Below are 57,671 nucleotides of genomic sequence, written 5' to 3' on the forward strand. Positions count from 1 at the left end.
TTCCATTTCCTTGAGACACATAGGGCAAATATTTGAATTGCTCTCTTCCAAATGCATCATATACAACAGGGGCCACGAGGTCGTTACCTCCGGGACTGGCCCCTTTTGTTACCGATTGAATCAGTCTTCCCAGCCCGTCAAAATATTGGGTCGCTTGCTTTACCTCAGCTACCTGGCGGCCAGGAGCAGTAACTACAGAGGCATCGCTGGTTTTCATCGATGGCGTCCAGGTACGTATATAATTAATATTTGTATAGGTATAAGGGCCAGGTACCGGCACCCCAACCGCTGGAACAGGCGAACTCCCTCCAGGAATATTCTGGCCATTTACCAGACCTGCTGCCAGGCTACAAATAAAAAAAAGGCATACGGATAAATAACGGCGGTATAACATGCTACTTACTTTTCTCTTCTGTTGATGATGAATCTCTGATATAGGTTGCTCTTTACTATTATTATAGTTGAAACTTATTGGGCGTATGCACAGGTTTAAAAATTATATCCCAACCTCACCTTGACCGGATCGGTTCTCGGTACATGCTGATTATATAAAAAGTCGAACAACACCATCATATTTCCCTTCATCTTACTGTTGATCTTATACTTCTTACTCAACCCTATCAATCCGCTCTGCGTCCACTGCTGGCCAAGGCCTGTTGCCACGCCGGCATACCCGGGCTGGTAGTTTTGTTCATAGCCACCATTGAGGAAGAAAGTGCCTTTCAACTTCCAGTCGATAAAGGAACGGATACCCATACCCTGACTGGTAAACCGAATATCATTAAAACCGGTGCCCATACCTAACTTATAGGCCAGTCCTACACCGGCGCTGCCACTCTTATGAAATTTATAGGCTACCTGTCCGGCGAAATCTCCAGTAGTCGGGAAGAATTTAGTACTGCGTTGAAATTGTAAATTACTGCCAAACTCCAACCGTTGCAGGAAACTTTTAGTTTTCATCTCCTTAGGTTTGAAATCCGGCATATCTGCCGCATTGTCGAGATCAGGGAATTTACTTTTCAGTTCATCAAATTTGCTGCGCGCTTCGGCCATCTGCTGACTTACCGCTGCACTGGCATTGGGACCGCTTCCGATACGCTGCTGTATCAATTGCTCCACCTGGCTGCGGGTTTGCAATCCTTCCAGGCTTTGGGCGGTAGCCGCCGATCCCTGTATATTAAAGAGGCTGGCCAGTTGGGAATGTTGCCGCATGAAATCATTGAAAGCCGGTATTTTCCTGATCACTTCCATTGCTTTCTGCTCCGCCTTCTTTTTATCTTTAAAGACTTCTTTGTATTCTTTAAGCTGTTGTGAATAATAATAAGCTTCCTTGTTCATTTTCTGCAGATCCTTAGTAAATCCGGTATACTGGGCCAACTGCTCTTTCAATTGCTGTTTACGTTCCCGGATATATGCTTTGATCTGTTCCGCTTGTTGTAATTTGTCTTTCAGGTTATCTACCGACTTCAAAGAGCCATTCAACTTATCAGTGATACCCTTTGATTGATCCAATAACCCTTTGGAATCTTTTAGAAAGGCCAGGGAATTGCTGAGGCTATCGAGGTATGCACCGCCTGACTGATTCAATACACCGGCGTATTTACCAGCCTTGCTGCTCAAGTGGGATTTTAAGCTTCCAAGAGAATCAATAGAATGGGAAAATAAATTTGCTGCTTTGAGGGAGTCAATCTTACCTAAACGTTTCTTCATTTTCTCCTCCTGCTTCATGAAACGGGTAAGCGCCTGCTCACTGCGGCGGGTTACTTCATGATCCAGCTTATTTGTCTTTTGTTTCACCTGGGAAAGATATTTTCCAGGTATCTGTGTTGCCTTTCGCTGCAGGCTATCTTTCAATGCCACAATAGTATCTGGCTTATGTTGATCCTGCCCCTTCATTTGCAGGCCCACAGATAATAAAAACAATACAAAAATATATTTCATCGATAAGGGGTATATAGTAATAATTTAACAAAATAGATCAATGCTTACAAAACAGCTTAACATCAGTGGGTTTATACTACAGCCAATGTCTCTAAAAATCCGGGTAACAATTATGCTAAATAAGTACTTTTTTACAATTATTCATTCCCGTTTTTGTACTTGGGTAAAATATTCCCTAGCAAGCTTCCGCAAGCAAAGATAAGAAACCTCTTCAAAAGTTTCCTTTCCATAATATACCAGTTCATTAATTTTCAGCTATTTTTAAACCCCCCTACAAACAATAACGTCCACCTACTTCGTAGCATCATGCCCGGTATACATCTTTTCTCACCCAGTTTAAAATACTACTTTGCCTGCTTCCGAAAAAGGCATAGTAAGTTTTACCAGCCAATTGCGATCAATAAACATCAATAGAAAAGCGTTTACCATAAATGCGTTGAGAAACATTTACGGTAAACGCCTAAAAAGTAATAACGTAATAATATTAAGCTTCCTCGAGTTCGTGCCACAAGCTGGCTGCGCCGATTAAGGCAGCTGCTTCGCCCAGGGAAGCAGTTATAATAGGAAGGTCTATATGTTGTTTTTTCAATTCTTCTTTTAACAGCGGGAAGAAGAGTGAAGATGCGTTAGCAATATTGCCGCCTATTACGATGGCTTCCGGTTGTTCTGCCTGTACAAAGCCTGTCAGGAAGCCGGCCAGGTTAATGGCAAATTCATCAAACAAATGCTGTACACTAGCATCAACGGATATACGTGTTACCAAGGCCTTCACGTCTGCCACAGTTTCGCCGGTGCTTTCCTGATAACGTTTTACAAACCAGCGGGTAGAAATATAGTCTTCTGCCATACCGTCTTTAAATGGCTCGCACCAACGGTTAGCGTCGTGGGCAATACCATCATAATAAGCAGCAGAACCCAAACCGGTGCCCAGGGTAACCCCGATTACACGCTGGTATCCTTTGCCGGCGCCACTGAACACTTCTCCCTGGAGAAAACAGCCGGCATCATTAATAAAACGGATCTGTTCTGGAGCAATGCCTAGTTTGGCAGCCAGCAGCGTTTTCACATTCAAGTTGTACAACGCGTCGTATTTATGTTGCCCTTTCATGAGGCTGATGCCCGCTTGATAATCGAATGGACCAGGCATACCAATACCAATATGTTGGATACCTGCCGGCGCTTTTGAAAACACTTCACTGATCACCGCCGCCCACGCGTCTATGATATCCGCTACTGTCCCCTGTGAATTAATACGGGTACGGTTCCAGGAACCTTCAATAATAGATCTGCTATTGAGATCCACCAATGCAGCGGTAATATGAGAACCGCCGATATCAATTCCTAACGCCGTGGAATTCTTCATAATATTATAAAATAGACTTTTTGCTAAATCGTTTAAGCAGACAAATATAAGAAAATATCCAGTTAGATTTGCTTTAGTAAATCGTTTTAGCAAGTAAAAAACTTGTTAAATGCCTACCAAGATAGGTTGTTTTTCCAGAAATCAAAAAAAATTAGATGTTTAACTATTCCCTTTCCCCTTTACTTATTTCTAAAAAAGTGGGAAAAGATTAAAGAAAACGATAGTGTTTAAGTTAAACCCTATAAAATGGTTAACCCGTAAAATTATCCTTCCATAAAATATTTTTGATAGTTGAGAAATATTTATCACTTTTATGCCGTAATTCATTCTTACGATGGAATCCGATAGTTGCTCCGGCAAAACCCAACTGACAGCTTTTATAGCCACTAACTTCAATACTTCACCCCCCACTTCCTAATACCAGAACGGCGTTTTACTCCCATGATCTGACCTATACGTCAGCAGCATTGTTGCGCCATACCAACACGTTTACCTAAACAACATATAAACACATCCTTCAATGGACAACTCACTTCTCAAATGGGCATTGCTCATTGGCATGCCCATTCTATGCCTCGCACTCTACAAAGCTATTCTTCGTATATGCTTTGGCGTAGTAATTGTACCGGAAGACCGCATTGGCCTGGTCACCAAAAAATTTGTACTCTTCGGCAAACAAGAACTCCCGAAGGCCGCATCCTGGCCACCAGCGGAGAAGCTGGTTTCCAAGCCCCAACACTGGCCCCAGGCATCTATTTCTGGAAATGGATCTGGCAGTACAGCATTACCTTTCAACCCTTTACGATCATTCCTACCGGAAAAATCGGACTGGTACTGGCTAAAGATGGCGGAGAGCTGGAAACCGGCGCCATACTGGCACGGAAAGTAACCTGCGATTCGTTCCAGGACGCCGTCGCATTCCTTCAAAACGGCGGCCGCAAAGGCCGGCAAACCGCCATCATCACTCCCGGATCTTACCGTATCAACACCTTCCTGTTTGAGGTAGAAGCCACTGGCGATGCGAACAGCGTATGCCTGCAAGCCAACGCGGAAAGTGACCGTATGAAGCTCATAGCAGCCGGTGAGGCGGAAAAAGTAAGACTGCTGGCGAAAGCGGAAGCAGAACGCACCGAATGGACCGCCAAAGCAGATGCAGAAAAAATTGCCCTTACCGGTAAAGCGGAAGCAGAAAAAATCCTCGCTATCGGCCAGTCCAGTGCAGCGTCTTACAAACTGGCGGTGGAAGCAATGGGCGGCGATAACTTCACCCAACTAAAAGTAATGGAGGCAATCGGCGCACAACAGATCCGCATAATGCCCGATGTACTTATCAACGGCGGCGAAGGCAGCAACGGACCTATCAGCGGATTGCTCGGCCTGAAACTGCTGGAAGAAATAGCCAGAAAGCTGCTAACGAACCCCAGGCATAAACGTGCACATGCCCGTTCATCAACGGATCGACATGCCCGCCGATCCCAAACCAGACGAAACAAACGGCCTAAGTATATCCCTTGTCCTTGTACCCACCGTTGCAAAAAAATTACGGATAGTCAGCGCCGGACTACAGCTACGTATAGCTGCTACCGGTAGCTGGCTCCCGTAATGGCTATTGCAAAAATGCAGGGAACCCCTGCCAGTATTATTTGGCCTTATTATTATCAATACTATAAGGTCCTCCACCAAAATAAGCCAGCAGCAAAGCACCACCCAGCATCGCCACATTTTTCATAAACATCGCCATTTGAAGTTGCGCCTGCATAGGATCAGCTACGCCCCAAAATTTGTGTAAAGCCAATGTAACAGGAATCAGAAAAATGACAATCAGCCAGGCGCCATACTTAGTTTTATAGCCCAGCAGGATGCTCACCCCACCCACTAAAGCCAGTAAACCAGCTATCGGTACCAGAACATGGGCAGCAGGCACCCCGGCAGCAGCCGTCATATCTGCGCCAGCGCCCGAGATATGGTTTAAACCAGACATAACAAAGATCAGGGCGAATAAAATTCTACCCAATAGCGGAACAATTTTCATAGTTAATAAATTTAAGCAATACAACAAACGTAATGCTATTTAGGTTGTATGCACATAGAGTTACCCAAAGGAAAGCGCTTTCCTTCACTATAGCAGGGCGATATATACCTTTATGCTGAAAAAAAAGAGAACTTTTCAAATAGTGCCAGTACCATACCTTGGTGAAGTATGGAATACACAGGGCAACAGATATCTGACCAGGGCAGGCAACACCGTATCAGATACCATACCCCAGTCAATGAAATAGATAAAGGTTAACGGCCGGCGTCTTCGAAGGCGCCACTGGCCAAAGCCAGCCAATCTGGATCTTTGCTTCCTTTAGCCATCACGGTTGTTAACCTGGCATGCACCAGGTTAGCCATCGGCATCGGCGTATACGATTTATTGGCGGTTTGCAATACAAGGTTCATATCTTTTAATCCCAACGCTGCCTTGAAATAAGGCTGGCCCGCAAATTCCCGGTCCAATATCATAGCGCCATAATTGCGGAAAATAGGACTGGCAAACAGCGTAGTGGTGAGCATTTCATAAGCCGCTCTTGGGTCCAGGTTATTCTTTTCCGCCAATACAAAGGCTTCCGCCATTAGCTCCATGGCAGCAGCAATCATAAAATTACCGATCAACTTCAATACATTGGCGCTTCCCACATCTTCTCCCATATCAAACACCTTCCTTGCAAAACCTGCCTCCATTAATGGCTTCACCCTTTCTTTAGCCGCTGCAGGACCGGAGATAACGCCATTGCCGGCTTTGGCGGCCGCTGCATCGGGGCGTGCAAATACCGGCGCAGTTACATAAGTTACTCCCAGCGCCGCATGTTGTGCCGCCAACGCTTTGGAGGTATCCGGCGAAATAGTACTCATAGAAGCGTGGATACCACCTTCTCCCAGGGCGTTCAACAAAGCATCGGTGGCAATCGCCTCCACCGCCTTATCATCAGCCACCAGGCTCATCACAATTCCGCCCTTCTCGGCCACTTCTTCCGGACTATTGACCACTATGGCCCCTAGTTGTTCCAAAGGCAATGCCTTTTCACGGGTCCGGTTATATACTTTTACTTTATAACCTGCTTTCAGCAGATTAACTGCAATGGGGTAGCCCAGATTGCCGGTGCCTATAAATCCAATGGTTTCCATAGCATTTAATATTTATCCAAAGCTATTATTTTAACTGCACTTTAAAAATACCGCTCTAAAATCCATTAGCACGGTGATTTCGTATATCCTTAAACGCTATTTCGAACCATTATCCGATGTTAAAACCTCAACCGGGTACATCCTTGCCCTGTCATAAAGCTGGCAGGGTTTTTTAATTCCCCGAAAGCCTGCCTGGCAAAGGCCAACTTTACCTACTGCTTACCTGAAAAATAAAATCGGTAAACCCCTGAAAATGATGTATATTAAAAGGAGTAGTTAAATCCGGAGAAGATGAAAAATATACATCAATGGCTGGATGACTATGGCAGCAGCCACCGTAATCCAACCAATAAGCTGATCCACTGGATATGTGTGCCTACTATATTTTTCAGCATAGTAGGTTTCCTTTATGCTATTCCTTTGCCCTTCCAACCTTCAGGGATGTATTTAACTGTGGCGCATGTAGCCTTGCTATTGCTGATCATTTACTATTTACGCCTCTCCCCTTCCCTGGCGGTAGGCATGCTGGTGATCGGCCTTATCTGCCTGTGGTTATGGCGGCTATTGGCAGATGCTGGATTGGTAATATGGCAGGTGGCATTGCTATTGTTCGTATTAGCCTGGATAGGGCAATTTATCGGGCATAAAATTGAAGGAGCCAAACCTTCTTTCTTCAAAGACCTTCAGTTCCTGCTGATAGGCCCCGCCTGGCTCCTGAGCTTCATTTACCGGAAAACCGGTATCCCTTTATAAATCATAAGCAGGAAAGAAAATTTCCAAAAAAGAAAGCCCCGATTAAAATCGGGGCTTATTTACCTAAACCTACAACTGTTACACTGTTATTGCAACAATAATTTTATACTGTAAACTGGTAACATCAATGCATCGCCGATGCGTCCAGTTTGCCTGATTTTTTTGCTTTTACCATGAGTACAAACGGTATACAAACCAGGAAGAGCAAACCGAGGTAGAGGAATACGTCCATATAAGACAATACCGCCGCCTGTTTGTTAATGCTCAGGTCTAATATCTTGTAACCGCTACCCAACGCCGTTTGAGGGTCCATTCCTTTTGCCACAAAATTACGCGCCAGGCCGTTGGCACGATTCATTACGTCCGGGTTATTGATATCCAGTTTAGCTACCAGATCGTTACGATGGCTCATGTTAGCACGGGCCATAAAAGTAGTGATCAGGGCCACACCGAAGGAACCGCCCAACTGACGCATCATACCGGTGAAAGCCGCTCCCTGGCCGATCTGTTGCCCTTTCAGGGACGACAGCGCCAAAGTGGTAATTGGAATAAAGAGCAGTCCCAAGCCTACCCCACGCACGATCAGCATCCAGAAGAAAGCATCCGCACCGGTATCAGCAGGAGTCAGGATCTTATACCCCCAGAAACTATATACAAAGAACAGGAACATACCGGCAGCTACCATGTATTGCTGTGGTATACCTTTCTCCAGCATCTTACCGATAATAGGCATCATGAAAGCCGTGGTAAGCGACGCCGGAATCATTAACAGCCCGGATTGTGTGGCTGTCCAGCCCAACAATCCCTGTGTATATTGCGGCACTACAAACGTAGACCCATATAACCCAAAACCCATAATAAACGAGAGGATGGTACCCATTCTCAGGTTACCATTTTTGAGCACCCTCAGTTCCACGATCGGGTTCTTATAGGTGAGCTCCCGCCAGATAAACAAGAACAGGCTCATCACACAGGTAATGGCCAATGTGGTGATGATCGGATCGGAGAACCAGTCATCTTCCTGCCCGCGTTCCAACACATATTGCAGGGAACCCACTGTTAAAGCCAATAATATGATACCGATAAAATCAATTTCGCTGGCGGATTTCTTTTCAGCATACTTAGGACTGCGTACAAACTGCAGTGTGAGCAGGGCAGCAATCACACCAATAGGTATGTTAATGTAAAAGATATATGGCCAGGAGAAATTATCGGTAATATAACCTCCCAACGGCGGACCTAAAGTAGGGCCTACGATCACCCCTAAACCATAAATGGCCTGGGCAATACCGCGTTTTTCGGGCGGATAACTTTCTGTGATAATTGTTTGTGAGGTTACCAGCAAAGCACCGCCACCTAAACCCTGAATAAAGCGGAATAAGATCAATTCCAACATCGTAGTGGCATTACCACAAAGAAAGGAGGAAACGGTGAAGATGATAATAGACGCTGCAAAGTAGTTACGCCGGCCAAACTGCTGGGATAACCAACTGGTCATGGGCACCACGATCACGTTACCGATCGCATAGGCTGTTACCACCCAGCCGATCTCACTCAAGGTAGCTCCCATATTACCACGCATGTCATTCAACGCCACATTCACGATAGTGGTATCCACTATCTCCAGCAAGGCGCAGAATATAGCAGTGATGGTGATAATCACCCTGCGCGAGCCGTATTCTATCAATGATTCTTGTTGCATGCAGCTTTTATTTTGAATGAGAACAACTGATCCTGAGTTAATAATTAATGACGAATATGACCTGTCTGATGATGATGATTACTAACTATTGATATATGCCTGTCGTATTTGTTAATGATTACCTGTATTCCATGGTTTTTCATTAATTATTAACTCCGGATCTGTTGTACTGTTCATTTATAAGATTAGTCAAGATGCACGTCTACCACTACGTTCATACCCGGGCGTAACTGTTTTACCAGTTCGTCGTTAGGATTGGTGAACTCGATTTTCACTGGTAAACGCTGTACCACTTTTACGAAGTTACCAGAAGCATTGTCTGGAGGCAGGAGCGCAAATTTAGCACCTGTAGCCGGAGCGAAGGAAGTTACTTTTGCTTCCAGTGATTTCTCAGGATAAGCATCTACATGCACAATCACTTTCTGGCCCAGTTTCATTTTATCCAGCTGTGTTTCTTTGAAATTGGCCACTACCCATGGTGTAGTGCTCAGCACTACACTGAATAAAGACTGACCGGCCGTAACATACTGTCCTGGCTGTACGTAGATCTTAGACAATACACCATCTTCCGGAGCGATGATCACTGCGTAAGACAGGTTCAGTTCAGCATTTGCCACCTCTGTTTCACGTTGTTTGATACCTGCATCGGCTACAGAGATCTGTTTGGAAGTAGCGCCGCTCTGGGTAGTTACCACGTGTGTTTGACGATTAGCAGCAGCTTTTTGTTGGGCGAGCACATCTAGTTGACGCTCAGCGCTTTGTTTGGCAGCCAGCGCTTGCTCATATTCTTGTTGGGTAATAGAATGATCTTTGATCAGGTTGCTATAGCGTTGGTAATCCTGGGTAGTCCTCCAGAGATTAACTTTTGCAGCTTCGATCTGTGCGTCGATAGTGCCCACCTGCGCCTGAGCGGTGCTGATACCTGCTTCTGCTGCTACTGTAGAAGCTTCTGCTGCGCCGCGGTTAGCCCGTGCAGCTAACAGCACATCCTGCGCCTGTTGTACTTTCAGTACCAGATCGCGGTCGTCGAGCACCACCAGGGTGTCTCCTTTTTTCACGAACTGGTTATCTTTTACTCTCACTTCTTTTACGTAACCAGACACGCGGGGAATTACCGGGCTTACATTTGCATCAATCTGCGCATTATCTGTTTCCTCATGATGCAGACTATGAAGATATTTAGTGAGACCAAATGCGCCGCCGCCAAGTACCAGTGCAGCCAGTACTATAACGAACCCTTTACTTTTCTTTTTAGGCGCGGATGTTTCCTGCATGTTTATATTGTTAGTAGGTTTTGTTTGAGTTTGCGTTTCCACAGCTTTGATATTTATTGGTTTGGTATTATTTGTTGTTGGAATCCAGTATACCTGCAGCCTGTAACAGTTTGTTATAAGCTACGAGGGCATCAGCTTTTGCATAAGCATAATTAAGGTGCGCCTGCAGATTAGCTACGTCGGCATCCAACAGATCTGTTGTAGTAGCCAGGTTGTTATCGTGCTTGTTCTTAGTAATCCGGTAGTTTTCTTCCGACTGTTCTATGGCCTTAATATATGTATCCATTTTTTTGTGGCTCAATACATAGTTTTCATATGATTGAAATACATCCAGGTGGATACCGTCTCTCAGCTTTGCTTCATTTGCCTGCACCTCTGCTAATTGGGCTTTAGCGCCGTTTATTTTAGAACCTGTTTTCCAGAGGGAAGACAAATTATATTTCAGTCCTACACCACCAGTGATAGCGTTGGTGATAGTAAGCAGATTGGGAATATAAGCTGCTATATAACCACCGGTAACAGCGATAGAAGGATAATATTCACCTTTAACGCTTTTTATACCTGCATTAGCTGCTTTTTCGCGGGCACCGAGTGCGGCGGCATCTTTACGGTTCTCGTAAGCGAGTTGTTCAAATTCGGTTACACCGCGGCTGTCTATGTTATTGTTTACCTTAAAGATGGCGCTGTCTATTTCGATAAGGGTATTATCCGGCAAGCCCAGCATAACATTCATATTCAGGTTAGCGATTTTCAGGCTATTCTGTGCATCCATCAGGGCGAGTTCGTAATTAGACTCCTGCAATTCCGCCTTTAAGAGATCGTTGCGGGCGAGCAGGCCATTTTGCTCCTTGTTGGTGAATTCCCTTACTCTTTCACTGGATTGTTTAATGTTTTCCTGTACCAGATATACCGCCTGTTTAGCCTTGTAAAGGTTACTGTAGGCCGCGATCGTGTTTTGGATCACTTCTTCTTTATCCTGGTCAACATCCAGTTTGGCGGCTGCTGCGAGATAACGGGCAGATTCCTTACCAGCCTGGATCATCATACCGGAAAAAACGGGGATGGATAGGTTGGCAATACCGTAAGCAGCCTGGTTTACCTTGGGGGTTTCATTTTTAGTGCCTCCGCCATTACCATTGCCATTGTTGTCATTTCCCAGTTGGAGCTTCAGGTCTATATTCGGCTGGGTAAGACGAAGATAGGAGCCTGTTATACTAAAGTCTGGTAACTGACGCTCGTTCGCCGTTTTCAGTGAGGCAACTGCTTCATCTACTTTAGCATTGCCTACTTTTAATTGTTTGCTGTTTTGTATACTCAGCGATATGGCTTCATTTAACGAAAGCGGTTTAACGCTTTGTTGTGCGGATGCTGTCTGAAAGAAAAAAGTCAGCAGGATTCCCGATGCAAGCGCATATAATCGTGTGTATATGCTTTTAGAACTCATGTGTTAGGATTGCTTTGAACAATTTTTTTAAATGTATACTTACCCTTTTTTTCAAATATTCGGTATATTCTTCTTCATTCATTTCCTTGAGCGAATCATTGCTACGGATAATACGCTGTGCAGGGATCACCTGGTGAATGGTGCCGAACAAGGTAATCATCAGCATTTCCACATCTATATCCTTAGGGAAGATGCCTGCCTCCTGTGCATGTGTAACGATGGGCTGCATCAACCCCAGCATTTCCCTTTTCAATTCCCAGATCAATTCCCTAACCGGAGTTTGTTGACGGTTGAGCTGCTCGCGGCTTATAATACATTGAAAGTATTGCTCTCCCAACATTTTATTCACAAACCGGTCGATCAGACTATTGATTTTTTCCAGGGGCTCCATAGTGTCATTTTCCACCAGCTCGTGGATAAATTTCTTGGAAGCCTCCATTCTATATCTGAAAATAGTCTCCAGTAATTTGTCTTTCGACCCGAAGTAATAGGAAATCATAGCAATATTCACATCCGCCACCTGTGCTATGTCTCTTACCGATGTGCCATGAAAGCCCTGATCGGCAAATAGCTGCTCCGCAACCTTTAAAATTGAGAGCTGTTTTTCACTATATTCTTCCATGTTCCCTTTTTTGAATTTGACGCAGCAAAGTTAAACAAACGTTTAATTTAAACAATCGTTTATTTAATCGTTTGTTTAAATTTATTTTCATCAAATACTTAAACTCATGTAAGTCAATTGATAGTGAAAAAAATTTAAGCTATTTTTAATATTTTTAAATAATAGTGCTACAAAACAGGGAAAAACAACCTTCATATAATTAAATTCTAACATTTAAAATAAATAGTCGATTTCCGGGAAATTGAACATATTATATATCAACGATTACAATGCCCCAATGGTTGTTTCCGTAGGTGAAAGACGATTGAGCAGGGCATATATTTTAAAGGAAAAGATTTTTTAGCCATTTTTTAGTGTGTACATAATACCCTATCTATTTATACGTATAAGCAATACAGTTAGATTGATAATACTGGCAATAAATTTATCCATTCAATGGATCTGATAAAAAATCTGCTCCTGGCTACTGCCAATCGCTTAAAAAAGACTGCTCATTTAATGATGAAACAGCCTGTAAATAATTAGGAGCAACAGCGCTGCAACGAAAATTATTGTGAGCACGCTATGTGGAAGAATGGAACAGCCTATATCTATTTGATTAGATAATAAGCAGTACAAAAACAGGGGCTAACCCAAAGGCTTTGCCAATCGCATAAACAATAATAAGTCGCTATCAGGTACCCGAATAAAAAGGGGCCGACCATTACTTTTGGTCAGCCCCCACAGGATAAATTTTGCCTTAACAACCCAATCTTCCCTGAAAAATAAAAGTGCTGTTTGGGATAAAACAGTAGTTCTTTTACAATCCCTATAATCAGGAAATGTTTAACGTCCTTTATACTTCACACCAGGAAAATCCTGTTGTGCCTTTTTGAACTGCGCTTCCCATTCATCCGGCCAGCCAAAGGCCAGGGTGGCTTGCTGCTTGAGATTTACCCCTGCTGCGCCGCTCCAGAAATGAATAAATTCGCCCCAGTTCATATCACGTGTATACGCATTGCCATTGCGAGGGAAATTAGCGGCCAGCACAGTGAAGAAGTTACCCAACACCTTAGCTTCCCCATACTTTGTATAGATAGGATAAAACCAGTTCTTAAACCATTGGGTACCGGCGCGGGGGAAATCGTCTGTTTGTTGCAATTGCATTTGCAGCCAACGGTTGGCTTCTGCTTCCCAACCCAGAGAATGGTAAACATCGTACTGGTAAATTTCCATCCACTTACTGTCGTGCCAAAGTGGAAAAGCCGGTGAACGATGCACGCCCCTGGCAGCTCCTTCTACAATGTGCCCGATCTCATGTACGCTGGCATCAAGATTCCAGCCGGTACTGCTTTCCCAATCGCCTATATGTCCTACGTCTATTACATTGCGATTGTCGTGGCTCTGATCGAAATATGTAGCCGGATGACCGCCGGCATACTTGTCGGTATGCAGCAATACATACAAACGGCCATCTCCAAATACGCCATAAATCTTTTGAGTATAATCCCATACCTGTGTAAGCATGCTATTGGGCCAGGTAATAGCATCGGCCGTTTCCGGATCATAATACACCGCTATTGACTGATTGTAAAAAGTGCGGTGCATTAGCTGTGCATGTTCAAACCAATGCTCTTTCCAGGTTAAAGGTGGTTCCGGTATGCCCAAACTGTCCTGCTGCAGAGAACTGCCTGCTGCCGATAAGGAAATAAGACAAGTGCCTGCCATAATGCCATCTCTCAAAAATCTATTCATATCCTACGCTGATTAAAAATGCTAAATCGATTTTCTATTTTAAAAAATATGCTATCTTACGGGTAAAAGTAGCCAACATACATTAATTTAATCTTAAACAATATTAAATAGATTGTTAACGGAGCATAAAAGCGTTAACAATAGGGGCAACTGTTACTAACTATTCGAAGAAAGGATCAACCAAATATCAATCAGCAGGACATGAGGCATTCTATTAAGCTGTATATATTAACAGCTGTGATCTGTATACTGGCGTTAGCAGTAGTGCAGTTCTTTCTGGTTTATAATACTTACCAACTGCTCGACAGCCGTTTCAATTATGTGGAAAGAGGCCGCATAGGAGAATCTTATAACCTGGCCGTTGCCAATGATAAGTTATTCCCTGGCGGACAACCCCTAATAGACAGCATCATTGTTCCACAGTATGCCTACCTGGAAAATCTCTATAAAACCAATCACCATCACTTTGATACAGCAGCACAACACCTGGTGAACCGCATCATTCTGGAATTGGTGCGCCATGAGAACACCGACAGTATGCTCAAAGCCATTAAAGCAAAAAATGGTATCAAAGACTCTCTCCTCTATGCCCTCTGTATCCATCGCCTCGATATAAAATTTGCAGACAACCAGTTCGTCAATGTATATAACCGGTTCAAGAAATACCCACTCATTCCCGGCAGCAGGCAGCAGGATATGGGATTATATATTTGTGGCAACCTGCATCAGCTGCGGGAAAACAATGCTGCGTCTTCCCTCGTAGCCAGCTCCCCTTTACCTTACTCCTATTCGCTTTCCTTCTCATTTTATGCTGATCCTTATAACCGCATCACCCAGGTACTGTATCAGATGAAATATACCATCCTCCAAGGTATCCTTACCCTGTTAGCCGTGATCATACTGATCAGCATCACCCTGTATAAATGGATCAGACAAAAACATCTGTCGGATATGAAATCCGATTTCATTAATAATATCACCCATGAGTTCAATACTCCGATCACCGCTATAATTATTGCTAATAAAAACCTGCGCAACGAAAAAACGTTAGACAACAAACAAAGCATCACCACGCTATCTGATATCATCTCCCGGCAGGCGGAACGCCTGAAACTATTAGTAGAAAGGGTGATCAATATTGCTGCCAGCGAAAAGCTGGAACTAAACACAGTGCCTGCAGACCTGAATGAGCTCATTGCAGAAATACTCAACGTATATAGTCTGAATAATGCAAACACCACTGTTAACTTCAGTTTCCATCCCAGCTCCACAGCGGCTCTTATTGATATGGACACTTTTCACTTTACCACCTTGCTGCAAAACCTGTTAGACAATGCAGTAAAGTATAATGACCAGGCGGCAAAAAAAATTTCCATTACCACACAACTACAGAAAGACCAACTGGAACTGATTGTACAAGACAATGGCATAGGCATGAGCCCTTATGCCCTACTCCATATCTTCGAAAAATTCTACCGGCATCAACCGCGGCTATCCAAGCCTACCAAAGGGCTGGGCCTGGGACTATATTATGTGAAGCAATGCGTAGATGCACATAGCTGGAAGATCCGTGTAAACAGTGAACCAGGCAATGGCAGTACTTTTATTATCACCATACCTTTCAAAATATAATACCATGAAACATCACATTCTACTGGTAGAAGACGAAACAGACCTAGGTAATGTTGTGAAGCAATACCTGGAACTGATGGACTTTGCTGTTGACTGGCAGCAAAGTGGGCAATCCGCTTTAGAAGCTTTTGCTGCTACCCCACAAGCCTGGAATATTGTGTTATTGGACATCAACCTGCCTGAAATGGATGGCTTTCAACTGGCTCAACAGCTAGTAAAAATCCAGCCAGGCCTCCCTTTCCTCTTCCTAACAGCAAGAGGTGAAAAAAAAGACAAACTATATGGCCTCAAAATAGGAGCAGACGACTATATCGTAAAACCTTTTGATGTAGACGAACTGGTATTGCGTATCCGGAATATCCTGAAAAGGAACCAGACCCGCCCTCACGCAATAGGTAACCAGGCTACCGGCAATGCAATAGAACTGGGGGATATGCGCTTCTTAAAAGATTCATTGAAACTAGTGTCCTCTAATGGCACGGAAACGATCCTTACCCCATTGGAAAGTGATCTGCTCCTGCATTTTTATCAGAATAGCAATAAAGTAATCCGCAGGGAGGATATACTCCATCAGGTATGGGGAGCTAATGATTATTTTGTGGGGAGAAGTCTGGATGTTTTCGTATCCCGCTTCCGCAAATACTTCCGGGGCAATGATCACATCAGTATACGGAATATTTACGGTATCGGGTTCATGTTCAGTCTTACCTGAAATAAATAAAAAGGGCGGGCGCTACATCGCTCAAGGGCCCGCCCTTGCACATCTCGAACCATTACAAGATGTTGTGCCTGTTTATCAACCGTATCTTAAGTAACCTTATTTTAGCAATAACTTCATGGGAAAAACAATAAAAACAGGGAAAGCACTGCTATAAGTGTTTTTCATAGTGATACATAAGTTAACAGGACCAACGCAAAAAAGTTCACCGCCTCTTCCGGAAAAATTTCTGCCATTTTAAGGCATCTTCATCACCTGCTAAAACAACTCCCACCTGTTGTTGATGTTAACCATGGCACTATCAGGTAAAGCAGGCTGGGTAGCACAAGGCTATTACGATTGCCATCAGGTACCTAAATAAAAATAGGGTGTATCATACTTTTGATACACCCTATTTTATTATTTACAAAACTATTTCAACGAGTTAATCCAGGTAGCAATCTTTACTGCATCTGCTTCCGGTACCTGAGATAATGGAGGCATAGGAGTAGCATAACCAGGCCAGTTTTCCGGCTGAGGATTTTTAATCAGCGACAATATTTTCGCTACTGAATAATTCCTTTTTGCCACCTCACGGAAGCCAGGACCTACTTGTTTCTTGTCGGGATTATGACAAGAAGAGCAAGTGTATTTATTTAATAATGGCTTTACTTCTTCGTAGGTGATTACTTTGGCAACGGGAGTTTTAGGCGTTGCAACAACAGGTTTCACCGGCGCTGTTTTCACAACGGTAGTGGGTTTTGCAGCAGAATTTTTAGTGCTCAGCTCTGCTACCGGCAGTTTGGCGCCATCCGGAATATTATTGAGGGTGTAATATACATCCGGGTGTACCAGAGAATAAGCATTTTCTTCAGTGCGTATGCCATTCAAAGTAAGTTGATGGATGTAATACTTACGCAAACCATCAATCACCAAACGTACTTTCATACCATCCGGAGAAACCTTTACACCTTTAATGGTGAGCTTTTCTGTGTTAACAGTAGGGCTGCCATATACTGGGTGATATTTGTAAGTAAAGCTTTCTACGCTATAGGAGGCAAGGTCTTCTGCAGATTTTTTATCTACCGGTAAAGTAAACGTAATTTCAAAACCATCTGGCATAGCATTCACCGTTCTCATTTCAAATGGAACACGGTTGTTCCAAACCAGTCTTTGCAGACCCTGGTTGGCATCGCCGGCAGAGCCCCATCCGCGGTTGGTTTCTCCAACAAAGAGAGAACCATCTTTAGCCCAGGCCAGGCGCAATACGCCAGACTGGAAACCGCTTCTGAAGTCCCAGGCAGCACCCTGGTATTCGCCGTTCACTTTTTCGAGATATACCCTCATGATCTTACTTTGGCCTTGATCGCCGATGAGCACCTGTTTTTCAAAAGGGCCGAAAGCCCCTTCCGGGATGGTGGTCAGCTGCGAATTGGATACTCCCAAAACACCATGTGGCAGCCATACTGCTGGCAACTGTACTTCCGGGAAGTATTTCTTCATGTCGAACAGGGTTACAAATTGCTCATTTTCCACATTTTCCGGCTTAATGGCACGGCCGTTGGCATCTCTGCGGAAACGGGGATCTACTTTACTATAGAGCGCTTCGGTAGTCAGCTTTACTGGTGAATTAGGCTCGCCGGTCCAGCGTAAACCTGCGGGATGTCCTACAAAGGCGCCTTTTGGCACGTGGGTTAAGCCACCGGAGCCCATCCAGTCGCCCTGGTTATCGGTATAGAACAGTTCCCCATCGATAGTACCGAGTCCGCATGGAGAGCGGAAGCCAGTAGCCCAGGGTTCCATTTTACCGTCTTCAGTGATGTGCATCATCCATCCTCTCCAGGGCACGCGGCTTTCGCCACGCCACCATTCTTCGTCGCCAAAAGCTACGTTGGCGGAAACAAAGAAGGAACCATCAGCGGCTAATACAGGACCAAAGCTATACTCATGATAATGACCGGATAATGGCCAGGAATATACCGTTTCGAACAGGTCCATTTTACCGTCCATATTGGTATCGGTCATTTTGGTCAGCTCCCCGCGCTGTGTGCAGTAAAGCGACCCATTCTTATAGGCCAGTCCGAGTACTTCATGCAGTCCGGAGGCCACTTTTCTGAAGTAAGGTTGTTTGCTGGTAGGATTTTCTACGATGAAGATATCTCCCCGGCGGGTAGCCACACCCAGGTCGCCGTTAGGGAGGGTGCATAGGCCACCTACTTCGAGCAGGGTTCCTTCTGGTGAGCTGATACGTGCAATGCGGAAAAAGTCTTCTTCCTTGGGAGATTCCTGTGCCTTTACCGGAGTGATGGCAAATGTCATCAGGAACATACCCGCGGCTATTCCTGCTGTTATTCTTTTATAGTTCAGTTTCATAATAGTCATTAGTATTGCTGCTTAGAAGATTACCGCATAACCTGTCTGCGCCTGTACGGGCACAATCAGTTCTGCACGGCCGTTCTGGTTGCGGATAATAGGACTGGTTTTCACATCGTCCATCTTCACATAATAAGATTTATCGCCGATCATATATAAACCGGGAGACACCTGTTCGATACTATCGCCTACGGCTATACGCAGATACAGATCGGCAGCAGGTTGTTCTACCTTAATAGTGCGGTGGATACCTTGATTTTCTGGCAGTACGCTGATATCATCTGTTACAGCTGTGCCATAAATATGAAAGCGGAAGCTGGGTTTTCCGTTTTCGTCCAGTGAATATCCATTAGGGCGGTAACCGGTGCCGGTGGTATCGTTAGTCCAGGTAGCTTCTTTGTTAGCTAGCTTTCCGATAGCCAGGGCAGGCTGATTGGTGAGCACCTGTACAGTACCCATAGGACGGGAAGAACCATCGCCACGGTCGTGCCACATAGGAGTGGTGTTCAGAAATTCGCCACGCCATACCTGGATGGGCAGAGCGTTATCCAGATCGTAGGTATAATGTACTTTAGCAGGACTGCCTACAGATACGGCATGCACTACCCTTTTACCGCCACGCACATCCATAAAGCTGCGCAGTACCGTGTTTTCATTAGCTGTCACCAGAATAGGATCAGTAGGATCATCTACTGGTACATTGGCATCGCTCAGTACAAATTCACGGATATTCGCTTCACTTACAGACAAAGCGATAGACGCCTTGGCCCAGTCGGTGTTTTTGCCATACAGCACCTCTACCGGATATTCGCCGGGTTGCAGGGCAATAGTGCCGCTACCATCCCATCCACGGGGAGTGGTCACGGTTTGTTGGTTGATTTTTAATATACCTGGGCCACCGGAAGTATGCAGGTTAAAGCGATAATTACCGGCTACCTTTACAGAGAGCACGGCATTATAACGTACCAGGAAATCATTGTCCGGCAAGCCGTTCAGATTAGAAGTAAGTTGAGCGGAGGTACCGGAAGCGATGGGCTTCAGGGTATTAAAGTCGGGTTCTTTGTTGAGGGCACCTTTATAGATGCTATACTTTACTGCTTGCAGGGCAGGCCTGGGTGCAGTATAGTTGTTGACAACGATGTTCCTGAAAGCAACGGCTCCATGATCGCCTTGTAAACGGAGCGGTCCGGAGGCCACTTCATTATTTTGAATAGCGCCGCGGGTAGGTCCGGAGAGCACTACATTTTCCTGGATCGCCACACCATTCAGTTCCAGTTTCAGTATAACGGCATCGGCTATTTTATGGCCAGCGGCGTCGAAACGGGGCGCCTGGAAAGCAATTTTCATATGTTGCCATAAACCGGGTGCGCGGCTTACATTCTGGCGGGGCGCATGACCATCGTATCCTTGCTGGCCTTCTGGCTTACTATCGTTCCAGCGTTCATAAATACCCCCATTATCTGAAGCGCGAGGGGCGGTAATACCCCAACTGTCGAGCAGCTGAACCTCATATCTTCCCTGTAAATAAATACCGGAATTAGCGCCTTTGGCCATCATATAATCCAGCTCCAGATCCAGGTCGCCGTGTTGCAAGGTGCTGATAAGATCCTGACTATGAATCTTCTTATCTACCACATTTACCAGGATACCACTGCCTACGCCGGTTTCCAACGCATTTACCTGTTGCAGGTCGGCTTTCACGTTACCGGCTATACGCCAGTTAGCAGATGGCTGCTGAAAGGCAGATAAATCTGTTAAAGGTAATTTACTCTGGGCCATCATCTGCTGACAACTGCCAATACTTAAAATCAATACCAAAGTTCTCCGGTCATACACAGGAAACTGTTTCAACTTTGGACGGAACTTGTTCCATCTAAGCATAAATCTGGATTTTTTAGAAAGTTTACATGGATTGCTAAAAGCATTTAGCAACACGTCTACTACATTAGTTTTTATATAGGCAACCTCAATTGTTAATGAAATTAAAAGTCTCAACTATCGCTAAACGTAGAACTGTGCTAAATTTGAATCAAGCGACAAAATAGAAATTAATTATAAATAAATGGAAGCAAAGATTAAAAAATTACACCAACGGTAAGACGGCCTTGGGGCATCATCCTTTCGCGCTCTTTGACTGCCTTGATTCTGGAGCGCGCGCATAGAACACAATTTCCTTAATTTCGGGTTGTGGGGGAAAAACAAAAAAATAAAATATACACCGGGTAACCATGTTAGCTAAACGAAGAAGGAATATGCCTCATAACAATATTACAGGGATACAAAACCGGCTAGCCCCAGCGAAACAGATGGATACTGATACCCATACTTCGCAGATGGATGTATATTACCATAATAAACTAACATGGATGTGATGAATGGTTAGCTGTTGATAACGTAAATGCCCCTATGCCCCTCTCCTGATCACCAAGGCAATAGCCTGCAATCGGTTGCTGGATTGGTATTTGGTGTGACCTTATAACTTTTCAATTGAGCTGTTAACTTAAATAATTTGATTGATGCTGAAAAAAGTGTAGTCATAGTCATCACCCTTTCAAATTAAACCGGGCCAGCTTTTCAACCGTATCCGCATAACTCGCATGGCAGATACCATTAATACCCAACCCATTGGCAATATCAACAAACATGGACCGGTCTTCCAGGTACACTACCTGGGAAGGCTTCACTTGGGCAATATCCAATGCGATCCGATAGATATCCGCGTCCGGCTTGCGGAAATGCACAAAGCAGGAAGAAATATAAAAATCGACGAAACTACTGAGGTTAAAGTGTTGAATACGGTATTCGTTCAATTCCCGGCCTTCATTATTTACAATAGCGATTTTTAGCTTGTACTTGGCTTTCAGTTGGGCAACCAACTCCAGCATTTCCGGATAGGGAGCTGACTGGGCATACATGAAATCACGGAACTGTGCCCTTGAGAATGTTCGCTTTTCATAAAATACTACGCGGTCGAGGTACTCATCAAGCGTGAGCTTCCCTTCTTCGTAAGTATCAAAAGTAAGATGATGGCGTTCTTCTGTTTCTAAAACATCCAGTCCAAACGTTGCTATCGCCAGTTTGCGGGCTGCCCTGTCCCATCCGTTTGTCAGCAATACACCGCCGATGTCCAGGAATAAGGCAGTGATTTGTGTATTCTTATCCATCATTACAAAAAATTTATGCTATACTAATTTAACACTATCCTTGCAGTATGCGAACTTCACTTTTAACGGCCATCAACTGCTGCTGATGGTCACCCAATTCTACCATTATACAAGTGGCCACCACAGCCGATATTTCACTTTGTCTTTAGTCAGCCCCGTAGATAAATTATTTACTGCTTCTTTTCTTTCACCTTTCTTTCAGTGATATAACCACTAAAACTAATCGGCGAACGGTCGTTGCTCGTTACCTGCACTGTTGTGTTCCCTTCACTGGAGATCAGAAGGGTCATACTTTGTACGGATTTAATGTCTTTAGGTTTAATGGTCACCGTCCAACCATCTTTTTTACCCGGACTAATATTATACGTGAAAGACTTGGTTTTATAATCCAGCGGCGATTTAGTGATGCCATAATCGGCGGTATAAGCGCGGCCAAAGAAAGGCAGATAGCTTACCACCGAATCTTTAGTAACGATTACATCATAATCGGGGGTGATACTGCGCATGCGCCCATTCATGGGAAATGCGTTCTGGGCGATGAATATGTAGTGCTGCGATTCTACCAAGGATTTGATCTGGGCGGTTCTTTCCGCTTTCTTCTGTGCTTTGGTGTCTTGTGCGAAAAGAGCAACAGAAATAGTAAGTCCCAACAACAGGAATGGAATGGATCTGAATACAAAAAACCTTTTCATATGGTAAGATTTTACGTATAAGAAAGAGCTAATATCGTACCATAATAGCAAGGGTAATTGTTGTTCAGCTGGGTATCCTGCAAAGGGGCCGCTTTACTCGGCCGGGGGCGCACAGCCCGTTGTTTCAAGTGTCAACATGCTTTGAGGGATTTTTAGCAGGTAAATCGATTAAAGTAACAGGAAAATTGTGACGAACATAAGCGCCTTTCTCAGCTGTATTATCAGAATAAGCCTGTAGTGTATTATTAATATTTATTATCTTTGAAAACTTTGCCACAGCAACCAGGTGGATGCTCATCCCTGCAACTGCGTTTTCATCCGATGGAATGGTTCTCTCCCAGCAGATATTATTATACCATGAAAGGCATATGCACAAAATTTCTCTGTACGACTTAAAGCGCAAACTGAGAACCAGCCAAGACCCGGATGAAATTATCACCTATCTTGGATATAATCTTGTATACTTTACCCGGGAAGAACGGTCTGAATTGCTTTGCGATTTACTCGAATACCAGGAAATATTTTTTGAAGCAGCAGAGTTGTTGATAGAAGAAGGCGGAGCAGACATACATTATAAAAAAGAAGGAATTATTCCCATCATTTTTTGTGCAGTAGGCGCTAACAAGCCCATGGCAGTGCAATATGCCTTGAAAAAAGGGGCTAGTTTGCAAATAGACAACCCAGATTACTTATTTGCTATTGCATACATCTTTAAGCATCACCGGCTCTCAGCGATTACGGATATACTGCTCATTCTGATTGAGCACAATATCGATTTCAACTTTGTGCTGGCCAGTCAGGATACCCCGTTGCTACTGGCTACCAGGCATAACAACAACCGAGAAGTAGTACAATTTTTACTGGGAGAAGAAGTGGATAAGTACGTATATGATGAAGACGGCTTTACCGCCATCCATTATGTACCTTTTGCCAAAGCGCCTAACCTTTATAAAGACATGATCACCTCTTTGGAAGACATACAGGTAAGGACCAAGTTTGCGACCAGTATGGAACCGGTGTTTGAATGCGTGATCAAGGTAAGTGAGCAGAGTACTTTTGAGGAGTTTATTTATGAAGCGCTGAATGCTTTTCTGGAAAACCGGCATCGCATGTATGATGATATTTTTGAAAAGTATTATTACCGGCTGCACCTCATTGCCGAGCACATTTCCCTTATCCGGGCCAACGCAGGGTATCCGGTATAGCGCCCAGCACGTAAAAGTATAAAAAACAGGCTGGTTATTGGCTTATTCCCAGTCATTAAATAAATATGCGTTACTATTATTGAAAAGAGCATCCTAATCCGCTGACTCACAGGGTTATAGCCAGCAGATAATTACCATATCGGACCGGGGCTATTGTATATATGAATTTTTTTTTATATTTAGGTACTATTTTACCGTCACCTAAATTAACCGCAATGCTCATTACCCTGACTGTTTTGGCCGCCCTGTTTTTTCTGGCACATGTTTTTTTATTGTTTACTTCCTTTGGTAAAAAAGGTTTTCAAAAACAAAAGTACCTGTGGTCGCATATTACCCTTTGGATTACAGGGGCATTGGCCTTTCTGATTGCCCTATTATTTGCTGGTAAAGAAGAAGCCGGTGTAATCAACGTATTTAACACCCCTGGCAAAGCTGCTTTGTTGATTGTAATTGCCCTTGTTCTCTCCGGCGCTGCCCACAGCGTGGTAAGCCTGTTGGTATTGCCTAAATATCAGGAAAAGGCGGCCTAACTAACCTGAAAGATTATACGAAAAGTCCTCTGGTTGTGGCCGGAGGACTTTTTAGTTGTATCTTGCAGGCGCATTTGTTTTAAAAAGAATTTGCACATGAAATGTTAAAGATGGAATTTTTTGTTTGTGCATCAACAATATTACCTATATTTATACTTGTTGATCCTGATTTCTTATCGCCGCCGGTCAAACCGGCTACTGCATCACCTGCAATACTCCGCAGGATCTGTTAGATGATCACCATCAAAAGAAGGATTGCGCGTTGAAATCATCTTCATAAGTCATTTAATTTATCAGCAAGAAATAGAGACACACTTTATGAATAAGAAAGATATCTGGAGATATAAATCTTTAGAGCAGTTGGAGAATAAGAGTTGGGGACCAGCCACAGCAGAGGATTCAGGAATTGTTCAAAAATGTCTTGCCTTAGTAAAAGTACCGGTAGTAAAATTATCCGCGAGTGAACTGCGGGTGTTAATAGGACAATCTTTTAATCCAACCTACCTGGTGCCATTGGCCTTAGAATTTTTACAACATGACGTATTGGTAACAGCCGGCATGTATCCTGGAGACCTGTTAAAAAATGTACTGGACGTACCCGTTCAATTTTGGGAAGAACATCCCGACCTTCACACAAACCTTTCTAATATTATGCGGGAAAGAAGTGAAGAAATTGAAGCAGAGTTGGACCTACCTGAATTCTGGCGCCGCAAAGCGGAAGCTTAACTGCCCTTTCATAAGCTCCTAAACCACCGGACCCGAAAAAATCTTCGGCCAACAAAATGCTTTACTGTAGTAGCAAACATTATAGTCGTACAACCTGACTATTTCTTCACAGTAAGAATTTTGTAACATATTTATATTGCTTGAACAATACTCCCTTGCAATGGGGATCGGCGGAGCTTTGCCCACATAGCAGGTTTTTATGCCCACAAATACCATTTCCAACAATGGACAGGTGGAGTAGTTACCCGTTTTTGCTCAAATATCCTCGTCAAACAACGATAATTGTCCGGGTATCAGGGGCCTTTCCTGCTGCCCGGGCGCCTCATTGAAATTAGACAGGGTAATGCCCAGTAAGCGTATACGCTTATCTTCCGGCCCGGTGGCAGCCAGTAATTTCTTGGCAGTATTTACAATCGTATCATAATCACCTACAGGAAATGGGAATGACTGATTCCGGGTAATCTGCCTGAAATCACTGTATTTTATCTTAAGCGTTATCGTACGGCCTTTGAGCTGATAACGCTGTAACCGGTTGTATACAGTTTGCCCGATCTTCATCAATTCGGCCTCCATTGCCGAAATATCAGTAAGGTCGTGCGGGAAAGTATCCTCTGCGCCTAAAGACTTGGTTTCCCGATGGGGCTGTACCTCGCGGTCGTCTATTCCACGCACAATCCGGTAATAAAAGCTACCTACTTTGCCAAAATGATTTTTCAGCTCTTGTTCAGATAGTTTTTTCAGATCGGCACCGGTAAAAAGCCCCATTCGCTTCATTTTATCGGCTGTTACTTTACCCACTCCATGAAATTTTTCTACTGGCAACTGCTCCATAAATGATGCTACCGAAGAAGGTCCGATAAAAGTAAGACCATCTGGTTTATTGAGGTCGGAAGCTATTTTAGCCACAAATTTATTAACAGAAACCCCGGCTGATGCCGTTAATCGCAGCTCATCACGGATAGCCTGTTTGATCAATCCGGCTATTTCAATGGCAGAACCAATGTTTTGTTTATCGTGGGTAACATCCAGGTAAGCTTCATCAAGCGATAATGGCTCAATAAGATCTGTATAGCGGGAAAATATCTCCCGGATATGCCGGGAAGCCTCTTTGTAGGCATCAAAACGGGGACGGATAAAAATCAGCTCCGGGCACAGCTGCTGCGCTCTTTTAGAAGACATTGCAGAACGTACCCCGAACTTACGCGCTTCGTAGCTAGCCGTGGCTACCACGCCACCACGGCCCTCCGGCGAACCACCCACCGCAATAGCTTTACCACGATAAACCGGATTATCGCGCTGCTCCACAGATGCATAAAACGCATCCATATCAATATGAATAATTTTTCTTTTTATACTGTTCTCCATTTCTCCTCCGGAAGCACTGTAAAGATATTCAGTAATCACGAGAATCCCTGCTTACCCTGATCCGTATCTCTTTCCAAGGCCTAACATATCTATTACCATCAGGCACCTTTATGGCCTTCCATCTGTTTAATGATGTTGTTAACCTCCGTTTCTGTAGCCCGCAATTTCTGCTGGCAAAATTCGATCAACACAGCTGCACGCTTTACTTTATCTGCCAATAGATCTACAGATACCGCTTCATTTTCTATTTCCGCTGCGATCAGTTGTAATTCGCTATAAGCAGCTTCATATGTCAGTTGCTCGCTCATATGTATTGTTTTTTTCTGTAATAATAGTTTCCAGGGATGCATCTTTCAACACCACCTGCACCTGATCACCGGGCTGCAGCGCAGCGGCGCTGCTAATGATCTTTCCTTCGTAGTATACCAGGGCAAAGCCACGTTTTAACATTACAGCCGGGTCCATCATCTTAAATAAGGCCTCATAATGCGCTACCTGCCCACGCTTGCTTTGTACGAACATCCGGCCGAAAGAGCGGAACCTCCCCACGAGGTTATGCATATCATTCAGGCGGTTGGCTACCACAATCCTGGGGCGGGCCAACACCGCATTGGATAATGACAATAATTCCCGGTGGCGGTGCAGCAGTACCGACCTCGAAGTATGTAATACTGTATTACGTTGAAGATGTAATGCTTCCTGATGCGCAGACAATAGTCCGCGGGTAGTATGGATAATAACGCGATGTAAATAAGACAGTGACTGGAAATGTGCTGAAAATATTTGCTGAGACCGGATCAAAATATACTGTTGCAGCCCCTGCACCTTTTCTTCAAAAGCCCGGTTGTGCGCAATAATCAACTCCGCTGCTTTGGTGGGCGTTTTGGTGGCGGTATGCGCCATCATATCAGCAATCGTTTCATTTTTCTGATGCCCGATACCTGTGATCACTGGAATAGGAAACCGGGCCACTGCCCTGCCCAATACAAAAGTATCGAAAATGAGGAAATCTGTTTGTGCACCACCACCGCGGATAATGACCACCGCATCGTAAGGCACGGCGCTATTATAAACATCCACCAGGCGCTGCACCAGCAGCTCTGCTTTTGCTTCGCCCTGCACTACCGTAAAATAATTATCTATCTTGAAGGTATAGCCAAAATGATTATGATCAAGCGTATGGCGGAAGTCCTGGTACCCTGCCGAATTACCCGAAGTGATCACTGCCAGCCTTTGTATCACTGCACGCAACGGTAACTGATTGTTACGGGTAATATACCGGTTACCCAACTTACGGATATAATCCGCACATTCAGTGGTAAGCCGCACCAACGTTTGCTGTTTTTGCTGCTCCAGCATGCCAATGGTAAAACTAGTATCTATGTCCAGCAACGTTATCTGCAATCCATGTATCTGGTGGTAGCCTACCGCTACTTTTACCAGTACATGAATATCATTTTTAAAAGGCTGCCCGGTTACGTATTCAAACTCCTTTATCCGGATGGCCCCATTTCCCCAGGCTACTGTCGCCACTTTGGCCACAATCCCCCCTGCATGTTCTTCTTTTTCCACCAGGTCGAAGTAGTGATACCCTTTTTGCTGATAAAAAGAATGGTTGGTAACATCTGCCACTACCCAATACGTTTGTTCAGCAAATACACTTTGGAGCGCCTGCTGTATCTTTCCGGTGAGTGTGGACAGTTTTATAAATGGAAATGCATTCATGCCGGGGTAAAGATAAGGAAAACTTACAGCGCCTGGCAATCACCCTATATGGTATAAACATAATCAAAAAAATTATTTGAACCCTGGTTGCACAACAAATCCCTCTTCAATTACCGCTAAACATGCGCCATTTCCGTGCTTCATTCCCTGATCAAAAAAATCAAAAGAAATCACATCTGAAAAAACCTGTTAACTTTGGCGGATGTCGCTATTTATTACATCATTGAATTCGGGGAGCAACGGTAATTGTTATTACATTGGTAACGACCGGGAAGCAGTGCTGATAGACGCGGGTATTTCCTGCCGGGAAACGGAAAAGCGGCTGTTGCAGTTAGGACTCAGCATGAGTAAAGTAAAAGCGATCTTCATCTCTCATGAGCATACCGATCATATACGGGGTATAACAGTACTGGCAAAAAAATACCAGTTACCGGTATACATCACCCAGCCTACGCTGGTTCATGGTGGGCTTACATTAGACGACCGGCAGGTAATGTCTTTTACTCCTTATGAACCCGTATCAGTAGGCACACTAACGATAACCGCCTTTCCTAAACACCACGATGCCGCCGAGCCGCATAGCTTTATTGTAACCGGCAATGCTGTTACCATTGGCATTTTCACTGATATTGGCGCGCCCTGCGAACATGTGATCCGCCATTTTCAACAATGCCATGCCGCTTTTCTGGAAGCCAACTATGATGATGACCTGCTGGAACAAGGTAGATACCCTTACTTTCTGAAAAAGCGTATCCGTGGCGGCAAAGGGCATTTATCTAATCAACAGGCACTGGAAATCTTCACGAACTACCGCCCCTCTTTCATGAGCCATCTATTACTGGCGCATCTTTCCAAAGATAATAACAACCCCTCGCTGGTACAAGCACTCTTTGATCAACATGCCAATGGCATACAAATCGTAGTAGCCTCCAGATATGAAGCAACTGCCGTATACCAGATCACAGCCACCCCAGTTGTATTGGTTGAAGTGCTGCCACAGAATGCCTAAAGGCTTCTACACCAATAGGGGCCGTTTTTCCACCAGCAGCAACATTATCCTGTTAGCCGGCAGCCGGTTTCCGGCCACCACTCCATAAGCCCTACTGCTGCGCTCCTATACCTGGTGCTATTGGCATATTTTATGGCACTTGCAGGTACACTTTAAAATTTTAACCATGGAAACAATAACAGCAAAGGCCGCCAACGAGATCCTCAACGATCTGATAGCGATTAATAATGACCGCATTACCGGCTATGAGAAAGCCTTGAAAGAAACACAGGGCACAGATGCCGACCTGAAAGCATTGTTTACAGATATGATTGCAGAAAGCCATCAATTCAGGAATGCACTGGGCAACGAAGTACAGGCTGCTGGCGGCACCATGGAAACAGGTAGTACCACCAGCGGTAAAATTTACCGTGCCTGGATGGATGTAAAAGCGGTATTCACTGGTCACGACCGCCATACTGTTTTAGCCAATTGCGAAGCAGGCGAGGATGCTACGCAGAAAGCTTACAAATCAGCACTGGAGCAACAAGGTCTCCCGGCTTTTATACATGAGCTGATCAGTCAGCAGCAAATTACGCTGAAACGTGCGCATGATAAGATAAAAGCATTGCGTGATCAGGCCAAATAGCCAGCAATTATCCATATAACTATAAAAGCAGCAGTGTATGACTGCTGCTTTTATAGTTGCTGCCAGACATATAACGGGAAAATTTTCCTGTTTCAGGAAAAAACAGGGAAAAAATATTATTAAAAGCCCCCACTCGAATATTTCGTACTTTTATTGTTCATTTATAGATTACTATGCCCGTACTTCCTCAAAAGTATCAAACCAGGAAAGCTGAAATCACAGCAACCTTTATTGCTGCTGTAGATGAACATATCCAACAAATAATGAATGGTGCAGTAGACCAAATGTACCATATCAAAGATTTTGCAGCACTGCTACATATTCATCCGGTACACCTGAGCAACACTATTAAACTGCACAGCGGCCATTCGCCTTGTTATTTCTTTGAAATCCGGCTCATGGAAGAAGCCAGGAAACTGCTGTTACAATCTTCCCTTACCATCAGGGATATAGCAGAGAAACTGACCTTCGACAATTCCAACTTTACGAAGTTCTTTAAACGGTTTGAGGGTGTTACGCCTTCTCAATTCCGGCAGCAACATGCCATTACTTCTCCCTCAATATCGTTGTAGATAAATGAACGTTCTGTGGGCTATCAAAATTGCTGCATCAGAAATAACGTTGTAGATAAATGGGTTTCAGGAAATAATAATTGTTCAACGACTTGTTATCGAACAGATCGCCATCATCAAAATAAAACCCATTGGTAAATTCTGTTTTTGAATTGAGCTGTATCTTACCTGTAGTGTGCTCCACAATAAAATAAACGGGTATCACTATATAATATTTCCCACTCTTTCCGGTAATTTTATTCCACTTAATATCCAGTTCCGGCAACCGGTTAAAGCGGGGCTTCAGCGTGCTGGCAAGATTGGTAGAACAATCCACTTTTACAATATTTCCGTGATCTATTTCTGCTTTAAGGGAAAATGCAAGACTGGTACTACCAGTTTTCATAGGGATCAACGCGGTGTCTATAAAGCGGTTTAGTAACTGCCAGGTGTCATTAAAAGAAGAGGTTTGTTGCGCCTGGACCTTTATACTAAAAAAAGCAATGCCTATGCTAAGGATACTTATATTAAAGCCGTTATATCTCATAATACTTCTTTTCATATAACATGAAATAACGTTAATGCCTATCCCGGTTACGCGGATAGTTAAGTTACGATTTCTTCCGGCTAAAAAGATCGCAGGAATAAAAAAATACGCAGGGGTTTATTAATATTCAGTAATCGTCCTGAGTGGCAAATAATTTCATATAAGTGGAAATAATATTTATGCCAAGGTAAAGGGTATGGGGGGTAATGGGAATGCAGTGGGCAACAAAAACAGAGGCTACCCTGCCGGGTATCTCATCATTGCTGATAAATACCACCGGCAGGGCAGGGCCGTCATTATCACTAAAAATAAACCGTTTTACCGGTACGAACGGATTCTCTTGCAGCATCCAGTATACGCACCACAATCACGTTGTTGGCAGGAGCATATAAGCCATAAGCGGGCATTTTTATTTTCCCATTTAAAACGTCAATTAGATAATTGAAAGGATCTTCGTATACGGGCACATCAGCTGCGGTAATATGGCGCACCATCGCCGGCCTACGTTCACTGTCGCGCTGTATAAGCGTATTCTTATCCGCCGCAATCAGGTAGGCTTTGTCGCCATACACTTCCATGTCTTTCCGGTTAAAAGTCCAATTCCAGGAGGCCTGAATAGTACATTGCACATCACCATAATCTACCAGGATGGAGGCATCATCTTCTACCTTCGGATATACCTGTGGTTTAAAGTGACGGGCCACAGCAGTAACGGAAATGGGCAAACGATTTTTAACCATTTGCGTCATTAGATTGGCGCCGTAACAACCGAAGTCCATCAGCGCGCCGCCGCCGTTGAGTACCGGGTCGGTAAGCCAGGCCAGGAACTCCGGGCCACAGCCAATCTCTTTAGGACCTTTATGCCCATCATTGATAGCAACTTTCCTAACCTTTCCGGCGTAGCTGCTATCTTCCAGTAACTGAAACGTTTTAGCTACCGTAGGATACCAACTGGTTTCATAGTCGGTAAGCAGCTGCACCTGGTAGCGGCGGGCCAGCGAATCCATGTATACAGCATCCGCCACCGTTGTTGCCAGGGGCTTTTCCACCATTACATGAATATGCCGGGGCGCGGCAGCTTCCACCACCTCGCGATGGGCTTTAATAGCACCGAAGGCTAGCACAACGGTGGGTTTAACCGCATCCAGCATTTTTTCCAGGTCGGTATAAAAAAGATTTTCAGGCAAATGGTATTGCCGGGCTCTCAATTTGGCGACTGCCACATCCGGCTCATAGATGCCTACTATCTGCATATCCCCTTTATCCGGGCGGCCCAATATAAACGCGGCATGTCCGTGCGACACACCCGCAACAGCCACCCGCAGGGGCTGTGCCATCATGCTGTTCATAGTCAGCATCAGTATCAGAGTAATAAAAACATAACGCATCCCTAAATCTAGGAAATATGTTTTGTTTCTAATAGCCCCCAGGACGCTGTTGTGACGAGCGGTAAATCTGTCGATCAGCCAACGGCTATTTTTATCACTATTTTTCTTACCGGCATGGGTGTACTAACCTGGATATTTGGCATATGTAGGTCGGTGGGAAAGAAGATGGCAAACATACCTTTTTCCAGGCGGGAGAAAAACATTGGTTGCTCAGCAAACAACTGAAAGTCGGCAACTTCATCGTACGCCCTGGAAGGCACCTGTTCCAGCAAGAAATCGTGTCCTACCAGTTCAGATCCGGACACCATGTATTGCACGTCGATGTATTTTTTATGTGACTCCATCTGCTCTGTGGAAGCATCTACCGTATCATATTCGTTCACCATTGCAAAGATGTTGGTGCCATCTATTTCATATTTGCCTTTTTCCAAAGCAGTCAGGTCTGTTTGCGCCAGGAATTCAAAGGCTTTGATAAACTTCACACCAAGACGATAGTAAAGATGGGCATTCTGCAAAGTATCGAGTATCATACGTAATAAAGCGGTATTAATCCAATGGCAAGTTACTTTTTTTTCCACTCTTCCAACCACAGCAGGCCTGCTGCCTTACCAGTATGGCGCACTAATATGATTAGTGCTGTACTTTTAACAGGTAAGGACGTACGGCGTTTTCCCAAATAGCATACCCTTGTTTGTTCATATGTAACATATCGTCGAGAAAAAGTTCCTTGCGCGGCTGACCGCTTTTATCCAGCATTTTAGGATAAATATCTACAAATACTGTATTTTTTTTGTCCGATAAAAAATTCCTGATCAGGGCATTGCTTTGTTTAGCTTTTTCAAAGAAAGCAGCCCTGGAAGGACTAGGCTTCATAGAAATGTACACCAATGGCACCTCAGGCAGTTTACTTCTGATAGTGGCATACAACACTTTAAAGCGATGCAGTAAACTGTCTGCATTCGACTGCTGGTCTGGCAAGTCGTTTTCCCCTACATAAATCACGATCTGGCGCGGCTGATAAGGGAAAATGAGCTCATTTGCAAAATAGGTAATATCGTTGGTAACGGCGCCACCTATACCTCTGTTCAATACCACATAACTACTAAAATTGCGTTCCAGGTCATCCCATTTACGGATAGAAGAGCTACCTATAAACAGGATAGGGTGTACCGGTGGCGCATATATTTTGTCATACTCCTGAATGGTGTGAATATCATTGGCATATGGGTGTGGGGACTGTGCAAACAGTTTTCCGGGGAAACCCAATACAACAACCGCTAACAATAGCATCCATTTTTTCATAACTTATTTATTATACTATACAGAAATTAGCGTAAAAGTATTTTATTTTACACAAACAAAACGATGAACGCACATCCACTGAATTTAACGATTCGCTTTCTATTGGAATTGATGATGATAGGAGTATTAGGGGCCTGGGGCTGGCAACTGGGATCATCCTCGCCGCTCCGCTTTGTACTAGCCATAGCCTTTCCTCTGGCTGCCGCCATACTATGGGGCTATTTCCGTATACCCAACGACCCTAAACCCGCGCCAGTGGAAGTACCAGGAATTGTAAGACTACTCCTGGAATGGATTTTATTTGGCCTCACAGTTGCCGGGTTACATCAGCTGGGATATCCCAAGGCTGCCAAATGGCTAATCATCGTCCTTATACTGCATTATGCCGTTTCTTACGACAGAACCAGCGCAATGTTACGTAATAAACCATATCGTGGTTTTACTAATACTCCTTAGAGATACCATACTGCTTCCGGCGCTATTGTTATATTCACTTTCGCACCTTTTCTAAGCTTGCCATCGGCTACTTTTACTGTAAGCGCCGCGCCAGCCAGCATTATCTCTGCTTCCCAATAGCTACCATAGTAGTCTACACTGAGCACTTTGCCTGGAATAGCGTCTTTTTTGGTACGGGCAATTTTAATGGCTTCCGGCCGTATAAAAATACTTTTTTCATTGAAGACGATTCCTGGCAATCCTGCCAGGATTGCAACGTTGGCGGGCGTAATGAGGTTATATTTACCAAAAAGACCTGCTACATATTCATTGACCGGCTGGTTATAAATCTGTGCAGGCGAACCTTGCTGCACTATTTCTCCGTCTTTCATCACCAGTATTTCATCTGCCCAGGGTAAAATATCCAATGGATCATGTGAAATCAGCATACAGGTAATGCCCAATCTTTCGCCAATATCATTGATCACTTTCTTTAAAATACTTTTATGGATCATGTCCAGATTGGAATACGGCTCATCCAGCAAAAACAAACGGGGAGAGGAGATCAGCAACCTGGCCATAGCAATACGTTGTTTTTCTCCGCCAGACAGCTGGTCTGTTTTACGTTTCAGCAAATGTGAAATTCTGCAGATGGCATATATTTCGGCCGCTTCTTCATCGGTGAGTTTATTGGCATAAGAAAGTATTTCTTCTACGCGGTAGTTATTTCTCAGTTCAAAATGCTGCGATAAGTAGGCGGTTCCCGGATGGCCAGGTATCAACACTTCCAGCGCCCCGGGCACTCTTTTTCCTTCAAACATCACCGTACCGGAATCGGCTTGCCCCATTCCTCCTACGATCTTCATCAGGCTACTCTTACCTGATCCTGTTTCACCTGCAATCACAATCTTCTGAAACTGCTGCTGTGTAAAGCTAACCTCCTTTAGTATATAAGCGCCATGCTGTTGTTTACTGATATTAGAAACTTCGAGAAACATATAATGTGTTTGATGTGATTGTTGCGATCGTCCTGGTTTTCGAAGACCGGTGCGAAGATATTTTAACTTTTGTTGTTTTTTCGCACAAATCCATCAATCCCATCAAATCACATTACTATCCCCGGCAGTCAGCCCCCTTCCCTTCTACAGCACGTTGCGCAGAAAGCGCAACCAATTGCCATACATTACATTTTCTATATCCGTGGCGCTATAACCTCTCCGCAACAACATTGCCGGCAAGTTTTGCAGGTCGGCGATAGTTTCCAGGTCGTAGGGGCATTGTTCTTTTCCAAAGGCGCCATCGAGATCGGTACCCAATCCTACATGCAGGGAGTTACCCGCTATTTGGCAGATATGATCTATATGATCGATCACTTTTTCCAGATTGCAACCCATGGCCTGGGGAATAGACTGGCCTCTTACCCATCCGGGCACCATCATCCAGGCGTCGAGGGCACCACCGATAACCGCACCTTTTTGGATCAGCGCTTTGATCATGTCGTCGCTGAACTGGCGGTTATGGTTAACAAGCGCGCGGCAGTTATTATGGCTGGCCCATACCGGGCCATCAAAAAGGTTCATCGCATCCCAGAAAGCATCATCACAAAGATGGGTAGCATCCAGGATCATGTGCAGTTGCTCCATCGCTTTGAGCAACTGGCGGCCCTGTTCATTCAGATGCCCAGTGGCATCTGTACCATTGGCATAACGCCCTGGCCCATAATGAGCAGGGCCAATTGCACGTAAGCCTTTATTGTATGCTTCTTCCAGATATTTGAGATGGATAATAGAATCTGCCCCCTCCAGGCTGAGAATATACCCAATGGGTTTATTATCGTTGGGCATGCCATTGTTCCAAAGTTGCCAATGCTTATCCAGGCTCTCTTTATTCCGGATCATCACCAATTCTCCGGCCTCTTCCATCGCTTTGTACCAGGCCAGTTGCCCCTGTGTTTGCGCCCAGGCCTGCGCAGGCGAATGCCATCCCGGCAGGGGATTATCCGGTGCTACATAACGGGCTATTTGTGTAGCTACTACAAGACCAATATTTCCTCTCCTTAATTCAGGAAATGACACCACGCCTTTTCCCCTGTCCGGTTTATCATTCATGCCCGCCTCCCTGGCGCGGATGGCGCTAACAGGCTGGCGCAGGTCCCTGTTCCACTCCATAGCATTCATGCTGAGGTCCAGGTGTGCATCTATCGTAAACATAATTTAATCGTTGTTAGCCATTATAATATGTCTGGCATGCCCTGCTGCTTATCAAATTACATGTTACCCGGGCTACCTCTTTAATACCAATCAGTATAGTTCAAACAAAGCTTCTATTTCCACCGGAATATTGTCTGGCAAGGAGCCAAAGCCTACCGCACTCCTTACTCCTACTCCATTTTCCTCTCCCCATATAGCGGCAAACAATTCGCTGCAGCCATTAATAATATAAGGATGGCGTTCAAAGTCGGGTGTACAGTTCACCATTCCCAATACCTTGATCACCCGTTTTACTTTATCAAGGCTGCCTACATGTGTTTTGATAGTAGACAACATCGTTAAGCCTACTTGTTTAGCCGCCTGTTTACCCTGTTCCATATCCAAGGCATCACCTATGCGCCCGATGATCAACGAGCGATCGCTTTGCACAGGGCCATGACCAGACAGGTAAAGGTATTTACCATCTATCAGGCAAGGCTTGTACACGCCGAGGGGAGCAGGTGCAGGAGGCAATACCAATCCAAGCGCCGCTAATTTTTCTTCTGCAAGATTATTTTCCATGGATATAGTTGTTTTATTTTTAGGTATACCCTGCTATATTTTATCATCAGTCGTTTCCCGTAAATACAGTGCTAAAAATAGGGATTCCCTCATTTTATGCAATTAATAAAAACAAGAAATGGTACAAGCCTCTAATAATCAATTTAAAACAATTACATAAATCATTCCCATAAACGCTTTCTACCTATGTAAAACCGAGACTGGTAATCATCCTGGTAAAAGGATCAAGACTGCCGGGCAATCGCTATGCTGATCCTTCCCCGAAAGCTGAATATTTCCTTGAAAATGGAATTGCCAGTTTTGAAAAATATTTATTATCTAATTAGTGCATCACCGGCTAAAAATCTGGCATTGCAAGCCTACAAAGCAAAGCACCTAACTTCACTGTAACAGCAGCGCAGTGGGCGATGTTTATTTTTATCCAGTTCATGAACATATCTGACGAGTGGTTAAACTTATTCCATATGATACCGTCATACTATAGGATTAGTTTTAATACAGACATGAAGAAGACACTTATCACTTTAGCATTGTTCGCAAGTGCCCTGGCTACCCGTTCCGCACAAGCGCAGGTAAGTGTGGGTGTTTCCATCAACATAGCTCCACCCGTATTACCCGTATATACGCAGCCGGTTTGCCCTGTAGAAGGTTATATCTGGACGCCGGGTTATTGGGCATATGGCCCTGCAGGTTATTACTGGATACCAGGCGTGTGGGTAAGTCCGCCCCGGCCAGGGTTACTCTGGACCCCAGGATATTGGGGATTTACAGGAGGCGTGTATAGCTGGCATGCCGGTTACTGGGGACCTCACGTAGGCTTTTACGGAGGCATTAACTATGGTTTCGGATATAGCGGTGTAGGCTTTAGCAGCGGTATATGGGAAGGTAATGTTTACCGCTATAATACAGCAGTTACCAATGTTAATACTACCATTGTACACAATACATATATTAACAATACAGTGGTGAACAACACCACCATAGTGAATAATAACAGGACCAGTTTTAATGGTACAGGAGGTATAACGGCCAGGCCTATACGCACGGAAGAAGTGGCCGACCGGGAACAACATGTTCCCGCAACAACAGAACAGGTATCGCACGAAAGGAATATACGTCCGGAAAGAAGTCAGTTCATCGCCAACAGTGATGGCCAGGTAGTACGCAGATCAGAGAATGGGGCGGGGAACAGACCAGAAAGGATAGCAGACAACAGCGCAGGCAATCGGATCAACAGGGCGGAAACCTCCGCTCCGGCTAATGGCGGACGTCAAAATAATGAATCGATGGCTGTACACCAACAGCATTTCCCTCAACAACATGCCGGGTCTCATACAGGCCGCGGAAGACACCACCGGTAACATTCTTTCCATTGTTGTTTTCACTAAAAAGGAATAGCCGGGCCCATACCGGCTATTCTTCTATTATCTGGATTGTCTTTCACCAATTAAATCCAGGGTATTCACCCAATAACGCCGAAAAGCCCACCTCTGAATCAAATTGCAGGTCATATCAACTTCTTTTTGCGCTCTGAACTAATCTGGCACAATTTTAGTTAACTGGCGGCGATAATAAACCTTTAACCATGAAACAAATACTTGTAGCCTTAGCAGCAGTCGTTATTTTCTTTTCCTGTAAGAGTAATCCCGATAATGCAGCCGCTATTGAAAAAGCTCAAAAAGCGACTATTGATTCCTTGAATACCGTAAATGCCGTAAAACAACAGATCGCCGACTCTATTAATGCACAGAAAGCCCATACTACCGAAACAGCTGGTGCACAACAACTTAGCAACGACGCCACCACACCGGCTCCTGTCCCTGCAGCTAAAAAGAAAGGATGGAAATCCTGGAGTCATACTGCTAAAGGCGCTGTAGTTGGCGCAGGTGCGGGCGCTGTTACCGGCGCTATTGTAAACAAAGACCATGTGAAAGGCGCCGCTATCGGCACTATTATTGGCGCTGGCGTAGGTGCTGGAACCGGAGCCATTGTGGATCATTCCAAGAAAAAGAAACAAGGACAGTAATATATAGTATAAGCTTTGCAGAAGAGGGTGTATCAAAAAGCCGCCTAAATCAATAAAATTTTGTCTAAGTTTTGGGGTGCACTTCAGGACGGAGCGCACCCCCTGCGGCGCTCTCATCTTACAATCTTAATTATCTCTAAGGGTGTCCTGCTTAATATATGACGCCTTACTTAGACTATCTTTTTCCAGATATCCCTTTACTCTTCTATTGTAAGTATCAATCTGTCTTCTTAGCCTTTCCTCTTTAGAGTTACGGAAACAAAAAAATACCACAGCAATCAAAAACAAAAATAAAACGATATATTTTGCTACTTTCATAAAACTACTTATTAGACACTGCAGATGTCCTAAACCCCATTTGATAAAACCATCCAACTATAATAGCCCTAATATCAGCATCAGAATCTTTAGAATTAAACTTGGTAGCTAATTGTTTGGCTTTAAAAACACTGTTCCCTAATCTATTATTTACATTACCCCACAGCCAATTCCCAGCATCCATATGATTATAAGCATTACTACTGCTGCCTGGAATAAAAAACGGGCCTTTATCAAGGTAAAGAATATCATCTCCATCAAGTGGATAATTTTTTCCTGCCTGCTTAGCTATTTCTACAGAAAGGTGATATGCAGAAAAATCAAGCTTCCCTCCATTTGACTCCAAGGCAAGATAAAGCATCCTAAATAAAGGGTTCATATAGCTAGCACCTGATTCTTTCATCATTTCTTCAATACGCTGATCTGGCAGTATGAACACAAATTGTATTTGTTTGAACCAATCCAACCCAAAATAATCTATGCTACTTTTAATGTTTGCTACATCTTTTTATCATAACGCTCCGCATCTTCTCCAGACCATCCAAATGCGGATAAATTGATAAGTAGGGGAAGTTGTAACGATCTCTATTTTGATATTATCTTGTGGGGAAAGTAATACTGCCTTATTGTTTTTGATAATAAAATTGCCGGTAAGGCCAAAAAGATTATACGAAAATTCATCATACTGCCCATCTAATGAAGTGTTATGGGCAGACATCCTGATAATTTTATCCCTCGCAGTGGCAGTATAGGCGGGATCATCAGGCTCTCCGAACTCATTTCTGCCATCACCTACCCTGCCTTGGGCCCTTTCATCTGCCGCACCTTTTACCGTTCGTGTAATCACTGCCGTTATATTATCTATCCAGCCCGTTCCTATCCTGCTCCCCCAATCATCTACCCGGATACCAGTAGAAAAATAGTTAATCGCAGGGCTATATACCAGATTGCCTTGTTTAACATCCAACAAACTGATAGACTTACCAATGCCGCCGGTGTTCTTTTTTACATCAATACCCCCATAAGTGCCCAATGCACTCACCATTGGGGAAGGGGTTAAATCCTGATTGAAATGCCGTAAAAAATCCTGTTGCGCTTTAGCGCTCTGGGCAAACAACAAACAACCTATTAAAACGTTCTTTAAAATTTTAGCTACGCTCATTACCGGTTGGGATATTTATTATATAGGGTTAAATAATGCTACATACAAACACACACAAGGTTATCAGCACCATTGATAATAATGGCCTTCGGCAAACAATATATCCTTAAACGTTATAACTGAAACATTTCACTGACACGGGAATACTACTTCTTCATACAGATTAACCAACATAAGGGATAACGCTCAGTACTTACACGGCGTAAATATATATTTTATTTATTACTGCAATGTTAAATATGATGCAATGACCGGTGTGATAAGAGGATTTAAAATAAGTCTTCTTCCGTAAACGCTGCTGCTATATACAGGCATCATCTTTGTGGCATAGGCGCACATGTGGAATCAATTAACAGAACAAGCAGACCACCTGCCCAACTTCCTATGGAACCTGATACTGGCAGGTATAGCTATCCTTTCCGGATGGCTGATCAAATTTTTAGTGGCTTTCTTTTTGCGCAAATCGGCCGGTAACGCCAACGAGTATTCCCTCGTACACAGTATACTGCTACGTTTAGGCAAGCCCGTTAATTACTTTCTTCCCTTGCTCCTGCTCAATATGGTATTGCCCATAATGCGCTTCAAACCCAAGTTTGCTCCTATCCTGGACAAAGCCCTGGAAATTGCGCTCACCCTTGCCTTTGCAACAGTAATCATTGGCATTGTGAAAGTATTGGAAGACTATGTATACCATACCTACGACCTGAAGAGATCCAACAACCTGAAAGAACGGAAAATACGCACACAATTACAGTTTATCCGCAAACTGGTGATCTCCATTATCCTGATATTAACCGTGTGTGCCATTTTACTCAGCTTCGACGGATTACGGAAGATCGGAGCCGGCCTCCTCACCGGTGTGGGTGTAAGCGGTATTATCATCGGATTTGCCGCCCAAAAATCACTCAGTAACCTGCTGGCCGGTTTCCAGATTGCCTTTACACAACCTATCCGTATAGACGATGTGCTGGTGGTAGAAGGAGAATGGGGACGGGTAGAAGAAATTACGCTCACCTATGTAGTACTAAATATCTGGGATCAACGGAAACTGATCCTACCTATTAACTATTTTATAGAGAAGCCCTTCCAGAACTGGACCCGGACAGGATCAGAAATATTAGGTACTGCCTTCTTTTACCTCGACTATACCATACCAGTTGCCGAGCTGAGAACGGTTTACGAAAACCTGCTGGCACAATCACCTTTGTGGGACAAACGGGTAAAAGGACTACAGGTAACCAATACGAGTGAACGCACCATTGAAATAAGAGCCCTGATGAGCGCCAATAATTCGGGAGATGCTTTTGACCTGCGTTGCTATATACGGGAACACCTTATTAAATACATACAGGAACACTACCCAGATAGTTTACCTAAAACAAGAACCCATATCGAAAAAGCAGATTGGCCGGCATCAGTTTAATAATTTTTCCAGCAGAATCATATGCTTACACTGGATGCCATTTTCATAGATTGGTTCGGCATAATGAAGGGTAAAATAATTTCTGATGATGGCAGCAATCTCGAAGCCCTGTCGTTGGTACAAGGACAACTGCGCAATACTGGAATTCCCAGTGCCTATGCAAATACGCCTGTACCCACTGATGCGCGCCCTCAGAGAAGCATCCTGGAGCAGCAATTTGCCTATCCCCTTTCCTTGCCAAACAGGATTCACAGCAATGTTTTTGATCTCTACTGTATCTCCGTTCTTCGCCAATACATATACGGCGATAATCTGCTCCTGCTTTTCCAGGACATATACTTCTGCCGAAGGCAAATAAGTATTGATAACAGCTACAGAAGGGTCGGCAAGTAATAAGAGGTCGTAGGGGATTTTTTCATTAGGACTTAATTTGCGGATCGTCTTAACTTCCAGCATTGAGGTCATTGCTTAATAGTTTTGTTGCATTTAATGAAATTTTCTCTTTTCAAAAACCAGGTCCCGGGCAAAAACAGCTACAAACAGGGTCATAGGGGAACAGATTAACGAAATGAAAATACAAAAAATACAATCACTTGTACCTACAAGTGATTGTATTTTTCATGAAACTACTATTGCACCGTAATATATAGGCGTTTTACATTATGACCGTATACTTCTATCAAGGCAGCACCAGCACGGTTTACCATCGCGCCGCTGATGGTCACGGTTTTCTTTTCCCCCGGCAATACGGTGATATAATTATCGCTGTAAAATACTGGTAAAATGCGCTTTTTGCTGCTGGCATTCACTAACGACAAGCGGTTAAAGAAAGCCAAAGGAGCGCCGGCAGGATTACTGAGAGTAACCGTAATGCTATCGGCAGCCGATTGATGAGCGGTCAGTGTAATATTGTTAGCTGCAGGCATTTGCTGCAGGCCGGAATAATTACCCGCCGCATCAGGCAGCCAGTACAGGTTTTCATCTACCACTTCCTGACTGGCGTTAAACAAGCGCAGAGAGAAGAACACCCCCTGCTTTGCCCGGAGCTGGTCTATAGCCTCTTTCACAGAGAGATAAGGCTGTACCATAGATGGACCTACTTCTACAAACACCTGTGTTAATAGCGTATCATGACCTTGCATATCATATGCTTTCAGCTCCAGCATGAGGTTACGGGCGTAATTAAAGGTATTGTTTACTGCCATTACCATACCATCTACCGGATTATACATCACATGCAGCGGAGTAGCGCCTTTACGGGTGCCGTACAGGCAAGCGTTAGGGTCCAGGTAGTAATCATACATCTGGCCTCTCAGCGCCGTCCATGGATTCTGTGTTTTCCAGATGATCACCCCTGTATACCAATCCCACATATGGGCGCTGAAACCTTCCATTAAAGCCCGGTACTGGTCGTAGTTCGCCAACTGGGCTTTATTCGCCCATTCTTTCAGGTCGGTTGTTTTACCGTAAGGATCTATTGCGTTATTGTATGCAATATACTTATGGTAATTCCATACCGCCTCTGTTTTACCAGTAGCATCGGGCGTTACCAGGCTTTCGGCAGGCAGGAACCTTTCGAGGGATTCATAATCTCCGGCACCTACCGAGCCCACTTCTGAGTTAAACGGGAAAGTGCGCTCATTCCAAAAATGCGCAATAGTCTGGATACCATAAGGACCATCACCATTGCCGCCCAGTGAATTATATGACATACTGTCGGAGTTGGAATAATCGAAGAAATAACGGGTACCATCCAACGCAGGAAGAAGCGTATCTTTCATCGCATTGAAAATATCTGCTGGTGGCGTTATTTCATTACCGCCGCACCAGAAGGCCAGAGAAGGATAGTTCCGTAACATTTTCACCTGGTCGGCAACGCTTTCCAGGAACAGCGAATGGTCATCAGGATATTGGCGACGGGACCACTGGTCTTCTTTCTTCAGCGGGTCCTGCCAACGGCCATTACAATCACCCGACATCCAGAAATCCTGGAATACCAGCAGCCCATACTTATCACAGGCCTCGTAGAATTCCGGCCTTTCGGTAAGGCTCCCGCCCCAGATGCGGATCAGGTTGAGGTGCATATCGCGGTGAAAGCGCACTTCAGCGTCGTACCTTTCCTGACTGAAACGGAACATAGCATCGGAGGTGATCCAGTTACCACCTTTAATAAAGATCCGCTGACCGTTGACCGCCACTTCCCGGCTACGCGTGTGTGCGTTCCAGTAAGTCTGTATTTCCCTGATCCCGAATTCCACATTTTCGGTATCGTCCCGGCGGCCATTGTCCAGGAACTGCAATTGTAACTGGTATAACTGCTGTGGGCCATAACCAGCGGGCCACCAGAGCAAGGGCTGTTTCAGCATGAGATCTGGCAACTGTACAACAATAGTGGCATGCGGGGCCAGTGTAACTTTTTTATCGATGGTATTACCTTGCAGGGTATAACGCAGAACACCCGTAACGCTGGCAGCAGTAGCATTCTCCAATGTAGCACCTACCTGAATGATGGCCGGTGCCTGGGGCTCTTCCGGTTTACGGACGCCGGGCACCCGGGTAATCACCTGCGGATCTTTGATACGTACAGCACCGGTTCTTTCAATGGTTACTTTATCCCAGATCCCGGTATTACGGTCGCGCATAGGCTGTATCCAGTCCCATCCTGCCGTATATTGAGGAGCTACGTTTTTGGCAATAGTACCATCCCCTCCTTGCCCGCCGTTAGGATTACCCGGATACGCCGACGGATATACAATAACGGCCAGCCTGTTTTTACCGTTTTTAGCCAGCCAAGGAGTAATATTATAGGTTTGACGCAGATATGCGCCATAGTGAGTAGTAGCAGTAAGACGATGCCCATTCAGGTAAATATCGCAGCCATCGTTCACTCCTCTGAAATGCAGCCATACCTGCCCATTGCCAGTAGCTGGTTTTTCGTTGAAATCGTTTACAAACCAATAGGTATAATGATTACGGCCTATATGATAGATATCCGGGATCTTTTCATTGTTCATGCCATACATCGGGTCTGGTACCTGTTTGTTATTCAGGAGGGTAGTAAGCACGGTACCGGGTATTGTGGCCGCCAGCCAGCCGGATAAATGGTAATTGGGGTCCGATAGCTCCTGTCCTGTTGTTTTCACCATTGCAACGTTCATACATTGCCATCCACTGTTGAGTTCATCGTTTTCCTGCGCTGATAATTTCAAAAAAGACAATAGGAGCAGGCAGAAGACCATTGATTTCCGAAGCATATTGCGTTAGATTGCTGTGCGCACAAATATAGGCATCGGAAGAATAGCTTTAACTATTAATGGCGGGCTCTCCATAATAAGCTTTCTCCAATGCGGCAATATCCAGCTTTACCATTTTCAGCATGGCTTTCATTGCCCTGGCTGCCTTTTCGGCATCGGCACTGCCGATCAGTTTTTTAAGTACTACCGGTACAATCTGCCACGATAAACCATATTTGTCTTTCAGCCAACCGCATCGCACCTCCTTACCACCTCCTTCCAGCAACTTTGCCCAGTAATAGTCCACTTCTTCCTGGTTCTCGCAATTCACTACAAAAGAAACGGCCTCTGTGAAAGGAAAAGCGGGGCCACCGTTAATAGCTGTAAATGTCTGGCCGTCCAACTCGAAAGTGGCCGCCAGCAAAGTTCCCTTTAACATAGGAGCATTTTCATCATAGTAAGAAGTGTCTAATATCCTCGAATTCTTAAAGATGGAGGAATAAAAGGCAATTGCCTCTTCTGCATTATCATCGAACCAGAGCGATGGGGATATTTTTTGCATCATTGTAATGTTTATATACATTACAAATGTACCCCACTGCTGGTTCTGGCAAGCGATGCATAAGGGCTACTCGCGACATTCCTGTACAAACTATTTAACAAACAGCACTTTCTGCTTCAAAAGCAAGGTCTAAAACGGTCATCAGAAATAAAAAAATTTTAACTCCAAAACTATTATTTTGTTCCGCATACATTCATCATTTTATGAAGTGCTTCTTCCATAAAAGCATCCTGTTACTATGCCTGATGCTTACAGGCAATTACATAGCCTGGTGCCGGCAGGAAAAGCCCAGGTTCCACGTCATTGCTTTTTATACCGGCAAAAACGACCAAGCGCATATCAGCTTTGTTTACGAGGCTAACAAATGGTTTCCTGCTATGGCAGCAAAATACCATTTCACCTACGATACTACCAGCAACTGGGCAAACCTTAACTCCAGCTTCCTGTCGAAATACCAGGTAGTGCTCTTCTTGGATACACGGCCAGATGATCCGGCCCAACGTGCAGCTTTCCAGCAATATATGGAGCATGGAGGCGCCTGGATAGGTTTTCACTTTTCTGCCTTTGCGCTTACTCCTTCTGCCTTTCCACAAAACTGGGATTGGTACCATAATACCTTCCTGGGCGCCGGATCTTATGTCAGTAATACCTGGCCGCCTACTTCCGCCGTTGTGCGTGTAGAAAACCGCCAGCATCCGGCTACCCGGAACCTGCCAGATACGTTCTCCACTGCTCCCAACGAGTGGTACCGGTGGAGCAATGACCTACGTCAGAACCCAGACATCAGTATCCTGCTTTCTATAGATCCGGTGAGCTTTCCGCTTGGTACCGGCCCTAAAGCGCACGAGATATGGCATAACGGCTACTATCCTGTGGTATGGAGCAACAAAAGATACAGAATGCTATACATAAATATGGGACATAACGATATTGACTATGAACATCATAGCCACCGGGAACTGTCTTCTACATTTGCCAATGAAACACAAAACAAATTGATCCTGAATGCGCTGCAGTGGCTGGGCACAGGATCTAACATTCCATAAAAGCGCCTATACGAAAGTAGCCATTTTTCGTATAGGCATTAAAGTATATAGGCTAATTCATAAATGCTTCCAGTTTTCTCTTTTCATCCACTTTTACAAATTGGCCATATTTATCCAGGTATTCTTTTGCCACGGGTACAAAAGCAGTTTTATCCTGCTTATTTAAGAAATAGATGGTCTTAGCACGCAGTAATATTTCTTCTCCGGCGGCGCCATAAGGCTTTACTGCATCTGAAATAACAGACCAATTGGGGCTACCCATATCCGGTACCGATGGAGCGATCAGATCATGATAAATGAGGTTCATCATTTTAATGGCGGCTTGCCGGTCGCCCATCACTTTATCGATGGCCTGGCTATTGTTGCGGATAATCGCATAACCAGTATCGTTCACGCTGCCGGTTACCTGCATAATATATTGGAAATCCTCTTCTGTATAAGGTTGTTTTAAGGCGGCAATATAATCATTGCCTATTTTAGCGGCGCCCTCTTTATCCCCGGCTTGTGAAGCCAGGATAGCGAGTTTACGTAAGAAGCCTGTCTCCCGGTTACCATCTATATATTCCTGAAACCCTGCGCTGTAAGTAGCGGAAGGATCGGTAAGGTCTGCGTCTTTCGCTGTAATATCCGGCATGGCACCCATATCGGGGTTTAAAGGGGCATGTATTTTCCGGATCTCAGTAAAAGGAATCTTTACTACTTCACGGTCGTAGGTAAGCAATCCGTTTTGTTCTCCTTCCACATCGAAGGGCTGTGTGTAGATACTGGCGGATAGGCCTTGCTGTTGTAACAATTGCAGGTGTTGGTTCATGATCGCATACTTGGCTTTAAGGGCAGCCGGCTTTTCCAGAATATACCCCCAAGCACTATTAATATTCCATTGATGATCAGGAATAAAAACACCTATACCGCCAAACTCGCCCAGTACCTGCGCTTTACCAGGAATGCGGATCGCGTTCATGGGGTTGGGGTAACTGTGTACATCAGTAAGATCGGCACCGATATATGCGTTGGGGCTGGGACTGCGCAATCTTTCGTTCACATAGAGGTATTCGCCGGAGTGACCGTTTACCAAGCGGGAAGGATCGGTACCTTTTATCCATTCCGTAAGACGTTGCTGGTCAAACTGCCCCCATTTTTCGTTGAACAACACCCAGGTAGTAATAGCAGGATGATCACGCAACTGTTCCAGTGTTTCGCGGCATTGCTGCTCAAAGGCGGCTTTAGCGCCTTCAGGCAGTTGGTAGTTAGGACTTACCATATCCTGCCAAACGAGGATGCCCAGCTTATCTGCCCAATAGTACCATCTTTCCGGTTCTACTTTAATATGCTTACGGATGGTATTAAAGCCCATTGCTTTAATCACTTTAATATCAAAGGCCAACGCTTCATCAGTAGGTGCCGTATATAACCCGTCTGGCCAGAAGCCTTGGTCGAGTGTGCCCAGGTTAAAATAAGGTTGATTATTCAGCATAATGCGGTCAACACCTTTATCATCTTTTCCAACAGCGATCTTACGCATACCAAAATAGCTCTTCACTTCATCTATTGTTTTACCGCCTTTGCGCAGCCGGATAGCAAGATCATATAAAAAAGGGCTGCCGGGCGACCAAAGCACCGGGTCTTTTACTGGTAGCTGCAGGTATTCGCCGCTCTTCCCTTTTACTGTACCAACAGGAGTGCCGTCTTTCAGTGCAGTGGCTTCCACTGTGTATCCTACCGGCGCATTTACACGGAGCTTAAGCAGGGCGTTATCTATATCCGGCGTCATATCCAGGGAAGCAATATAATCGTGGGAAACCTGTTCCAGCCAAACGGTTTGCCAAATACCGGAGCTGGAAGTATAATAAATATCGGCAGGATTTAGCACCTGTTTACCATGTGGACCTATTCCACGATCAGAGGGGTCGTATACTTTCAGGAGCAGGGTGTTAACACCTGGCTTCACTGCATCGGTAATATCAATGGTAAAAGCCGTATAGCCGCCGGTGTGACTGCCTACTTCTTTTCCGTTCAGGAATACAGTGGTTTGCCAATCGACCGCCCCAAAGTGCAGCAAGGTTCTTTTGCCACTGGCCGGTGTGATCGTCAGTTCACGACGGTACCATAAACGTTGTTGTGGCAACAGGCTTTTCTTTACGCCGGAAAGGGCAGATTCCAGGGGAAAAGGTACGAGGATCTCTCCATCGAAGGAAGCCGGTGCTGCAGCATCTGCTGCTGTAATGGTATAGTCCCAAAGACCGTTAAGATTTTGCCAGCTGGCGCGTTCCAGCTGCGGACGGGGATAAGCAGGTAAAACATTTTCGGGCGTTACTGCTTTAGCCCACCTGGATTGTACCGGCACCGGCTGCATTTGCCAACGCTGTTGTCCACATAAAGAATAGCCGGAGCAACTAAAGAACGCGGCAAGGCACCATAGCAATTTTCCTGGTTGTTGTAACATAACAGACACTGTACTTTACTTTATTGGTTAATTGAGTAATGAGGCTATTAAAAAAGACAGGGTGATCAACAAGCTACTGATTACAAGATCCTCCGGAAAATTCTCCGGGCGTTAAATCAAACATTACTAAAAGATACATAATTATCACAGATTAAATGAATATATCCCGGCAGGTGCACTTCTTTTCTGGCTTCCGTTACACAGATTAAAGCATGATATCTGCCAAAAACAGCTATCAACGCTACCTGGAAGAGATCCTGATGATGATCTCTTGCGTAGATGCTGCCGTTATTTTTATTTAAATTTGTTGATTCCCAAAAAAATTTCCAAATTTGTTTAAACAATAACATTCACCTAATACTCATTAACCTAGACAGGTAACCCGTTTCTGCTAACCGCCTATTACTGTTCCATTAGTTTTGTCCGCTTTCCCACGAGGAAAGGGTTGAAAAATTATTTTTTAAGCCTGGCAACAAATTTAAAATGGATGTTCGTATAGCATTAGCGCCTCAATATGAGTTTTTAAGAGGCTATATTCAAGAAATCCCCATCAGTTTTAATTTGATGGGCAACGTGATCCATGACTCCCGTAACGTGATACGGGTAGATACACAGCATAACATAAAATTGGTCATTAAATCCTACCAGCATATCTACCTGTTCAATAGGTTTTGTTATGCTACACTAAGGCCTTCTAAAGCCAAAAGGGCTTTCATACATGCCAAGCGTCTCATCGACAACGGCTTTATGACACCCGAACCGATCGCCTATATTGAATGTATTGAAGGCTACCAATTGCGGGATAGCTATTTCATTTGCGCTTACACCGACTATCATCAGTTACAGGATATGTTTGGCTTACCGGCTACTGAGCAGCAGCATATATTAAACCGGCTGGCAGGCTTTACTTACCGGTTACACCAGCGGAATATTTACCATAAGGATTATTCTGTGAGCAATATCCTCTATAAAAAGAATGGGGATGAATATGATTTTGAACTGGTAGATAATAACCGGATCAAGTTCAGCCGCGAGTCTTTCGACTACCGTATGAAAAATCTGCGCCGCCTGGATCTCCCTTTATCCCTGCTCTCCTTTTTTTGCTTGCAATATGCAGAGGTAAGCGGAGAAAATGACCTGCTGGCACTTGCCACCCTATTATCCTACCGGAAAAACCGGTTGATTAATGTTTACCGGAAAACCAAAATGAAACAATTGCTCCGGCAGTTACCTGTTTTATCCGGCCCGGCGAAATTAAGGCCCAATGAAATGTAAACAAACCTTAAAAGAGGAGGAGACAAAATAAGTTAAGCGCCCGAGAAGCGCTTAAACACCATCGGTGTATCTAAAAGAAGAGGGTGTATCAAAGTATGATACACCCTCTTCTTTTATGCTTTATAAGCCATTTATTACAACTGGCGGATCTTGATATTTCTCCACTGGCTGGAACCGGGATGCTCCTGCAACGCGATCTTTCCTTTAGCCACTTTAGCAAAATGCTCAAATCCTTTATTCTTAAATTTGCTATTCTCCACCATGTTATTCCATTCCTCACTTCCTATTTGTCCTTCAAAAGTTTTAATGCCATTAAGCCAGAAAGTAAGGTGGCCTTTATCCTGGATAATTTTTACCTGATTCCATTCGCCAACTGGTTTAGGTTTGGAAACAGTAGCATCACCGGCCATATCATACAGGCAACCTGCAAGGTGGTTTTCTTTTTTATTATCGTCGGCATCAATATTGTCCAATACCTGCATTTCAGGACCGGTCAGATAAGTAGCACGATAAGCCGGATCTTCCTGGATATCGAAAATAATACCACTATTGCCGCCTTTGGAGATTTTCCATTCCAGGTTCAATTCGTAGTTCTCATATTCATCGTTGGTAACAATATCACCACCACCGGATTTGGGCTGCGTAGGATCAAATACCAATGCACCATCTTTCACCTGCCATTTAGCGCCTACTGTATCTCTCAGATAGGTATGCCAACCCTTGGTAGTTTTACCATCGAATAATAATTTCCAACCTTCCTTTTTTTCTTTTTTGCTCAGGGTGTTGGGCGCTTGCGCCATAGCTGTGCTGCCAAACAAGGCGGAAGCTACTAAAACGGCGAGAGTTTTCTTCATGCGTACATAATTTGAATGCGTCAAGATAGTAATACTCTGCTATTTTTGCAATGATTAACAAGATATTTGGTAATATGGAGTTACAAGAGGCGATTTCAATGATATCAGGTAAAGACCTGGCTCCGCTCCCCGCGGGGAAATGGGCAGACCTTGGCTGCGGTTCCGGCCTGTTTACTTTTGCCCTGGCCCATCTTCTGCCAGCTGGCAGTACCATTTATGCGCTGGATAAAAGTAACATTATCTTACAAGAGCAACCCAACCCACATCAGGTTACCATCCTTCCCAGGCAAATAGATTTCGTGAAAGCAGATATCCGGCTAAGTGAACTGAATGGGATACTAATGGCCAACTCCCTGCATTACGTAGCCGACAAACCCACATTGATCCATACACTGCAACATAGCATGAAGAAGGATAGCGCTTTTCTGATTGTAGAATACGACACTGCTATTCCCAATCCATGGGTACCTTACCCCGTGAAATTTGAGGCATTAAAACGCTTGTTTACAACACTGGGTTACAGCAAAATAGTAAAGCTGGGCGAGCGGACCTCCCTATATAGATCTGGGCAGTTATATGCGGCATGGATAGAAAGATGATCCTGGGCTATACCTCCATCATACTAGGCAGCACACCGCAGCCTTGTAAATCATCATTAAACAACATCTGGGTTTTCCCGATCATTTGTCCGTTACCACCTGCATGGCTAAGGTATACCTCATGGTTCAAAGCATTGCGGAGCACCATGGTTCCCTGCAGGAATTCATGTTGATGCCCACCAATAATGCTATCAATATGAGAAGAATGGGTAGCGATATGATAATTATTGACATCGGTTCCGCTTTGCTGATAGCCAAGATGGGAAAGACAGATCACTACTTGGCAGCCTTGCTGCTTTTTAAGATTGGCAGCCACTTTGTTCACCGCCTCTACCGGCGACAAGTAAGTAACGCCTGAACTGGCAGGTAATTGAGGACCTACGCCGGTAATACCAATTTTTAACCTGCCTGCATATACGATTTTATAAGGCTGCACCTGTTGGGCTAATGCCTTATCTGAAAAGCGGTAGTTACAGTTAACCAGGGCAAACTGCATGTCTGGGATCAATGCAGACAGGGCCGCTTGCCCGTTTGCCAGCTCACGGTTGCCAATGGTGGCAGCATGATAACCCGCATGGTTCATCGCAGCAATCATTTCCCTATGTGCAGCTACGTTAGTACTGCCATCTGTAAAATCACCTGCATCTACCAATAGGCCCTGTTCGCCAGGTTGCAGGCGGAGTGGCTGCCCATGCAGGTCGTTTGAATGCCGGACAAACAGCTCTCTGTTGTTGCCAGGAATATAAGTAGCATTGTTACTCACGGCAGCCAGCATACGAAATGGCTGTTGCAAAAACAACAATCCTGTTGCCATGGAAGTGTTACGGAGAAAAGCGCGACGTGCTATATGCATAAAGGGAATATGTAAGGTAAGTACAATAAAGGTAAATACTTTCAAATGAATTCTGGCAAACAAAATTTAATTATCTTGATAAAAAATATCCTACATTTACGCAACAATTCTTGTCGAGAAAAGATTATTATTTCATAGGATTTTTTATTGCATAAACACATAAGCTTATTGGCAGATGTCTACCCCCTTTCTTGGAGAGATCGTGATGGTTTCTTTTAATTTCGCACCCAGAGGCTACTCCATGTGTAATGGCGCCTTATTACCAATCAATCAAAACCAGGTGTTATTTTCCCTGCTAGGCACCACCTATGGCGGCAATGGGACGGTAAATTTCGCCCTACCTGATATGCGTGGGCGCGTATTGATGCATCAAAACGGCACGTATCCTATGGGAGCCGTCACCGGTGAGGCTAATCATACACTTACGGTGGCAGAAATGCCTGCTCATACACATCAGATAACGGGTACGCTACAACTACCCACAGGTGGTACAGCAAATGATAACAGCCCTGCAAATGCCTACCCGGCCCCTGGCACTACTGCCAGGTTCAGCGCCAGGGCAGACGATCAGATGGCGCCTGTATCAGGAGCTACACTACCGTCCGATCCTGCAAACGGGCCATTTGTTACTGCACCAAACATGCCAGCAGGTACCCCTTTTAACAACATGATGCCTTACCGGGCTCTCAATTTTATCATAGCACTACAAGGTGTTTTCCCTTCAAGAAATTAACATATTATCACTATGGCCGCAGATGATCCTTTCGTTGGCGAAATTTGCATGTTCGCATTTAATTTTCCTCCTAGAGGATGGAGTGAATGTAATGGGCAGCTACTACCTATTAGTAGCAATACCGCCCTGTTTTCCTTATTAGGCACCACCTATGGCGGCGATGGCAGAGCCTCATTTGCACTGCCCAACCTGGCAGGCCAGGTATTGATAGGCGCCGGTCAGGGACCTGGACTCACCGATTGGTACTTGGGCGCCACCGGGGGTACAGATACCGTTACATTAACATCTGCGCAACTACCAACGCATACGCATACCATCGCTAACCGGCCGTTATCGCTGCCGGCAGGAGATGTTAATAATACCTATAATCCGGTAGGAAGCTTCCTGGGAACAGGAGCGGCTTCAGATGCTTTGTATAACAACACTTCCGGCGCCGGTACCATGGCCCCCATCAATCACTCGCTGGTGGCAGGCACTGTAGGTAATGCTGTACCACTAAACAATATGCAGCCTTCTGTGACCATGATATATGCCATTGCGATGCAGGGCGTATTTCCACCAAGAAGCTAATTCACTATATAGATTATACGCTATTTCTGGATTGGTAACCCACCCGATAGCAGCAGAGATCACTGCCGGGATGGGAATCAATAACTACTAAATATGTTTACGAATGCCTTTTATAGGAGAAATAAGAATATTCGCAGGCAACTTTGCACCGGCGGGATGGATGTTTTGTCAGGGACAAATCCTTTCTATTGCTGAGAATGACACCCTATTTAACCTGATCGGCACCACTTATGGCGGCGATGGCCAAACAACTTTTATGCTACCTGACCTCCGCGGCAGGGTACCGTTACATATAAATCCTTCTTATCCATTAGGGAGTTTCGGTGGGGCGGAATCATTAGCACTCGTTGCCGCAAATTTGCCCGCACACACCCATAACATTACCGGGACTGTGGCTGTTACCACCCTGGGAGAAAACCCCGGCACCCTTTCCCAGGCCGATAACAATTATCCTGCTATTACCAGCGGCCCGCTGATTTATAGTACCAACCAGCATGCCACCAACCGTTTGGGACCACTCAAGGTCGCCTCTTTTGCGCCAGGCACCATGTTACAGGTACAACCTACCGGAAACAATCAACCTAAAAACAATATGCAGCCTTTTACTGCCATTAATTTCATTATTTCCTTATACGGTATATATCCGTCAGCAACGTGATCAAAGATCCAATGTCCATGAAGATAGGCGCACTTTTACCCAGATCTACTTTCCATCCTTTGCTGCACCACGACTTTCTGCAAGGGATACAGGCCTACCTGCAATACCAGCAGATAAAGGCAGATATGCTTACCGGGAATATCGGCTACGGAACAGATGCAGACCTGATAGCAGCTGAAGCGGAAAAAATGTTACTGGAAAATCGTGTAGATCTATTGATCATTTATGCAGACCAGGATACAGTAAAAAAAACTGCCGATCTGGCCAAAGCGTTAAACCGCCTCATTATATTAGTACATAGCGGCGCTAAATATATACACGATTGGGAACCACATCCCGCCGTATTATCACATACGCTTAACCATACCATACAATGCCGGTTAACCGGCTTGTATGCAGGCAAACTGGCCCCCCAGGCAGCAGTTTGTACTTCGTACTATGATGGGGGGTATTCCCACTCCCATACTATGACAGAGGCGTATATAAAACATGGAGGCGCTATCGCCTACAATTATGTAAGCCAATATAAAGTAAAAGACTTTGACACTACCCCACTGCGGCAATTCCTTCAAACAAACAGTGACGTACAAACGTTATTAGCCTTGTTTAATGGCGACCTGGCGCATTGCTTCCTGCAACAACTGCAGGAAAGTGAGGCAGCGCAACACCTGCAGATTTTCGGTAGCCCCATGCTGCTGGATGAAACCCTGACTACCACATATGGCACTTTACAGTTGCCCTTCCGGATCATCGGTTATGTACCGTGGGTGTCTACACTAAACAACCACCAAAATCAATTACTAAAAACACAATTTCAACAATATACAGGCCGTGATGCTAATTTACCCGGTATGCATGGATGGAGCACCGGCATTATGCTCGGGCACATCTACCATACTACAGATACGCATCAATTCCGGGCTAAAGACATACTAACCGCCTTCTATGATGTTACACTCGACAGTCCCCGCGGCCATTTACGCATGGACCCAGATACGCATCATATGATAGCCCCAGCTTACCTGGTACAAACAAATGAGGCGCATGAACCTGAGGTAACCGGGAGCACAGCACTTACGTTACAGATCTGGCAGGAAATTGTGCAGGAGCAATCAAACATGGCGCCGTCGTCTGGCTGGATCAACACTTATCTCTGCGCCTAAACTGGCCGGATCGCTTTCATCAAATTAGTACCCCCTGACAAACAGGGGCATACGTATACATTTACTATACTAAAGACTTCTTTACTATGAAGTTAGCTCTACTCAGAACAGCCATTTCGCTGCTGTTACTTATGTGCATATCAACGGCAGCACGGTCACAGGTACTTCCCGGCGATCTGTTATTTACCGGGATCAATATCTTTGATGATAACGTTAACGGCAATACGCAAAACGATGCGTTCTCCTTTGTAATATTGCATAGTATTCCTCCGAATACCAACATTTACTTTACAGACCTTGGCTGGACAGGTAGCGGCTTCCAGTCGCTTTCCTGCGGTACAGGCAATGGGTCGCAAACAGATGGTATTATCCAATGGTCTTCCGGCGCTAACACGATTCCTGCCGGCCAGCAAATAACCATCTTCTGTAAATATGCGCCCAGCGCTTCCGTAGGTACGGTGACCACTATAGCTAATACTGCGAGCACTGCTTCCACCTCCCCCAAAACTTATCTTAGTTTAGGCCTGGGAGGCGATGAGCTGTTTGCTTTTACCGGTACTGTGGCCTCTCCTACCATTGTAGCAGGCATTAACGTAAACAGGAAAGCCTGGCAAGCTGCACTCGGTAGTTGCGATTTTACTTCTTCCCAGTCGGCAATGCCTGCTACCAGCGCAGTACTCAGCTTTCCTAGCATCTATGCTGTTAATGGCAGATATAATTGCAGCATACTGGCAGGCTCTGTAAGCAACCTGCGTAAACTGCTGACGGATACTACCCAGTGGATCAAAGACTATACACTGGCTGTTCCTCCCCCAATTGCCTTTGACTTGAAAAAAACTCCTCCCTGCAATTTAGTTATTGTAAACCCGAGTAACCAAGGTATTGTATACGTAAATATACACAGCGCCACTCCCGGTGACGGCAGTAGCTGGAGCAGCCCCCTGCTGGAATTGCGCGATGCCCTTATGGCAGCAGCTGATCCCACCAGTGGGATTACCCAAATATGGGTAGCACAAGGCACTTATAAACCCACTGCCTCCACCACAGACCGCAAAGCCTCCTTTGCCATTCCTTCCAACGTAGCTGTTTATGGCGGTTTTGCAGGCAACGAGGCTTCTTTAGATGCACGTAACGCTCCTGCCAACAGAGTAATACTCAGCGGAGACCTGAACGACAACGATAAGCTTACCAACGGCATTGTGCTTACTGCCGAGGATATCGTTGGCAATAACAGTCTCCAGGTAGTAACTACCCTTGGCAATACCGGCGCTCAAATATTATTGGATAATGTAATTATTACCGGTGGAAAGGCTGATAGCGTTTCTGTTACCCAGGGTTACGGCGGAGGCCTGTATAACGCCAGCGGTAAGATCACGGTATCGAATACACAATTTTATGGCAATTATGCTAACTATGGTGGAGGAGCCGTGTTAAATGGCGGACAAATACAACTGATTAACAGCATCTGCTACGGCAATAATGCCTTGCAAGGCGGTGCTATCTACAATAGTCCAACTGCCCAGGTTCAACTCACCAATGTTACTATTAGCAAAAATGGTGCGCTTAACAACTTGGGAGGCGGTATCCAATTACCACTCGGCGGAGGCATCTTCTACAATACCATCATCACTCAAAATATAGGTAATGATGTTACGATTACCAACAATGCCCCCAGCTATAATTACAGCATTATTGGCAGCCAATACTATATAACCACTGCTACTCCGCAATCAACACCGGCAGTACAGTTTGTGGATATCAACACTGGTAATCTGCGGCTCACTTCGAGCAACTTTGCTATTAACCATGGCGATCCGGAAACCAACAAAAGCGGCTATGCTGCACAGGCAGGCCCCCTTGATCTGGCTGGCCAACCGCGCATCAACAATACAATCATTGATCTGGGTGCATATGAGTTCCAGGCACAGGCGCAAGCCCTTACACTCTCTCCACTGCCTACATTAACTTATGGAGATCAAGATATCACCCCAACGGCTACTACTACAGGCGAT

At 44.7% G+C, this 57,671-nt stretch carries 54 protein-coding genes (1 of these 54 running past the window's edge); 22 read left to right on the top strand and 32 right to left on the bottom strand.

What is annotated here, in order from left to right:
- From ACDQ55_RS19435 to ACDQ55_RS19445, 3 genes are all read right to left on the bottom strand, one after another.
- Positions 1-394 (bottom strand): DUF6443 domain-containing protein (locus tag ACDQ55_RS19435; protein ID WP_420983203.1); only part of this gene is annotated, 394 nt, incomplete at its 3' end.
- 95 nt (positions 395-489) lie between these two features.
- A complete protein-coding gene (locus ACDQ55_RS19440; protein WP_420983205.1) occupies positions 490-1,941 on the bottom strand; it encodes a coiled-coil domain-containing protein in 1,452 nt (483 codons plus the stop codon).
- Positions 1,942-2,425: 484 nt separating this feature from the next.
- Positions 2,426-3,304: an ROK family protein gene (locus ACDQ55_RS19445; protein ID WP_420983206.1), complete on the bottom strand. Its 879-nt coding sequence runs from the start codon at positions 3,302-3,304 to the stop codon at positions 2,426-2,428.
- A gap of 603 nt (positions 3,305-3,907) precedes the next feature.
- Here ACDQ55_RS19445 and ACDQ55_RS19450 point away from each other — a divergent pair.
- Positions 3,908-4,894, top strand: a complete 987-nt coding sequence (locus tag ACDQ55_RS19450; RefSeq protein WP_420983208.1) for a hypothetical protein — start codon at positions 3,908-3,910, stop codon at positions 4,892-4,894.
- Positions 4,895-4,943: 49 nt separating this feature from the next.
- Here the strand turns inward: ACDQ55_RS19450 and ACDQ55_RS19455 are convergent, their stop codons facing one another.
- Both ACDQ55_RS19455 and ACDQ55_RS19460 read right to left on the bottom strand, forming a co-directional pair.
- Positions 4,944-5,336, bottom strand: coding sequence for a DoxX family protein (locus ACDQ55_RS19455; RefSeq protein ID WP_420983210.1), 393 nt, complete (start codon positions 5,334-5,336; stop codon positions 4,944-4,946).
- Positions 5,337-5,590: 254 nt separating this feature from the next.
- Complete coding sequence (locus tag ACDQ55_RS19460; RefSeq protein ID WP_420983211.1) at positions 5,591-6,472, bottom strand: NAD(P)-dependent oxidoreductase; 882 nt, start codon at positions 6,470-6,472, stop codon at positions 5,591-5,593.
- A 291-nt stretch (positions 6,473-6,763) separates the two neighbouring features.
- Here ACDQ55_RS19460 and ACDQ55_RS19465 point away from each other — a divergent pair, with 291 nt between their 5' ends.
- Complete coding sequence (locus tag ACDQ55_RS19465) at positions 6,764-7,225, top strand: DUF962 domain-containing protein (RefSeq protein ID WP_420983212.1); 462 nt, start codon at positions 6,764-6,766, stop codon at positions 7,223-7,225.
- A 124-nt stretch (positions 7,226-7,349) separates the two neighbouring features.
- Here the strand turns inward: ACDQ55_RS19465 and ACDQ55_RS19470 are convergent, their stop codons facing one another.
- The 5 genes from ACDQ55_RS19470 to ACDQ55_RS19490 form a co-directional block, all read right to left on the bottom strand.
- Positions 7,350-8,927 (bottom strand): DHA2 family efflux MFS transporter permease subunit, encoded by a 1,578-nt coding sequence (locus tag ACDQ55_RS19470; RefSeq protein WP_420983214.1) that lies wholly within the window; start codon positions 8,925-8,927, stop codon positions 7,350-7,352.
- Between the two features lie 185 nt (positions 8,928-9,112).
- Positions 9,113-10,201 (bottom strand): HlyD family secretion protein, encoded by a 1,089-nt coding sequence (locus ACDQ55_RS19475; RefSeq protein ID WP_420983216.1) that lies wholly within the window; start codon positions 10,199-10,201, stop codon positions 9,113-9,115.
- A gap of 67 nt (positions 10,202-10,268) precedes the next feature.
- Positions 10,269-11,645, bottom strand: a complete 1,377-nt coding sequence (locus ACDQ55_RS19480; RefSeq protein ID WP_420983217.1) for a TolC family protein — start codon at positions 11,643-11,645, stop codon at positions 10,269-10,271.
- Positions 11,635-12,267, bottom strand: coding sequence for a TetR/AcrR family transcriptional regulator (locus ACDQ55_RS19485; protein ID WP_420983219.1), 633 nt, complete (start codon positions 12,265-12,267; stop codon positions 11,635-11,637). The genes ACDQ55_RS19480 and ACDQ55_RS19485 overlap by 11 nt, the downstream gene beginning before the upstream one ends.
- Before the next feature lie 825 nt (positions 12,268-13,092).
- Positions 13,093-14,001: a hypothetical protein gene (locus ACDQ55_RS19490; protein WP_420983220.1), complete on the bottom strand. Its 909-nt coding sequence runs from the start codon at positions 13,999-14,001 to the stop codon at positions 13,093-13,095.
- 201 nt (positions 14,002-14,202) lie between these two features.
- Between ACDQ55_RS19490 and ACDQ55_RS19495 the strand changes: the two genes are divergently transcribed.
- On the top strand, positions 14,203-15,633 hold the full coding sequence (locus ACDQ55_RS19495) for a sensor histidine kinase (RefSeq protein WP_420983221.1): 1,431 nt from the start codon (positions 14,203-14,205) through the stop codon (positions 15,631-15,633).
- A gap of 4 nt (positions 15,634-15,637) precedes the next feature.
- The gene (locus ACDQ55_RS19500; RefSeq protein WP_420983223.1) at positions 15,638-16,345 is read left to right on the top strand and encodes a response regulator transcription factor; all 708 of its coding nucleotides are present in this window, start codon (positions 15,638-15,640) and stop codon (positions 16,343-16,345) included.
- A 417-nt stretch (positions 16,346-16,762) separates the two neighbouring features.
- On the opposite strand, the gene ACDQ55_RS19505 is transcribed toward ACDQ55_RS19500, so the two are convergent.
- From ACDQ55_RS19505 to ACDQ55_RS19520, 4 genes are all read right to left on the bottom strand, one after another.
- Positions 16,763-18,703: a hypothetical protein gene (locus ACDQ55_RS19505; RefSeq protein WP_420983225.1), complete on the bottom strand. Its 1,941-nt coding sequence runs from the start codon at positions 18,701-18,703 to the stop codon at positions 16,763-16,765.
- Positions 18,704-18,724: 21 nt separating this feature from the next.
- Positions 18,725-20,584, bottom strand: a complete 1,860-nt coding sequence (locus tag ACDQ55_RS19510; RefSeq protein WP_420983227.1) for a 3-keto-disaccharide hydrolase — start codon at positions 20,582-20,584, stop codon at positions 18,725-18,727.
- A gap of 662 nt (positions 20,585-21,246) precedes the next feature.
- Positions 21,247-21,870 carry an HAD family hydrolase gene (locus ACDQ55_RS19515; protein ID WP_420983229.1) on the bottom strand — a complete coding sequence of 208 codons (624 nt, stop codon included), beginning with the start codon at positions 21,868-21,870 and terminating at the stop codon, positions 21,247-21,249.
- 167 nt (positions 21,871-22,037) lie between these two features.
- Entirely contained in the window at positions 22,038-22,559 is a 522-nt protein-coding gene (locus tag ACDQ55_RS19520; RefSeq protein ID WP_420983230.1) for a DUF4251 domain-containing protein, read from the bottom strand.
- 368 nt (positions 22,560-22,927) lie between these two features.
- On the opposite strand from ACDQ55_RS19520, the gene ACDQ55_RS19525 reads away from it, so the two are divergent.
- The 3 genes from ACDQ55_RS19525 to ACDQ55_RS19535 all read left to right on the top strand — a co-directional run bounded on the left by ACDQ55_RS19525 (position 22,928) and on the right by ACDQ55_RS19535 (position 25,020).
- Positions 22,928-23,764, top strand: coding sequence for an ankyrin repeat domain-containing protein (locus ACDQ55_RS19525; protein ID WP_420983232.1), 837 nt, complete (start codon positions 22,928-22,930; stop codon positions 23,762-23,764).
- A gap of 215 nt (positions 23,765-23,979) precedes the next feature.
- A complete protein-coding gene (locus tag ACDQ55_RS19530; RefSeq protein ID WP_420983233.1) occupies positions 23,980-24,294 on the top strand; it encodes a hypothetical protein in 315 nt (104 codons plus the stop codon).
- 318 nt (positions 24,295-24,612) lie between these two features.
- Complete coding sequence (locus tag ACDQ55_RS19535; RefSeq protein ID WP_420983235.1) at positions 24,613-25,020, top strand: contact-dependent growth inhibition system immunity protein; 408 nt, start codon at positions 24,613-24,615, stop codon at positions 25,018-25,020.
- A gap of 255 nt (positions 25,021-25,275) precedes the next feature.
- Here ACDQ55_RS19535 and dinB read toward each other — a convergent pair whose 3' ends face one another.
- From dinB to xseA, 3 genes are all read right to left on the bottom strand, one after another.
- Positions 25,276-26,385, bottom strand: a complete 1,110-nt coding sequence (gene dinB / locus ACDQ55_RS19540; RefSeq protein WP_420983316.1) for a DNA polymerase IV — start codon at positions 26,383-26,385, stop codon at positions 25,276-25,278.
- A gap of 98 nt (positions 26,386-26,483) precedes the next feature.
- A complete protein-coding gene (gene xseB / locus ACDQ55_RS19545; protein WP_420983237.1) occupies positions 26,484-26,693 on the bottom strand; it encodes an exodeoxyribonuclease VII small subunit in 210 nt (69 codons plus the stop codon).
- Positions 26,671-28,110 (bottom strand): exodeoxyribonuclease VII large subunit, encoded by a 1,440-nt coding sequence (gene xseA / locus ACDQ55_RS19550; RefSeq protein ID WP_420983238.1) that lies wholly within the window; start codon positions 28,108-28,110, stop codon positions 26,671-26,673. Before xseA ends, xseB begins: the two co-directional genes overlap by 23 nt.
- Before the next feature lie 202 nt (positions 28,111-28,312).
- Here xseA and ACDQ55_RS19555 point away from each other — a divergent pair, with 202 nt between their 5' ends.
- The 3 genes from ACDQ55_RS19555 (at position 28,313) to ACDQ55_RS19565 (ending at position 30,319) form a co-directional block, all read left to right on the top strand.
- Positions 28,313-29,119: an MBL fold metallo-hydrolase gene (locus tag ACDQ55_RS19555; RefSeq protein WP_420983239.1), complete on the top strand. Its 807-nt coding sequence runs from the start codon at positions 28,313-28,315 to the stop codon at positions 29,117-29,119.
- Positions 29,120-29,285: 166 nt separating this feature from the next.
- Positions 29,286-29,747 carry a PA2169 family four-helix-bundle protein gene (locus ACDQ55_RS19560; protein WP_420983241.1) on the top strand — a complete coding sequence of 154 codons (462 nt, stop codon included), beginning with the start codon at positions 29,286-29,288 and terminating at the stop codon, positions 29,745-29,747.
- Positions 29,748-29,920: 173 nt separating this feature from the next.
- A complete protein-coding gene (locus tag ACDQ55_RS19565) occupies positions 29,921-30,319 on the top strand; it encodes a helix-turn-helix domain-containing protein (RefSeq protein ID WP_420983243.1) in 399 nt (132 codons plus the stop codon).
- Positions 30,320-30,356: 37 nt separating this feature from the next.
- Here the strand turns inward: ACDQ55_RS19565 and ACDQ55_RS19570 are convergent, their stop codons facing one another.
- The 4 genes from ACDQ55_RS19570 to ACDQ55_RS19585 all read right to left on the bottom strand — a co-directional run bounded on the left by ACDQ55_RS19570 (position 30,357) and on the right by ACDQ55_RS19585 (position 33,535).
- Positions 30,357-30,860 (bottom strand): hypothetical protein, encoded by a 504-nt coding sequence (locus tag ACDQ55_RS19570; RefSeq protein WP_420983244.1) that lies wholly within the window; start codon positions 30,858-30,860, stop codon positions 30,357-30,359.
- Between the two features lie 287 nt (positions 30,861-31,147).
- A complete protein-coding gene (locus tag ACDQ55_RS19575; RefSeq protein WP_420983246.1) occupies positions 31,148-32,194 on the bottom strand; it encodes a Gfo/Idh/MocA family protein in 1,047 nt (348 codons plus the stop codon).
- Between the two features lie 113 nt (positions 32,195-32,307).
- Positions 32,308-32,763, bottom strand: a complete 456-nt coding sequence (locus ACDQ55_RS19580) for a YhcH/YjgK/YiaL family protein (RefSeq protein WP_420983248.1) — start codon at positions 32,761-32,763, stop codon at positions 32,308-32,310.
- A gap of 100 nt (positions 32,764-32,863) precedes the next feature.
- A complete protein-coding gene (locus ACDQ55_RS19585) occupies positions 32,864-33,535 on the bottom strand; it encodes a GDSL-type esterase/lipase family protein (protein ID WP_420983250.1) in 672 nt (223 codons plus the stop codon).
- Between the two features lie 63 nt (positions 33,536-33,598).
- On the opposite strand from ACDQ55_RS19585, the gene ACDQ55_RS19590 reads away from it, so the two are divergent.
- On the top strand, positions 33,599-33,991 hold the full coding sequence (locus ACDQ55_RS19590) for a YrdB family protein (protein WP_420983251.1): 393 nt from the start codon (positions 33,599-33,601) through the stop codon (positions 33,989-33,991).
- Here the strand turns inward: ACDQ55_RS19590 and ACDQ55_RS19595 are convergent.
- The 3 genes from ACDQ55_RS19595 to ACDQ55_RS19605 form a co-directional block, all read right to left on the bottom strand.
- A complete protein-coding gene (locus ACDQ55_RS19595; protein ID WP_420983252.1) occupies positions 33,988-34,968 on the bottom strand; it encodes an ABC transporter ATP-binding protein in 981 nt (326 codons plus the stop codon). The two genes, ACDQ55_RS19590 and ACDQ55_RS19595, sit on opposite strands and share 4 nt — an antisense overlap.
- Positions 34,969-35,112: 144 nt before the next feature.
- Positions 35,113-36,180: a dipeptidase gene (locus tag ACDQ55_RS19600; protein WP_420983253.1), complete on the bottom strand. Its 1,068-nt coding sequence runs from the start codon at positions 36,178-36,180 to the stop codon at positions 35,113-35,115.
- 90 nt (positions 36,181-36,270) lie between these two features.
- Positions 36,271-36,741 (bottom strand): RidA family protein, encoded by a 471-nt coding sequence (locus ACDQ55_RS19605; protein ID WP_420983255.1) that lies wholly within the window; start codon positions 36,739-36,741, stop codon positions 36,271-36,273.
- 503 nt (positions 36,742-37,244) lie between these two features.
- Between ACDQ55_RS19605 and ACDQ55_RS19610 the strand changes: the two genes are divergently transcribed.
- Together ACDQ55_RS19610 and ACDQ55_RS19615 are read left to right on the top strand one after the other, a co-directional pair.
- Positions 37,245-38,102: a YXWGXW repeat-containing protein gene (locus ACDQ55_RS19610; RefSeq protein ID WP_420983256.1), complete on the top strand. Its 858-nt coding sequence runs from the start codon at positions 37,245-37,247 to the stop codon at positions 38,100-38,102.
- Between the two features lie 224 nt (positions 38,103-38,326).
- Positions 38,327-38,767: a hypothetical protein gene (locus tag ACDQ55_RS19615; protein ID WP_420983257.1), complete on the top strand. Its 441-nt coding sequence runs from the start codon at positions 38,327-38,329 to the stop codon at positions 38,765-38,767.
- Positions 38,768-39,089: 322 nt separating this feature from the next.
- On the opposite strand, the gene ACDQ55_RS19620 is transcribed toward ACDQ55_RS19615, so the two are convergent.
- Positions 39,090-39,524, bottom strand: a complete 435-nt coding sequence (locus ACDQ55_RS19620) for a hypothetical protein (RefSeq protein ID WP_420983258.1) — start codon at positions 39,522-39,524, stop codon at positions 39,090-39,092.
- 72 nt (positions 39,525-39,596) lie between these two features.
- Positions 39,597-40,247 (bottom strand): hypothetical protein, encoded by a 651-nt coding sequence (locus ACDQ55_RS19625; RefSeq protein WP_420983259.1) that lies wholly within the window; start codon positions 40,245-40,247, stop codon positions 39,597-39,599.
- 337 nt (positions 40,248-40,584) lie between these two features.
- Between ACDQ55_RS19625 and ACDQ55_RS19630 the strand changes: the two genes are divergently transcribed.
- Positions 40,585-41,670 carry a mechanosensitive ion channel family protein gene (locus ACDQ55_RS19630; protein WP_420983260.1) on the top strand — a complete coding sequence of 362 codons (1,086 nt, stop codon included), beginning with the start codon at positions 40,585-40,587 and terminating at the stop codon, positions 41,668-41,670.
- Here the strand turns inward: ACDQ55_RS19630 and ACDQ55_RS19635 are convergent.
- The 3 genes from ACDQ55_RS19635 to ACDQ55_RS19645 form a co-directional block, all read right to left on the bottom strand.
- A complete protein-coding gene (locus ACDQ55_RS19635; RefSeq protein WP_420983262.1) occupies positions 41,662-42,135 on the bottom strand; it encodes a GNAT family N-acetyltransferase in 474 nt (157 codons plus the stop codon). The genes ACDQ55_RS19630 and ACDQ55_RS19635 overlap by 9 nt on opposite strands.
- A gap of 164 nt (positions 42,136-42,299) precedes the next feature.
- Positions 42,300-44,924, bottom strand: coding sequence for a glycoside hydrolase family 2 protein (locus ACDQ55_RS19640; protein WP_420983263.1), 2,625 nt, complete (start codon positions 44,922-44,924; stop codon positions 42,300-42,302).
- A gap of 49 nt (positions 44,925-44,973) precedes the next feature.
- Positions 44,974-45,468 (bottom strand): VOC family protein, encoded by a 495-nt coding sequence (locus ACDQ55_RS19645; RefSeq protein WP_420983265.1) that lies wholly within the window; start codon positions 45,466-45,468, stop codon positions 44,974-44,976.
- Between the two features lie 200 nt (positions 45,469-45,668).
- On the opposite strand from ACDQ55_RS19645, the gene ACDQ55_RS19650 reads away from it, so the two are divergent.
- Positions 45,669-46,511: a ThuA domain-containing protein gene (locus ACDQ55_RS19650; protein WP_420983267.1), complete on the top strand. Its 843-nt coding sequence runs from the start codon at positions 45,669-45,671 to the stop codon at positions 46,509-46,511.
- 52 nt (positions 46,512-46,563) lie between these two features.
- On the opposite strand, the gene ACDQ55_RS19655 is transcribed toward ACDQ55_RS19650, so the two are convergent.
- Positions 46,564-48,954, bottom strand: coding sequence for a glycoside hydrolase family 2 protein (locus ACDQ55_RS19655; protein ID WP_420983269.1), 2,391 nt, complete (start codon positions 48,952-48,954; stop codon positions 46,564-46,566).
- A 483-nt stretch (positions 48,955-49,437) separates the two neighbouring features.
- Between ACDQ55_RS19655 and ACDQ55_RS19660 the strand changes: the two genes are divergently transcribed.
- The gene (locus tag ACDQ55_RS19660) at positions 49,438-50,229 is read left to right on the top strand and encodes a lipopolysaccharide kinase InaA family protein (protein WP_420983271.1); all 792 of its coding nucleotides are present in this window, start codon (positions 49,438-49,440) and stop codon (positions 50,227-50,229) included.
- Between the two features lie 134 nt (positions 50,230-50,363).
- Here the strand turns inward: ACDQ55_RS19660 and ACDQ55_RS19665 are convergent, their stop codons facing one another.
- The gene (locus tag ACDQ55_RS19665; protein WP_420983272.1) at positions 50,364-51,083 is read right to left on the bottom strand and encodes a 3-keto-disaccharide hydrolase; all 720 of its coding nucleotides are present in this window, start codon (positions 51,081-51,083) and stop codon (positions 50,364-50,366) included.
- Positions 51,084-51,157: 74 nt separating this feature from the next.
- Here ACDQ55_RS19665 and ACDQ55_RS19670 point away from each other — a divergent pair, with 74 nt between their 5' ends.
- Positions 51,158-51,682 (top strand): class I SAM-dependent methyltransferase, encoded by a 525-nt coding sequence (locus tag ACDQ55_RS19670; RefSeq protein ID WP_420983274.1) that lies wholly within the window; start codon positions 51,158-51,160, stop codon positions 51,680-51,682.
- A gap of 7 nt (positions 51,683-51,689) precedes the next feature.
- Here the strand turns inward: ACDQ55_RS19670 and ACDQ55_RS19675 are convergent, their stop codons facing one another.
- Positions 51,690-52,535: a metallophosphoesterase gene (locus ACDQ55_RS19675; protein WP_420983275.1), complete on the bottom strand. Its 846-nt coding sequence runs from the start codon at positions 52,533-52,535 to the stop codon at positions 51,690-51,692.
- Positions 52,536-52,710: 175 nt separating this feature from the next.
- Between ACDQ55_RS19675 and ACDQ55_RS19680 the strand changes: the two genes are divergently transcribed.
- The 5 genes from ACDQ55_RS19680 to ACDQ55_RS19700 all read left to right on the top strand — a co-directional run.
- A complete protein-coding gene (locus tag ACDQ55_RS19680; protein ID WP_420983277.1) occupies positions 52,711-53,268 on the top strand; it encodes a phage tail protein in 558 nt (185 codons plus the stop codon).
- A gap of 12 nt (positions 53,269-53,280) precedes the next feature.
- Positions 53,281-53,838 carry a phage tail protein gene (locus tag ACDQ55_RS19685; protein ID WP_420983279.1) on the top strand — a complete coding sequence of 186 codons (558 nt, stop codon included), beginning with the start codon at positions 53,281-53,283 and terminating at the stop codon, positions 53,836-53,838.
- A gap of 103 nt (positions 53,839-53,941) precedes the next feature.
- Positions 53,942-54,496 carry a phage tail protein gene (locus ACDQ55_RS19690; protein WP_420983280.1) on the top strand — a complete coding sequence of 185 codons (555 nt, stop codon included), beginning with the start codon at positions 53,942-53,944 and terminating at the stop codon, positions 54,494-54,496.
- A 17-nt stretch (positions 54,497-54,513) separates the two neighbouring features.
- On the top strand, positions 54,514-55,659 hold the full coding sequence (locus ACDQ55_RS19695; RefSeq protein ID WP_420983281.1) for an ABC transporter substrate-binding protein: 1,146 nt from the start codon (positions 54,514-54,516) through the stop codon (positions 55,657-55,659).
- 86 nt (positions 55,660-55,745) lie between these two features.
- Positions 55,746-57,671, top strand: partial view of an MBG domain-containing protein gene (locus ACDQ55_RS19700; protein WP_420983283.1) — the 5' end (the start) only. The gene runs 3,882 nt beyond the window's last position; only the first 1,926 of its 5,808 coding nucleotides appear in the window; it begins with the start codon at positions 55,746-55,748; the stop codon falls past the right edge of the window.

The sequence above is a fragment of the Chitinophaga sp. 30R24 genome (assembly GCF_049056765.1).
GTDB lineage: Bacteria > Bacteroidota > Bacteroidia > Chitinophagales > Chitinophagaceae > Chitinophaga.

Excerpts from the sequence above, each read along its gene's own strand:
- ACDQ55_RS19440 (WP_420983205.1), bottom strand. The coding sequence starts at position 1,941 with ATGAAATATATTTTTGTATTGTTTTTATTATCTGTGGGCCTGCAAATG.
- ACDQ55_RS19445 (WP_420983206.1), bottom strand. The coding sequence starts at position 3,304 with ATGAAGAATTCCACGGCGTTAGGAATTGATATCGGCGGTTCTCATATT.
- ACDQ55_RS19450 (WP_420983208.1), top strand. The coding sequence starts at position 3,908 with ATGCTTTGGCGTAGTAATTGTACCGGAAGACCGCATTGGCCTGGTCAC.
- ACDQ55_RS19455 (WP_420983210.1), bottom strand. The coding sequence starts at position 5,336 with ATGAAAATTGTTCCGCTATTGGGTAGAATTTTATTCGCCCTGATCTTT.
- ACDQ55_RS19460 (WP_420983211.1), bottom strand. The coding sequence starts at position 6,472 with ATGGAAACCATTGGATTTATAGGCACCGGCAATCTGGGCTACCCCATT.
- ACDQ55_RS19465 (WP_420983212.1), top strand. The coding sequence starts at position 6,764 with ATGAAAAATATACATCAATGGCTGGATGACTATGGCAGCAGCCACCGT.
- ACDQ55_RS19470 (WP_420983214.1), bottom strand. The coding sequence starts at position 8,927 with ATGCAACAAGAATCATTGATAGAATACGGCTCGCGCAGGGTGATTATC.
- ACDQ55_RS19475 (WP_420983216.1), bottom strand. The coding sequence starts at position 10,201 with ATGCAGGAAACATCCGCGCCTAAAAAGAAAAGTAAAGGGTTCGTTATA.
- ACDQ55_RS19480 (WP_420983217.1), bottom strand. The coding sequence starts at position 11,645 with ATGAGTTCTAAAAGCATATACACACGATTATATGCGCTTGCATCGGGA.
- ACDQ55_RS19485 (WP_420983219.1), bottom strand. The coding sequence starts at position 12,267 with ATGGAAGAATATAGTGAAAAACAGCTCTCAATTTTAAAGGTTGCGGAG.
- ACDQ55_RS19490 (WP_420983220.1), bottom strand. The coding sequence starts at position 14,001 with ATGAATAGATTTTTGAGAGATGGCATTATGGCAGGCACTTGTCTTATT.
- ACDQ55_RS19495 (WP_420983221.1), top strand. The coding sequence starts at position 14,203 with ATGAGGCATTCTATTAAGCTGTATATATTAACAGCTGTGATCTGTATA.
- ACDQ55_RS19500 (WP_420983223.1), top strand. The coding sequence starts at position 15,638 with ATGAAACATCACATTCTACTGGTAGAAGACGAAACAGACCTAGGTAAT.
- ACDQ55_RS19505 (WP_420983225.1), bottom strand. The coding sequence starts at position 18,703 with ATGAAACTGAACTATAAAAGAATAACAGCAGGAATAGCCGCGGGTATG.
- ACDQ55_RS19510 (WP_420983227.1), bottom strand. The coding sequence starts at position 20,584 with ATGCTTAGATGGAACAAGTTCCGTCCAAAGTTGAAACAGTTTCCTGTG.
- ACDQ55_RS19515 (WP_420983229.1), bottom strand. The coding sequence starts at position 21,870 with ATGATGGATAAGAATACACAAATCACTGCCTTATTCCTGGACATCGGC.
- ACDQ55_RS19520 (WP_420983230.1), bottom strand. The coding sequence starts at position 22,559 with ATGAAAAGGTTTTTTGTATTCAGATCCATTCCATTCCTGTTGTTGGGA.
- ACDQ55_RS19525 (WP_420983232.1), top strand. The coding sequence starts at position 22,928 with ATGCACAAAATTTCTCTGTACGACTTAAAGCGCAAACTGAGAACCAGC.
- ACDQ55_RS19530 (WP_420983233.1), top strand. The coding sequence starts at position 23,980 with ATGCTCATTACCCTGACTGTTTTGGCCGCCCTGTTTTTTCTGGCACAT.
- ACDQ55_RS19535 (WP_420983235.1), top strand. The coding sequence starts at position 24,613 with ATGAATAAGAAAGATATCTGGAGATATAAATCTTTAGAGCAGTTGGAG.
- dinB (WP_420983316.1), bottom strand. The coding sequence starts at position 26,385 with ATGGAGAACAGTATAAAAAGAAAAATTATTCATATTGATATGGATGCG.
- xseB (WP_420983237.1), bottom strand. The coding sequence starts at position 26,693 with ATGAGCGAGCAACTGACATATGAAGCTGCTTATAGCGAATTACAACTG.
- xseA (WP_420983238.1), bottom strand. The coding sequence starts at position 28,110 with ATGAATGCATTTCCATTTATAAAACTGTCCACACTCACCGGAAAGATA.
- ACDQ55_RS19555 (WP_420983239.1), top strand. The coding sequence starts at position 28,313 with ATGTCGCTATTTATTACATCATTGAATTCGGGGAGCAACGGTAATTGT.
- ACDQ55_RS19560 (WP_420983241.1), top strand. The coding sequence starts at position 29,286 with ATGGAAACAATAACAGCAAAGGCCGCCAACGAGATCCTCAACGATCTG.
- ACDQ55_RS19565 (WP_420983243.1), top strand. The coding sequence starts at position 29,921 with ATGCCCGTACTTCCTCAAAAGTATCAAACCAGGAAAGCTGAAATCACA.
- ACDQ55_RS19570 (WP_420983244.1), bottom strand. The coding sequence starts at position 30,860 with ATGAAAAGAAGTATTATGAGATATAACGGCTTTAATATAAGTATCCTT.
- ACDQ55_RS19575 (WP_420983246.1), bottom strand. The coding sequence starts at position 32,194 with ATGAACAGCATGATGGCACAGCCCCTGCGGGTGGCTGTTGCGGGTGTG.
- ACDQ55_RS19580 (WP_420983248.1), bottom strand. The coding sequence starts at position 32,763 with ATGATACTCGATACTTTGCAGAATGCCCATCTTTACTATCGTCTTGGT.
- ACDQ55_RS19585 (WP_420983250.1), bottom strand. The coding sequence starts at position 33,535 with ATGAAAAAATGGATGCTATTGTTAGCGGTTGTTGTATTGGGTTTCCCC.
- ACDQ55_RS19590 (WP_420983251.1), top strand. The coding sequence starts at position 33,599 with ATGAACGCACATCCACTGAATTTAACGATTCGCTTTCTATTGGAATTG.
- ACDQ55_RS19595 (WP_420983252.1), bottom strand. The coding sequence starts at position 34,968 with ATGTTTCTCGAAGTTTCTAATATCAGTAAACAACAGCATGGCGCTTAT.
- ACDQ55_RS19600 (WP_420983253.1), bottom strand. The coding sequence starts at position 36,180 with ATGTTTACGATAGATGCACACCTGGACCTCAGCATGAATGCTATGGAG.
- ACDQ55_RS19605 (WP_420983255.1), bottom strand. The coding sequence starts at position 36,741 with ATGGAAAATAATCTTGCAGAAGAAAAATTAGCGGCGCTTGGATTGGTA.
- ACDQ55_RS19610 (WP_420983256.1), top strand. The coding sequence starts at position 37,245 with ATGAAGAAGACACTTATCACTTTAGCATTGTTCGCAAGTGCCCTGGCT.
- ACDQ55_RS19615 (WP_420983257.1), top strand. The coding sequence starts at position 38,327 with ATGAAACAAATACTTGTAGCCTTAGCAGCAGTCGTTATTTTCTTTTCC.
- ACDQ55_RS19625 (WP_420983259.1), bottom strand. The coding sequence starts at position 40,247 with ATGAGCGTAGCTAAAATTTTAAAGAACGTTTTAATAGGTTGTTTGTTG.
- ACDQ55_RS19630 (WP_420983260.1), top strand. The coding sequence starts at position 40,585 with ATGTGGAATCAATTAACAGAACAAGCAGACCACCTGCCCAACTTCCTA.
- ACDQ55_RS19635 (WP_420983262.1), bottom strand. The coding sequence starts at position 42,135 with ATGACCTCAATGCTGGAAGTTAAGACGATCCGCAAATTAAGTCCTAAT.
- ACDQ55_RS19640 (WP_420983263.1), bottom strand. The coding sequence starts at position 44,924 with ATGCTTCGGAAATCAATGGTCTTCTGCCTGCTCCTATTGTCTTTTTTG.
- ACDQ55_RS19645 (WP_420983265.1), bottom strand. The coding sequence starts at position 45,468 with ATGATGCAAAAAATATCCCCATCGCTCTGGTTCGATGATAATGCAGAA.
- ACDQ55_RS19650 (WP_420983267.1), top strand. The coding sequence starts at position 45,669 with ATGAAGTGCTTCTTCCATAAAAGCATCCTGTTACTATGCCTGATGCTT.
- ACDQ55_RS19655 (WP_420983269.1), bottom strand. The coding sequence starts at position 48,954 with ATGTTACAACAACCAGGAAAATTGCTATGGTGCCTTGCCGCGTTCTTT.
- ACDQ55_RS19660 (WP_420983271.1), top strand. The coding sequence starts at position 49,438 with ATGGATGTTCGTATAGCATTAGCGCCTCAATATGAGTTTTTAAGAGGC.
- ACDQ55_RS19665 (WP_420983272.1), bottom strand. The coding sequence starts at position 51,083 with ATGAAGAAAACTCTCGCCGTTTTAGTAGCTTCCGCCTTGTTTGGCAGC.
- ACDQ55_RS19670 (WP_420983274.1), top strand. The coding sequence starts at position 51,158 with ATGGAGTTACAAGAGGCGATTTCAATGATATCAGGTAAAGACCTGGCT.
- ACDQ55_RS19675 (WP_420983275.1), bottom strand. The coding sequence starts at position 52,535 with ATGCATATAGCACGTCGCGCTTTTCTCCGTAACACTTCCATGGCAACA.
- ACDQ55_RS19680 (WP_420983277.1), top strand. The coding sequence starts at position 52,711 with ATGTCTACCCCCTTTCTTGGAGAGATCGTGATGGTTTCTTTTAATTTC.
- ACDQ55_RS19685 (WP_420983279.1), top strand. The coding sequence starts at position 53,281 with ATGGCCGCAGATGATCCTTTCGTTGGCGAAATTTGCATGTTCGCATTT.
- ACDQ55_RS19690 (WP_420983280.1), top strand. The coding sequence starts at position 53,942 with ATGCCTTTTATAGGAGAAATAAGAATATTCGCAGGCAACTTTGCACCG.
- ACDQ55_RS19695 (WP_420983281.1), top strand. The coding sequence starts at position 54,514 with ATGAAGATAGGCGCACTTTTACCCAGATCTACTTTCCATCCTTTGCTG.